The organism is Paraburkholderia sp., from assembly GCF_047605525.1.
In the GTDB taxonomy this organism is placed as follows: Bacteria; Pseudomonadota; Gammaproteobacteria; order Burkholderiales; family Burkholderiaceae; genus Paraburkholderia.
In genome coordinates, this window is the sequence record NZ_JASGFN010000014.1 from 114653 (window position 1) to 172323 (window position 57671).

A 57671-nucleotide genomic window follows, 5' to 3' on the forward strand; every position below is an offset into this window, starting at 1 on the left:
CGGCTTTCGATCTGCGGGATCACGCAGACGTTGTCGTTGGCGACGCTGAAGTAGTCGGCCACGGTGCCGTAGCGGTTGCCGCGATGGCCGACCGACACGCCGCGGATGCCTTGCGGCGGGTAGCGTGTCGACGCGACGGCGCGGGCGGCGTCGGCGGCGCTGTCGACGAACGGCACGAGGAAGTTCGAGAAGCCGCTGTCGAGAAAGCGCTTGATGACGACGCTGTCGTTGGCCGGCGGCCGCACGACCGGGGCGCTGCCGCTGTCCTTGAGCGCCATCAGTTGCGGGATCAGCGTGAGTACGTCGTTGGGCGCGTGCTCGGCGTCCAGCAGCATCCAGTCGAAGCCGATCGTGCCAAGCAGCTCGGTGGCGATCGGACTGGCGAGCGACGCCCAGCAGCCGATCTGGGTTTCTCCGCCGCGCACCGCGTGCCGGAAGCGGTTGGGCAAGGACTGGTAAGGCGTGACGGCGGGCATGCGGTATCTCCTCGAACTGCGATGGATCGGGAAAAGCTGAAACGGCGCCAGATAACGCGATAAAATGAAGTTATAAGTCGTCGTACATCTGGTGGCAGATTAGCATCGACGCCGCACGTTGTAACGGCCACGTAAACCCGAATATCTCCTTCCGACAAGCTTTTTGGGTTGCATGGAGTCCCCACGGTGTTGTAGGATGACCTATATCTTAAGCCTTCATTTGAGGAAAGCAAAAATGCCTGTTACCGGCGAAATGCTGATCGGTCGCAAAGCGGTGCGCGGCGCGGAAAAACCGCTGCGCGCATTCAATCCTGCCACGGGTTCCGAGATTGCCGAACCGGTGTTCGGCAGCGGCACCGTCGCCAATGTCGAAGAGGCCTGCGCGCTCGCGCAACAGGCGTTCGACCCGTATCGTCAACTGCCGCTCGCGGTGCGCGCCGAGTTTCTCGATCGTATCGCCGATGGCATCAGCGCGCTTGGCGACGAGCTGATCGAGCGCGCGCAGGCGGAATCCGGTCTGCCGAAGGCGCGTCTCGAAGGCGAGCGCGGCCGTACCACCGGCCAGCTCAAACTGTTCGCGCAGACCGTGCGCTCGGGCCAGTGGCTCAATGCCACGCTCGATTCGCCGCTGCCGGATCGCAAGCCGCTGCCGCGCTCGGATCTGCGCATGCAGAAAATCGCGCTCGGCCCGGTCGCCGTGTTCGGTGCCAGCAACTTCCCGCTCGCGTTTTCGGTGGCGGGCGGCGACACCGCCGCGGCGCTCGCGGCCGGCTGCCCGGTCGTCGTGAAGGCGCACCGCGCGCACCTCGGCACGTCGGAACTGGTGGGCCGCGTGATCCAGCGCGTCGCGCAGGAAATGGATCTCCCGGAAGGCGTGTTCTCGATGATCGTCGGCGCGGGTAGCTCGGTCGGCGAGGCGCTGGTCGCGCATCCGGCCATCAAGGCGGTCGGCTTCACCGGTTCGCGCGCGGGCGGCACGTCGCTGATGCGCGTCGCGGCGGCGCGTCCCGAGCCGATTCCGGTTTACGCCGAAATGAGCAGCATCAACCCGGTGTTCCTGCTGCCGAACGCGCTGGCGGCGCGCGGCGAGAGCATCGCGCGCGGTTTCGTCGACTCGCTCGTGCTCGGCGCGGGCCAGTTCTGCACGAACCCGGGCCTCGCGATCGCGATCGACGGCGACGCGCTGAAGGGCTTCGTCGCGACGGCATCGGAAGCGCTCGCGGCCAAGCCGGCGCAGACCATGCTGACTTCGGGCATCCACGCCGCCTATGAAGACGGCGAGAGCAAGCTCGCTGCGACGAAGGGCGTCGAAGTGGTGGCGCGCGGCGTCGCCGCAAGCGGCCCGACGCAGGCGTGCGCGGCGCTGTTCGTGACCGACGCGCAGACGTTCCTCGCGAACCCGGCGCTCGAAGACGAAGTGTTCGGCCCGGCCTCGACGATCATCCGCTGCAAGGACGAGCAGGACATGCTGAAGGTGGCCGAGCACTTCGCCGGCCAGTTGACCGCGACGCTGCAGATGGACAACGCCGACCTCGCGGCCGCGCGCAAGCTCGTGCCGATTCTCGAACGCAAGGCGGGCCGGATTCTGGTCAACGGCTTCCCGACCGGCGTCGAAGTGTGTCACGCGATGGTTCACGGCGGCCCGTTCCCGGCAACGTCGGACAGCCGCGCGACGTCGGTCGGCACGACCTCGATCGATCGCTTCCTGCGCCCGGTGTGCTACCAGGATTTCCCGGCTGAACTGCTGCCGCAGCCACTGGCCGACGGCAATCCGCTGGAACTGTGGCGCCGTCGGGACGGCGAGCTCACGCGTGGCTAACGCATGAGTCTGCCCTGAGGGGAGCACCGCAGCAAAAAAAATGGCCAGGAAATTTCCCGGCCATTTTTTTTATCCGCACCCTACGCGCAATCAGCTATTCGCGTCGTTCGCCTCATTCGCGCGACGCAGCCGTTCACGGCTATTCGACAGATGCATGCGCATTGCCGCGCGCGCGCCTTCCGCGTCGTGCCGCGTGATCGCTTCGAGAATGCTCTCGTGTTCGAGATTGACGAGCGTCAGATACGCGGCCGGATCGGCGCGCGCAATGCCGGCCGAATCGAGCCGGTTGCGCGGAATCAGCGCGCTGCCCATCTGCGAGAGGATGTCGACGAAATAGCGGTTGCCCGTCGCGCGCGCAACCGAGATGTGGAACTGCAGGTCCGCGTCCACGCTGTCGAGCCCGTTGTGGCGCGTGGCTTCGATTGCGTCGAGCGCGACGCGCATGCGTTCGAGGTCGTCCGGCTTCGCGCGTTGCGCGGCGAGACCCGCGCATTCGGTTTCGAGGCTGATGCGCAGCTCGAGAATGGACAGCACGTCGCGCAGCGTGGTGGCCGGCACCATGTCGATGCCGAGCTTTTCGCGCTGCGGCTCGAGCACGAAGCTACCGATACCGTGCCGCGTCTCGATGACCTTGCCTGCCTGCAGACGTGAAATTGCCTCGCGAATCACCGTGCGGCTGACGCTCAGCGTGTTCATCAACTGCGATTCGGTCGGGAGTTTGTCGCCGGGTTTCAGCACGTTGGCCGTGATCTGCTCGGTGACGTAGTTGACGACGAACTCGGCAAGATTGCGAGCGCGTCGTGGCGGTGCCGCGGATGCTAGTGGTGTAGCCATCGAAAACGCTCCTTGATCGGAAGTTTGCTGAGATACCTGCGTTTCATTATATCGTCGTCTGATGACTGATTATATAAGCGCCTGATCATTTTAGGCGCAAATATCACAGATATCGGCGGGTGCCCGTTCGGCGGCGCGCCTGCCTGAGCGGGTGGAAGTACGATAACTGCGACGGGCTCACGCTTCGCGCAATTCGACGCGCCTGATGTCCTTGACGATCACGAGATAGCTGATCACCGTGAGCAGCGCATTCGCGCCGACGAACACGAGCGCGCCGTTGAACGAACCCGAGCGCGCGACCAGATAGCCGATCACGATCGGCGTGACGATGCCGGCGACGTTGCCGAACATGTTGAAGATCGCGCCGGACAGACCCAGCGCTTCCTTCGGCGACGTATCGGCGACCACCGCCCAGCCGAGCGCGCCGATACCCTTGCCGAAGAACGCGAGCGACATCAGCGCGACGACGATCCAGTCGGTCGACACGTAGTTGCAGCCGATGATGCAGGTCGACAGCAGCATCCCGCCGACGATCGGCACCTTGCGCGCGACCGTCAGCGACGCGCCGCGGCGGATCAGTCCGTCCGACAGCACGCCGCCGAGCACCCCGCCGAGAAAACCGCAGATCGCCGGCAGCGAAGCCACGAGGCCCGCGTGCAGGATCGTCATGCCGCGCGCCTGCACGAGATAGATCGGAAACCAGGTCAGGAAGAAGTACGTGAGCACGTTGATGCAGTACTGCGCGAGATAGACGCCGAGCAGCATGCGGTTGCCGAGCAGCTGGCGCACGAGCGCCCAGCCGCCGGCCTTCGACACGTCGTCGGGACTCGTCCTGCGCGCGCCGCCCACGAGGCCTCCGCCTTGCTCGATGTATTCGAGTTCGGCGCGCGACACGCGCGGGTGGTCGGCGGGGTTCTTCATCGCCTTGAGCCACGTGAGCGCGAGCAGCAGCCCGATCACGCCCATCACGACATAGACCGAGTGCCAGCCGAACGCGTGGGTGAGCCACGCCATCAGCGGCGTGAACACGACTGCGGCGAAGTATTGCGCGGCGTTGAATATCGCCGACGCGGTGCCGCGCTCGTTGGTCGGAAACCAGCTCGCGACGACCTTCGCATTAGCCGGGAACGCCGGCGATTCGGCCGCGCCCATCGCGAAGCGCAGCGCGAACAGCGCGGTGATCGCGGCGCCGGCGCTGCCGAGCAGCCCGATCGAGCTTTGCAGCAACGTGAACAGCGACCACGAGAAGATGCTCGCCGCGTACACGCGCCGCGCGCCGAAGCGATCGAGCAGCCAGCCCGCCGGCAGTTGCGACAGCACGTAGGCCCAACTGAACGCGGAGAAGATATAGCCCATGCGGATCGCGTCGAGGCTGAATGCCGCGCGCATCGCGGAGCCGGTGACGGACAGCGTCGCGCGATCCGCGTAGTTGAGCGTGGTGATCAGAAAGATCAGCAGCAGAATGGCGTAGCGGACCTTGGTGCGCGCCGACGCATCGGCGCTGCTGGCGCTGTTGGCGGCATGAGTGGAACCGGCCGGGCGGCTCATGTCCATGGGTCATCTCCTGGGTTTTGTGTTGTCTGTCGTGCAAAAGCATCTGTCGTGCAAAAGCAGAAACGCCCGGCGACGTTGCCGTGCCGGGCGCTCGCGACGGGGCCGTCCGCGCGGCCCGCGTTCGTAGGGCTGGCGCGCTTCGCGCAAGCCGTGACGCCGATGTGTTACTGCGCTCCGAGCTTTTTGATCAGCGCGTCGAGCTGTTCCATTTCTTCCGGCGTCAGATCGGTCAGCGGCGCGCGCACCGGACCCGCGTCGTGGCCGACCAGCTTCGCGCCCGCCTTGACGATGCTGACCGCGTAGCCTGCGCGGCGGTTGCGGATCTTCAGGTACGGCAGGAAGAATTCGTCGAGTAGCTTGCCGACCGTTGCGTGGTCGTCAGCGGCGATCGCGCGGTAGAACGCCATGGCGGTCTTCGGAATGAAGTTGAATACCGCCGACGAGTACACCGGCACGCCCAGCGCCTTGTAGGCGGCGGCATAGACTTCCGCGGTCGGCAGGCCGCCGAGGTACGAGAAGCGGTCGCCGAGGCGGCGGCGGATCGTCACCATGTTTTCGATCTCGCCCACGCCGTCCTTGAAGCCGATCAGGTTCGGGCAGCGCTCGGCCAGACGCTCGAGCATGTCGGCGTTGAGCTTCGAGTTCGCGCGGTTGTAGATGATGACGCCCATGTTCGGCACGGCCTTGCAGACTTCTTCGGCGTGCACCGCGATGCCTTCCTGGCTCGCCTCGGTCAGGTAGTGCGGCATCAGCAGGATGCCTTGCGCGCCGTGGCGTTCGGCTTCCTTCGCGTAGGCGATCGCGACGCGGGTCGGGCCGCCGGCGCCGGCGAGAATCGGCACCTTGCCCTTGCAGACTTCGGTCGCGGTGCGCACGACGTTCGAGTAGTCGTCTTGCGTCAGCGAGAAGAATTCGCCCGTGCCGCCGGCGACGAACAGTGCCGAGGCGCCGTACGGCGCGAGCCATTCGAGGCGCTTGGCGTAAGTGTCGGCGCGGAAGTCGCCCTGGGCGTCGAAGTCGGTAACGGGGAAGGACAGGAGGCCTTCCGAAACGATCTGCTTGAGTTCCTGCGGTGTCGTCATGATGAGTATCCAGGCGTCGGTATGGGTCGATTAGTCTTGTCGACTAGCACGAGCCAGATTCGTACTAGTAGAAATTCAGTAGAAATTTAAATTTCTTATACGTCATCGTACAACAACAAATCCAGTAACTCAACGGGATTTTCACGGCATAATCCACCCTATAGGGTAAATACGGAACGTCTGGGCAAGTTTTCGTGTTGTAGGATGACGTATGATTAGCCCGCGCAGCAGGCTTATAGGGCCCTAAGGATCGATCAATGGAACACACTCCGCTCTACATACGCGTTCATCCCAACGACAACGTCGCGATCGTCGTCAACGACGGCGGTCTGGGCGAGGGCGCGGTATTCCCGGACGGCCTCAGGCTGCGCGAGCGCGTGCCGCAGGGCCACAAGGTCGCGCTGGCCGATCTGGCCGAGGGCGACGAGGTCATCCGCTACAACGTGGTGATCGGCTACGCGCTGAAGGCGCTGCCGAAGGGGAGCTGGATCAACGAGCACGTGATTCGCATGCCGAGCCCGCCGGGACTCGAAGACCTGCCGATCGCAACGACGAAGGCGCCGGACATGCCGCCGCTCGACGGCTATACGTTCGAGGGCTACCGCAACGCGGACGGCTCGGTCGGCACCCGCAACATCCTCGCGATCACGACCACCGTGCAGTGCGTCGCCGACGTGGTTCAGCACGCGGTCACGCGCATCAAGGCCGAGCTGCTACCGAAATATCCGAATGTCGACGACGTGGTGAGCCTCGGCCACACCTACGGCTGCGGCGTGGCGATCGACGCGCCGGACGCGATGGTGCCGATCCGCACCGTGCGCAACATCGCGCTGAACCCGAATTTCGGCGGCGAGGTGATGATGGTGAGCCTCGGCTGCGAGAAGTTGCAGCCCGAGCGTCTGATGCCACCGGGCACGATTCCGATCGCGGCGGCCGCGCTCGTCGACGACGTCGCCGACGTCGGTGACGTCGCGCTGGACCAGAACGGCGACGTCGTCGTGCTGCAGGACGAATCGCACGTCGGCTTCCAGTCGATGATCGAGTCGATCATGCGGATGGCCGACGGGCATCTCAGGCGCCTGAACAACCGCCGCCGCGAAACCTGCCCGGCATCCGATCTCGTCGTCGGCGTGCAGTGCGGCGGCAGCGACGCGTTCTCGGGCCTGACCGCGAACCCGGCCGTCGGCTTCGCGACCGACCTGCTGGTGCGCGCCGGCGCGACGGTGATGTTCTCCGAAGTGACCGAAGTGCGCGACGGCGTCGATCAGCTCACCGCGCGCGCGGCCAACGCGGACGTCGCGCAGGCGATCATCCGCGAGATGCAGTGGTACGACAATTATCTGAAGCGCGGCGGCGCGGATCGCAGCGCGAACACGACGCCCGGCAACAAGAAGGGCGGCCTGTCGAACATCGTCGAAAAGGCGATGGGCTCGATCATCAAGTCCGGCAACTCGGCGATCTCCGGCGTGCTGTCGCCGGGCGAGAAGGTCAACCAGAAGGGCCTGATCTACGCGGCGACGCCGGCCAGCGACTTCATCTGCGGCACGCTGCAGGTCGCCTCGGGCATCACGCTGCATGTGTTCACGACCGGCCGCGGCACGCCGTACAGCCTCGCCGAAGTGCCCGTCATCAAGGTCGCGACGCGCTCGGACCTCGCGCGCCGCTGGTTCGATCTGATGGACATCAACGCGGGTACGATCGCGACCGGCCAGTCCAGCATCGAGGAGGTGGGCTGGGAGTTGTTCCATCTGATGCTCGAAGTCGCGAGCGGCCGTAAGGAGACCTGCGCGGAAAAGCTCAAGCTTCATAATGCGCTGACGCTGTTCAACCCGGCGCCGGTGACCTGACGCTTGATCGGGCACCTGCCCGGTTGATCCGGTTCTGATCCGCCTGTAATCACAGAAACACAGAAACAAAAGACATGACCGATTCGAATGTTGACCGCTCCGCGGCAAAGAAACCCTTCCGCCGTCTGCTGCTCACCGGCGCCGCCGGCAACCTCGGCAAGCAGTTGCGCCCCGCGCTTGCCGACTGGGCCGACATCGTGCGCGTCTCCGACATCGCTTCGCTGGATGAAGCCGCGCCGCACGAGGAAGCTTCCGTCGTCGATCTCGCGGACGAAGCGGCGGTTCACGCGCTGCTCGAAGGCGTGGACGCGGTGGTGCATCTCGGCGGCATTTCCGTCGAGGCGCCGTTCGAAGACCTGCTAGAAGCGAATATCCGCGGCCTGTACAACCTGTACTCGGCCGCGCAGAAGCACGGCGTGAAGCGCATCATCTACGCGAGCTCGAACCACGCGGTGGGTTTCCATCCGGTGACCTCGGTCGTCGATGTCGACTCGCCGCTGCGTCCCGACGGCCTGTACGGCGTGACCAAGTGCTTCGGCGAATCGCTGTCGCGCTACTACTTCGACCGCTTCGGTCTGGAGACCGTGTGCCTGCGGATCGGCTCGTCGTTCGAGCAGCCGAAGAACGCGCGCATGCTCGTCACGTATCTGAGCTATCGCGATTTCATCGAACTCGTGCGCTGCTCGCTGTTCACGAATCGCATCGGCCATGCGATCGTGTACGGTGTATCGAACAACCGCATTTCGTGGGTGGATAACACGAAGGCCGCGTTCCTCGGCTTCCGTCCGAAGGACAGTTCGGAGCAGTTCGAGCATCTGTTCCCGGCGGCCGCTCCCGACCCCCGTTACGACGATCCGACCCAGCGCTTCCAGGGCGGTCCGTTCGTGCTCGCGGGACCGATGGAGCCGAAGCGGGAATCGACGGAGAAGCCGCAATAATGGGCGCGATGGCCAATCTGAAAGTGGAGCGGCTCGAAGCAGCCGGGCCGCTGCCCGCGGCGACGGGCGAAAGCCCGGTCTGGCGCGCGGCCGAACAGGCGCTGTACTGGGTCGACATTCCGGCGAAGAAGATCGTGCGGGCGCGCGTCGAAACGGGCGAGCGCACCGAATGGCAGTTGCCGGAGCAGGTTGCCTGTATCGCGTTCAATCGTGAGGGTACGGTGCTCGCCGGCTGCGAGAGCGGGCTTTTCGCGGTCACGCTTGGCGAAGCGTTGCAAGCGACGGTGCGCAAGCTCGCGGCGCCTGAATTCCCGCGCGGCGGCATGCGTTTCAACGACGGTCGCTGCGACCGGCAAGGGCGCTTCTGGGCCGGCACGATGGTGCAGGACATGGCGGCGGCGATTCCGGACGGCGCGCTGTACCGCTTCGACGGCAAGGGCGTGTTGTCCGCGCCGATCATCGATTCGCTGATCACGCAGAATGGCCTCGGCTGGTCGCCGGACGGCACGACGATGTATCTGTCCGATTCGCATCCGCTGCGCCGGCTGATCTGGGCGTTCGACTACGACGTCGAGACGGGCGAGCCGCGCAACCGGCGCGTGTTCGCCGATCTGAACCACTACGCGGGCCGTCCCGACGGCGCCGCGGTGGACGCCGAGGGCTGCTACTGGATCTGCGCGAACGACGCCGGCCTGCTGCTGCGCTTCACGCCGCAAGGCAAACTCGACCGGCAGATCGCGGTGCCGGCCGTGAAGCCGACCATGTGCGCATTCGGCGGGACTCGTCTGGACACGCTGTTCGTCACGTCGATTCGTCCGGGCAACGGCGCGAGCGAGCATGACGGCCATGTGTTCGCGGTGCGCCCCGGTGTGACCGGGCTGCCCGAGCCCGAATTCGCGGGCCCGCTGTAATCAGGCTTGCACACCGCATGCGCCGGGACGAAGCATTTCTCCCGGCGTTTTTATTTTCAGCGTATTTTAGGGCCGATTATTCGTCACTCGTCGTACAACAAATGATATAAAGGCAGCGATTATTCGGTTCTTCCTCTCAAAAAACAACACTTCGCGAGACCTTTTCCCCATTGGTGTTCCCGCCGCGCCGTGTGGTGCGCGCGCGTTGATCCCATGCCACGCCGGTCAGGAGTACCGGTCCTTTCCTGGGTGCGGGTAAATACCGTCTGTACAAGTCAAAAGCGCTTTTATAGACTTCGTATGTCGTCGTACAACATATAAGCCCAAACAAATGGCTTTCTGCGAGTTTGGGTTTTGAGTGCGAATACGGCGGCTTTCGTCGGCAACACGTTTTTTCATGTGGGCCGGAAAGCTCGCTGGCGTGATCGAAGTAAGGAAGTCGAGTGAGTGGCTGGAGTGCTGGATATCTGTGCCGGGGACGTTGCACAGCCAGTACGGCAACACGCACGCAGCCCGCGAGGGGCGAGCGCGGCGCCGGAGACGCATCAAAACCATGTCACATCCGCAATCGATGGGATGGTCTATTTTTCAAGGAATGTCACGATGAACAAGAAGTTTGCCTCTTCCCGTGTTTCGATGATCGTCGCAGCCGCGGCACTGGCGTTCAGCACGATGTCGGCCGAAGCACGCGTGTTCCGCTCCGCGGACGTGCACGGCGACACCTTCCCGACCAACATGGCCGTGAAGTACATGGGTGACGAGATCAGCAAGGCGACCAACGGCAAGGACTCGATCAAGGTCTTCGGCAACAGCGCGCTCGGTTCCGAAAACGACACGATCGACCAGATCCGCATCGGCGCACTCGACATGGGGCGCATCAACGGCGCGGCGTTCAACGAGATCGTGCCGGAATCGATGATCCCGTCGCTGCCGTTCCTGTTCCGTGACACCGACCATTTCCGCAAGGTGATGTATGGCCCGGAAGGCCAGAAGATCCTCGACGCATTCGCGGCGAAGGGCATGATCGCGCTGACGTTCTACGAGAGCGGCGCACGCTCGATGTACGCGAAGAAGCCGATCAAATCGCCGGCTGACATGAAGGGCGTGAAGGTGCGCGTACAGCCGTCGGACCTGATGGTCGACGAAATCAAGGCGATGGGCGGCACGCCGACCCCGATGCCGTTCGCGGAAGTCTATACGGGCCTGAAGACCGGCCTCGTCGACGGCGCGGAAAACAACCTGCCGTCGTACGAAGAGACCAAGCACTATGAAGTCGCAACCGTCTTTTCGGAGACCGAGCATTCGATGACGCCGGAAGTGGTGGTGTTCTCGAAGAAGGTGTGGGATACGTTGAGCCCGCAGGAACAGCAGATCATCAAGAAGGCGGCGGTCGACTCGGTGCCTTACTACGTGAAACTGTGGACCGCGCGCGAAGCCGACGCACAGAAGACGGTCACGAAGGGTGGCGCAACGATCATCCCGGCTTCGCAGATCGACCGCGCGGCTTTCGTGAAGGCGATGCAGCCGGTGTGGGCGAAGTACGAAAAGACGCCGCAAATGAAGCAGATCGTCGACGAAATCCAGGCAATCAAGTAAGTCTCGCGTCCCTGGCGCAACCCGTATCAGCAACGTTTATGGCCTGAGCGGCGTGAATTGCGCGGCGGGAGATCCCGCCGGCTTCGCGCCGCGCTGTGCCGTGTCGCGCGCAATGGTTGCGTCCGGAGACGACTGCTGAATTTTCAAGACAGATCGGTCGTAAGAAGGACTGGGTCAATGAGTTTTCTGAAACGCCCAAATGATTTTCTTTTCCACGCGTTGCAGGCGGTGGCGTCGGTCAGCCTCGCCTCACTGTGTCTGCTCGTGATTTATGGCGTGGTGATGCGCTACGTTTTTGCCGATGCGCCCGATTTCGTCGAGCCCATCGCGTTGCTGCTCGTCATCGTGATCGCGATGTTCGGCGCCGCGCTCAAAGTGCGCGAAGGCGGTCACATCGGGCTCGACTCGTTTGTGAAGAAACTGCCGCCGACAGGCCAGTCCATCGTGACGGGGATTCAACACATCTGCCTGATCGTTTTCGCGGTGACGGTTTTCATCGGTTGCTGGGAGATGGCGGAAACCACGATACACGATCGGATTCCGATCCTCGGTTTGCCGGAAGGGCTGCGTTATTGCATTCCGATCGTCGCGAGCATCTGTATCGCGATGTTCTCGACCGAGCATCTGCTCGCGCTCTTCGACCGGAAACAAAAGTAGAACAATCATGGAACTTGCGCTTCTCACAGTCAGTTTTCTGGTTTTCCTCTTTCTCGGGGTTCCGGTTTCGTTCGCACTCGGGTTGTCCTGCGTTCTGACGTACCTGTACGAAGGCCTGCCGACCGCGACCGCGATGCAGGCGATGATCTCGGGCATGAACGCGTTCTCGTTCCTCGCGGTGCCGTTCTTCATCTTCTCGGGCGAACTGATGCTCCACGGCGGTATCGCCGACCGCATCCTGCGTTTCGCACAGGCGACCGTCGGCCATTTCCGCGGTGGCCTCGGCATGGCCAACGTGGTCGCCTGCACGCTGTTCGGCGGCGTGTCGGGTTCGCCGACCGCGGATACGTCGGCGATGGGCGGCGTGGTCATTCCGATGATGAAGCGCGAAGGCTACAGCGCGGCCTACGCGGTCAACGTGACGACGCACTCGTCGCTCGCCGGCGCGCTGATGCCGACTTCGACCAACATGATCATCTATGCGTTCGCGGCGCAAGGCGTGAGCGGCGTGCTGCACGGGCAGCAGATGAGCGGCGTGTCGATCGGCGATCTGCTGTTCTCGGGTCTGCTGCCGGTGCTGTGGGTGATGGGCCTCGTGCTGATCGCCGCATACTGGCAGGCCGTCAAGTACGGCTATCCGCGCCGTCCGGACGGTTCGACCGAACTGCAGAAATTCCCGGGCTGGATGGCGGTGTTGCGCACGTTCATCGGCGCGGTGCCGGGTCTGATGGTGATCGCCATCATTCTGTTCTGCGTGGCGCGCGGTATTGCCACCGCGACGGAAGCCGCGGCGATCGCGGTGGGGTACTCGCTCATCCTGACCATCGTCGTGTATCGCTCGATGACGCTGAGCAAACTCGTCCATGCACTCGGCAAGGCCGCGAAGACCACGGGCGTCGTGCTGCTGCTGATCGGCGTGTCGAACATGCTGCGCTTCCAGATGGCGTATCTGGAGATTCCGGATGCGATCGAACGCATGCTCGACGGCGCGACGAGCCTGCCGTGGCTGATGCTGCTGTACATCAACGTGATTCAGGTTTTCCTCGGTACGTTCGTCGACATGGCGGCGCACATCCTGATCACGACGCCGCTGTTCCTGCCGATGGCCATGCACAACGGCGTAGGCCCGGTGCAGTTCGGCATCATGATCCTGTTGAATTGCGCACTGGGTCTCGTGCATCCGCCGATCGGCTCGGTGCAGTTCATTGGTTGCGCGATCGGCAATGTGTCGATTGGTGAAACTACCAAGGTGGCGTGGCCGTATTACCTCGCTATCTTCAGCGCGATCAACATCGTGACTTACGTCCCGTGGTTTTCGACCTGGTTGCCAAGCGTGATTAACGGCCACCCGGTGTTCTGATCCAGAAAAATTATCTTCCACACTCAGCGGCGCTTGCAAAGGCCGCGTATAGAAAGTTTTTAACAGAGGAGTAGAAATGAAAAAGGCACTCGTAACTTCGGCCTTGGGGTTGGTCGCCCTGGGCGCGCATGCACAAAGCAGCGTGACGTTGTACGGTATTGTCGATACGGGGTTCGGTTATCAAAGCAGCTCGGCGGCACTGGGCTCGAATTCGGGTGGCCACTCGCAAGTCAAGATGATCAACGGCATTTGGGCGGGTAGCCGTTTCGGCCTGAAGGGCGCCGAAGATCTGGGCGGCGGCACGAAGGCGATCTTCCAGTTGGAGCAGGGCTTCAACAGCGCAACCGGCGCGCAAGGCGTGTCGGGTCTGGCGTTCAACCGTCAGGCGTGGGTCGGTATGACGAATAGCACGTTCGGTACCCTGACGGCTGGTCGCCAATACACGTCGTACTACACGCTGCTCTCGCCGTACAGCCCGACCACGTGGCTGACCGGTGCATACGGCGCGCACCCGGGCGATATCGACTCGCTGGATACGCTGTACCGCGCGAACAACTCGCTGGTCTATACGTCGCCGAACTTCCACGGCCTGACGGTCAGCGGTTCGTACTCGCTGGGCGGCACGCCGGGCAGCTTCAGCGCCGGCCAGACCTGGAGCGCGGCGGCACAGTACATCGCCGGCCCGTTCGGTATCGCGGCAGGTATCCAGCGCATCGACAACGGCAACTCGAACGGCGGCGCGTGGGGTGCGAACTCGACGATGTCGAACAACGGCGCACAGCCGGGCGTGTCGGGTATCAACAACGGTTTCCAGTCGGCGGCGAAGCAGCAGCGCATTGCGGTGACGGGCGGCTACGCGTTCAACTCGCAGTGGGACGTCTCGTTCGCGTACTCGAACGTGCAATACGCGGCGGGCACGGCGTCGCTGTTCCAGGGCACGCAGATCTGGAACACGGGCGGCGCGGTGCTGCACTGGAAGCCGATCTCGGTGCTGGACCTGGCCGCCGGCTATAGCTACACCCGTGCGACGCAGTCGAACGGCATCACGAGCGCGGCTACCTACAACCAGGTCAACCTCTCGCAGTACTACACGCTGTCGAAGCGCACCGGCCTGTACGCGCTGGAAGCGTATCAGCGTGCCAGCGGTCAGACGCTGGGCACGAACGGCAAGTCGATCATCAACGCAACGGCGGATATCGGTGACGGCCAGAACAGCTCGCCGTCGTCGTCGCGCAGCATGGTTGCTGTCGGCGTGGGCATCATCCACAAGTTCTAAATACTTAGGTGAAAGAGGCGGCGTTGTTTTGCCGCCACGGCAACGCGTTGAGAATACGCGTTGCCCTTCATGTAGCTGCGTGCTTAAAGCGCGCAGCTTTTTTTGCGGCGTGCGATGGCCGTCATGCATCGCGAGTGCCGGGTCTTCCTGGTGCCCATTCCTGTTGTATCAATGCGACATCGATGTGATCTCAACCTGATGTCGACACGATGCGATCGCATTCAGGCGAATCACGCTTCCGACCACAAACGTCCACCCGTTGCCCAGTTTTCGCGCTTCACGTCGGTGAGGATGATGTCGACCGAATTCGGTTCGACGCCGAGCGATTCGCAGGTCGCCCTGGTGATGGCTTCGACGAACTGGCGTTTCTGTTCCAGCGTGCGGCCTTCGAAGAGTTCGATATGAAACGTGGGCATGGCATGACTCCGTGGGGAAATACTGTTGAGGATGAAGTAAAGCGAATTCGGGCACCGTCGCCAGCTCGTTTGCGGATGCTCGCGCAAATTCGAGCGCAAATTCACTCGCGATAGCCGCGGTCGAGCCGGTCGAGCTTGCGCAGCAGCGCCGGCCATTCGAGCGCGCCTTCGATCGCACCGCCGTCGTAGAGCTGCTCCGCCGTGCGTGCGGCGATCGTGTCGTTTGGCGTCACCAGCGGCGTGCCGCAGGCTTGCGCCTGCAACTGGATTTCGCAGGCCGTCAGCAGCGTCGCCATCAGGACATAAGCTTCGGCGACCGTGCGGCCGACCGTCAGCGTACCGTGATTGCGCAACAGCATCGCCGGTTTGCCGGCGAGATGCGCGACGAGGCGCTCGCCCTCGGCCGGCGTGAACGCAAGGCCTTCGTAGTCGTGATAGGCGAGCTGGCCGTAAAAGCGCAGCGCGTGCTGCGACGCCGGCAGCAAACCGGCCGGTTGTGCGGATACGGCCACGCCTGCGGTGTTATGCAGATGCATCACGCAGAACGCGTCGGTGCGCGCCGCATGCACGGCTGCGTGCAGTGCGAAGCCGGTCGCGTTCACCGGATGCTCACTGGCGCCGACGATATTGCCGGCGATATCGATCTTCACGAGATTCGACGCGCACACCTCATCGAATGCGAGGCCGAACGGATTGATCAGGAAGTGGCCCGGTTCGCTGGGCACGCTCGCCGAGATATGCGTGTAGATCAGATCGTCCCAGCCGTTGAGCGCGGCGAGCCGGTAGGCGGCGGCAAGGTCGATGCGGGTCTGCTGTTCCGCTTCCGATCGCGGGCCGGATTCGGCGATGCGGCCGGCGGGTGAATGAGTGAACGACATGTCTGCCTCCATGCAAAGCGGTCGGCCGGCGTTGGTGCTTGAGCTGTCGAGCCCGCGAAAGGCCGCGCCTTGCGCGAGCCGGCTTGCGATGCTACCGCACGAAGGTCAGTTCGTGGTGACGCGTTGTGCGTTGCTCGCCGCGATGCGGACGGTCAGCACGCCGGAACCAATGCCGACGCTCGTACTTGTGCTCGACCCCAAAGGGGCTTCCCAACCGTCAACTGGCACCGGCGGACGCGGTAACGCTTCTCGCTGGACGCTGCTCAAGGCGTGAGCGACAAACTGGAGGCTATGAACGCTTCCTCAACGAAGCACTGACCGGCCTCGATCACTTACGGAAATGGCGGCTCAATGTCGCCTTTTTTGCTGAGACGCTATACCGGAAGAATGCGCCTGAAAATGAGATACCGGGAATTATTGTCAATATTTGTCAGAAAGGTTCTATCGCAATTTAAAGCTGTTGACCGTGGATCCTTTGGATGGTTAATTCGTCGGGTGTTTTCTGGGAAATTAGAAGAGGTCAAATGGAGCAACAGAAACAGAACGGCACCCGGGGCGAGGCAGAATGCCTGCTTTGCCGCGTGACATATTCAATGTTCTCCAGGCTCCCGCCAACGCCATCCGTAATGGCGCTGAACGTCGAAACCGGCGCATTCTTTCCGCAGGATAAGCTTCGGTCGTATTCAACCGGTTACGAAATGGCCGAAGCCTTGGGTTACTCATGGGCATGCAATTGTCGCGGGAGCGCACAACAGGCGGACGACGCGAGCATGGCAAGTTCGCTCTATGGCAGGAGCCCGCGCGTACCGCAGAATCTCGACAATGCACCGCCGTTTGTCTATCAGCCCGGCATGCCGGATGGCGACGCTATGCAGCTCGCCGGCGCCGATGGCCGGCCTGGTAACAATCAGGCGCAGAACAAGCAATTTAAGGCAGTAGTCAAAGCACTTGGACTGAACAAAGATCAAGCTCGCCGCCTTCATTACGATATCCAGGAGGACTATCTTGAGTATCACGGCATGATGGAGCGCGCCCTGGACCTGTTTGGAGACAAATTGAAATGACCGATACGAAAGAGCAGGTAGGACGTCACCTTTCCGCCTTGATCGGCCTTGACGTTAGCGGAGTGGCGCACGCAGCTGACATGCTTACGTTACAGTTCGGACCGCTTCGGGAGGTAAGGACCAGCAGAGGCACTATCAAGTATCTGGGCGATTGGGCGCTGCATATTCAGTGTGACTGGCGCATCGAGCAGGGACACGCGATCGTTGCGTCTTACTCGGACTTCGCGGCATCTGAAGAGAGTACGAGAGTGACAACACAACGAATCCGCAATCTCCTCGTGACACATGGCCCAACGGCTGTTTTGGATATCGAGGCGGGTGAGAACGGTGATGCTGTTATTTCGCTGGCCAGAGAGATCCGACTGGTAATTCTTGCGGATGCGATACCCGATGATGAGGACTGGCGCCTATTTCCCTCGAATCCCGATGCGAAGCACTTCGTGATCGAGGGTGGCAAGGTTGATCCCTGGTCCTTGTCGTGACCGCGTGCCAGAAGCAACATTGCCTTATCGGGCAGGTCAGTTCGTGGTAACACGTTGTGCATTGCTCGCCTGCCTCGCCGGCTCGCGCGCGATGCGGCGTTGCCACCATTGGATGCTCCACGCGGCGAGTACGAACGGCGCGGTCATCGCCGGCCAGCCGAAGTGCACGGCGACCGCTTGTAGCAGCACCGATATTGCGATGCCGCCAAGTGCCGGAGCGAAGCCGACGCCGGCCAGCGCGAGCGCGGTGAGTGCACCGTTGAATCCCAGTTGACCGGCGTCGAGCGAACCAGCGGTTGCGCCGAGCAACAGATGCGCGGCGCTTGCGAGTCCCGCGCCGACAAGTCCGTACAGCGCCTGTTTGCGCGAAGCAGCGGCAATCCCGAGCAGAACGAGCAAACCCGCCGGCACGCCGGACGCAAAGCCGGCTTGCGCGAGGCCGGCGAGCACGCCGCTGCCGAAACGCACGGCATCGGGCGGATGAAACGGCATTGAACCCAGGGTCGGGGAACGACTTGCGACCAGCGGCAACCACAGCCACGTGACGATCAGGAACGGGCTCGAAAAGGCGCTCAGGCCACGCCTGCGCAGCCAGCGCGACCACGGCCGCAGCAGCCACGCGGTACCGCTTGCGGCGGCAATCGACACAGCCGACGCAGTCAGCGGATCGGCAATGAAAATGAACGCGACGAGGCCCGCGAGCGCACCGTTGAATCCATGCAGGCCGGCATGTGCTTCGGCCTCGGGACAACCGGCGAGCGCCGCGTTCACGTTGGCCGCGATCGCGCCGATCAGCGCGGCGCAAGCGAGCCGCGGCCCGCTCAGCAGCCAGGCGGCGAGCAGGCATGCGCCGGTGAAGGCGTTCGGTTGCAGTACGACCTGGCCGAGGCTGCGCAGCAGCGTACGGATCAGCGTACGAAGCAGGGTACTGAGCGGGTTGGGTTGCGCGTCGGTCACGGCGGCGGCAGCGGAGTTGGATTCCGGATCATCACACATCGCGAGCATAATCCAGCGACGTCGCGCGAGGCATCGTCGGCGTTGATAGTGGCTATTTGTCGTCCGTGCGCGCCTGGGCCGGATGCGCCGTGCCCGCGCGCTTTCGCGCTACGATAGACAACCCGGCGCGCGCCGCGCCGTTTTGCGAGGAGCAGCCGATGCGTGAACTACGATGGGCTTCGGAAGAGGGCGACGGCATCGAGCATCTGGCGTTCGATGCGCGCGACGACGGCTTCGCGGTCGAGAGCGTCGTTGTCGGACAGCGCTACGGCAAAGCGTATGGACTGCATTACACGGTGCGCTGCGACGCGCAATGGCGCACGCGCCATGCGTGGCTGAAGATCGTCGGCGGCGGCGAGCTGGAGTTGCATGGCGACGGCGCGGGCCGTTGGCACGATGGTCACGGTCTCATGCTGAGCGCGATCGAAGGCTGTATCGACATCGATATCGCCGCGACACCGTTTACCAACACGTTGCCGATCCGCCGGCTGCAACTGGCCGAAGGCGAGCGCCGGCCGATCGCGGTCGCGTATATCTCGACACCGGACTTACAGGTTACGCGTGTCGAGCAGGCGTACACGTGCATCGAGTTGAATCGCGAGTACCGCTACGAGGGCATTTTCCGCGACTTCACGGCGGACATGACGATAGACGGCGATGGCCTCGTAATCGACTATCCGACGTTGTTTACGCGCTTGCCGCGCGCGCGTTAGACGCCGTGCCGGCCCCGGCTGCCGGATGCGGCGCCTGGGCCGGCGCGTGCCGCTCCGTTTCATTCACGCGATGCGCGTCGATAAAACGCGCGATCTGCAGCGCGATCCGCCCGGGGTCGCGCAATACGACCCAGTGGCCCGCATCGATCTCGATGCGTTCGTACGCGCCGAGCCAGCCTTCGAGTCCGAGCGACAGCGCCGGCCCCACATAGCGGTCGCGCAGCGGCACGATGAATTGCACCGGCGCATGCGCGTGACGCGCGCGGGGCCGCAGCAGTCTGTCGATGAAATTCGCGCGATAGAGATTGAGCCCGTTGATCGTGTTGCGCCGTTGCGCGGGATCGCGCCCGGCTCGCACGCGCTCGGTCACGCGCAGCCACAGCGGCCACATGCGCGCGCCGCCCGCGCGCCACACCAGTTCCGGCAGCCACGGCAGATGGAAGAAGAGGATGTACCAGGACTTCAGCGTTTGCCGAACGCCGCTGCCGAATGGACGTTCGGGACGCTGCGTTTTCCGCTCCTTGGCGTGGGCAGCCGCGCCCCCACGCAAATCGATCGACGCATGATCGAGACAAGGTCCGGAGATCGACGTGTATGACGCAATACGGCCTTTGAACGCGGGATCGGTGACTGCTTCCCAGCTTTGAATCGAACCCCAGTCGTGTCCGACGAGATGAAACGGCTGCGCGCCGCAGGTCGCGGCCGCGACCGCGGCGAGATCGGCGGCCAGGCGTTCGAGCCGGTACGCGGCGCGCGTGGCCGGTGCATCCGAGGCGCCCGCGCCGCGTACGTCGTATGCGATCACGCGATAGCGTGTGTCCAGTTGCGCGCGCACCGGTTCCCACACCGCCGCGGAATCGGGGTAGCCGTGCACGAGCACGATCGGCGTTGCGCCGCGCGGTCCGCTGACGTAGACCGCGAGCCGCACGTCGCCGGCATCGACCGACAGCGTCTCGCGTATCAAGCCGCCGCCCGCACGTCGCGTCGCGTTGCGCCGCGCGTATGCGGCTCGGCCGTGCTGGCGGCGTCGACCGCGGCGACGAGGCCGTCGATGCGCGCGAGTTGCGCGCGATTGTCGTGATCCCACGGATGAAAGCCCGGCCGGAAAAAGCTCAGCCATTCGCCGGCGATGCGCGGAAACACGCCGTGGCGCGGACCGTACAGATATTTCGTGAGCCGCCACATGCCACGCAGATGACCGCCGCGTTTGCGATCGGCGATGATGAGCCGCACGTTGTAGTCGAATACGATCAGCCAGAACAGCACGGTCGTGGAGAGCATCGTGCCGGCGCGCAGCAGATAGCGGCCGGGGCCGGGCTTGAGCACCGTGTTCCACACGTCGTACGAAACGGACTTGTGCTCGGTTTCCTCGAGCGCGTGCCAGGTCCACATCTGCGTATAGCCTTCGACCGAACCGCCGATGCGCGTCGAGTCCTCGAGCAGCAGACCGGCGAGCATCGCCGTGTAGTGTTCGAGACAGACCGTGATCGCAAGCTGATACGACTGCGGCAGCACCTTGCGGAAGAAGTTCAGCATCGTCCACAGCCGCCTGTCGAGCTTGTGCGCGGGCAACCCCGCCTGCTGCAGCAGATGGTTGTATTCGACGTGCTCGCGCGTATGCATCGCTTCCTGACCGATGAAGCCGAGCACCTGTTTCTTCAGCTCGGGGTCGTCGATCCGGTCGCGATAGTTGCGCACCGAATCCATGAAGAACCGTTCGCCGGCCGGGAACAGCAGCGACAGCGCATTGAAGAAGTGCGTGACGTGCGGGCCTTGCGCGTGCCAGTCGCACGCGCGCTCCGGCGGCAGGTTGAAACGTAGGTCGCGGCGAACTGGCATCATGGCCTTTCTCCCTGTGTTCTGCGGGCACGATGAAGTGCCTGGTGTCGTGCCCGGCGTTGCGTTCGGTGTAATGCGCGGTATCGAGGGTTTCGCGCGGCGTGTCGTATCCGGCGTGGCGTGCTCATTGCATGTTCGTCACGCGCGCTTGCCGTCGATCTGCGCGGCGCGGCGCGCGCGCTTTGCGGCGGCGCGTTTGAGCCGGCGCGTCTGCATCACGACGAGTGCCTGATACGCGGCCGGCAATGTGCGCGCGAGCCAGTCCGCGGCGCGCGCGTCGCGCCCGATCAGCACACGCCGTTCGTTCCTGCGCACGCCGTCGAGAATCACGCGCGCGGCTTCGTCGGCGCTGGTGATGAAGAACTTCTCGAAGTCGTCCTTGCCTTGCTGTTCGTTCTCGACCATGAAGCCGACCATGTTCGGCGAAATCCGGCTCGCCTGCGCGATGTTGGTGCGGATGCCGCCCGGATGCACGCAGGTCGCCGAAACGCCGCATTGCATCAGATCGAGTTCCTGGCGCAACGCTTCGGTGAAGCCGCGCACCGCGAATTTGGTCGCGTTGTAACCGCTCATGCCGGGTTGCGCGAACAGGCCGAATACGCTCGACGTATTGACGATATGTCCCGCGCCGGACGCCTTCAGATACGGCAGAAACGCTTTCGTGCCGTGCACCACGCCCCAGAAGTTGATGCCGACGATCCATTCGAGATCGGCGTATTCCATGCCGTCGATCGTGCTCGACAGCGCGACGCCCGCGTTGTTGAACACGAGATTGACGCGCTCGTGCTCGAGCGCCGTCGCGGCGGCCCAGTCGAACATCGCGGTGCGGTCGGCGACGTCGAGTACGCGTGTCGTGATGCGCAGCGGCGCGCCGACCACCTGCGGCGCGGCGGTCCGCGCGAGCTGCGCGGTCTCGGCGAGGCTCGCCGCGTTGCGGTCGGCGAGCGCGAGATGGCAGCCCTCGCGCGCGAGCTGGATCGCGAGCGAGCGGCCCATGCCCGAGCCCGCGCCGGTGATCGCGGCCACTCTGTCGGTAAAGTTCTTCATCGGTTTGTCTTCCCTGATCGATGCGCTGTCGTTGTGATGGGCCCAGCTATGTGCTCAGGTCGCCTCGGCCGACGCGACCGCGGCGTTGCCGCGCGCGTGCGCGGGTTGCGCGGGGTGTGCCGCCGCGCCGGCCGGATGGTCCGCATATTCGTCCGTCTGCGAGGCGGGCGAATACGCGAAGTAATCGCCGATGCGGAACGTGCGCGTGACCTGCCGGAACCGGTACGCGAAGCCCGGCCATAGCGTCGTGTTCCTGCCGCTCTTCGGGTCGAGATACCAGCTTCTGCAGCCGCCCGTCGACCAGATCGCGCGATCGAGCTGCCGCTGGATCCGCTCGTTGTAAGCACGCTCGACCTGCGGGCGCACTTCGATCGCGGCGGCGCGTTCGGTCTCCATCGTCCGCAGCGCCTGCAGGATGTATTCGACCTGCGACTCGATCATGAACACCATCGAGTTATGGCCGAGGCCGGTGTTCGGTCCGACGATCATGAAAAAATTCGGGTAGCCGGGCAATGTCGTGCCGAGGTACGCGTGCGCGCCGTCGCGCCATGTGTCGACGATATCGATGCCGCCGCGTCCGCGCACGACGCCGGGCGCAAACGGATCGGCGACCTGAAAGCCGGTGCCGAAGATCAGGCAGTCGGCCGGATGACGCACGCCGTCGGCCGTGACGACCGCGTCGGCCTCGATACGCGCGATGCCGGTGGTTTTCACCGACACGTTCGCTTGCGAGACGGCGGGGAAATAGTCGTTCGAAATCAGGATGCGCTTGCAGCCCATCGTGTAGTCCGGCGTGAGCGTCGCGCGCAGTTGCGGATCGGGCACCTGGCGGCGCAGATGACGCTCGGCGACCTTTTGCGCGGTCTTCATCAGCGACGGATGCACCGCGAAGCCGACCGCGCGCGATTCGAGCATGCAGTAAAGCGCCGAACGCATGATCTTCTGCGTGAACGGCAGACGTTTGAACAGCCACTGCTCGAACGGCTTCACCGGCCGGTCGGCCTTCGGCATGATCCACGGCGGCGTGCGCTGAAACAGATCGAGATGCGCGACGCGCGGCTGGATTTGCGGCACGAACTGGATCGCGCTCGCACCGGTGCCGATCACGGCGACGCGTTTGCCTTCGAGCGGATAGTCGTGATCCCAGTGCTGTGAATGAAACGCGTTGCCCTGGAAGTTTTCGATGCCGGGAATGTCGGGCAGCGCCGCGCGCGACAGACCGCCCATGCCCGAGATCAGCACGCGCGCCGACCAGCGCTGGCCGTTCGCGAAGCTCAGTTGCCAGCGGTGGCGCGCTTCGTCGTAGACCGCGCTCGCGAGTTCATGACCGAAGCGCAGATGCCGCCCGATGTCGAAGCGCCGCGCGCAGTCCTCGAGGTACGCGCGAATTTCCGGCTGGCGCGCGAACATGCGGCTCCAGCGCGGATTCGGTGCGAACGAAAACGAATAGACGTGCGATTGGACGTCGCACGCGCAGCCGGGGTAGTGGTTGTCACGCCAGGTGCCACCGACCGAAGCGGCTTTCTCGGCGATGACGAAGTCGGTGATGCCGGCCTGGCGCAGGCGGATCGCCATGCCGAGGCCCGCAAAACCGGAGCCGATGATCGCGATATCGATATCCGAAGGCGCGGCGTCGTGGGGCATCTGGCGGGCGTTCATCCGATCCGTCTCCTTATTTACGCTCTTAACTGTTACATTGAATGATGTAACAATAGAGGCTGGAAACGAAGGATGCAAGGCGGCGGTTAGACTCCCGGCTCTAGGATGGGCGTTGCCGGCCCGTCAATGCGCGGCCAGCGCCGCTGCGACGACCGGGCTTTGCCAGACGTTGTCGGCCACGGCGAGTTTTGGCGCGGAATCAGCCGCGCGCCGTAGAACGCATCGGCGACGCGTTGCTGCGAGCGCACAATCTCGCTGTTCACCGCGCTCGTGCCGTATGGATAGCGGCGCACCCAGGTCTCGACGATCTGCTGGTCGAGGCCGACCTGCGGCGCGATCAGCGCGGCCGTTTCCACCGGATGCGCATTGACCCACAGGCCCGTGCCGCGCAACTGGCCGAGAATCGCGCCGATCACATCGGGATGCTGCTGCGCGAAGTCGCGGGTTGCTTCGTAGAAGTTGTACGGGCTGTCGAGCTTTGCATAGTCGACCAGCGTGCGCGCCTTCAGCGATTGCTGCGCGGCCGCGTAGTACGGATCCCAGATCACCCACGCATCGACGCTGCCGCTTTCGAACGCGGCGCGTGCATCGGCCGGCGCGAGGTACACGGCATGCACGTCCTCGTATCGCAGGCCCGCTTGCTTCAGTGCCGCGAGCAGCAGATAGTTCGAGCTCGAGCCCTTCTGCAACGCGACGCGTTTGCCCTTGAGATCGGTCACGTTGCGCAGCGGCGAATCGCTTCTGACGAGGATCGCTTCCGCGTGAGGTCCCGAAGGCTCCGCGCCGACATAGACGAACCGCACCCCGCCCGCCTGCGCGAATATCGCGGGCGGCGCGCCCGTATAGCCGAAATCGATGCTGTTCGCGTTCAACGCTTCGAGCAGTTGAGGACCGGCCGGGAATTCGAACCACTTGATGCTGTAGCCGAGCGGTTTGAGCCTGGCGTCGAGCGAGCCTTGTGCCTTGAGTATCGCGAGCAGGCCGGACTTCTGGTAGCCGATGCGCAGTACTTTGGCGTTGCCGTCATTCGTGTCGTGGTTCTGCGCGGCGGCGCTCGAGGCGGTGAGAGCCGCGAGCAGCACGGCGGCGACGTGTAGCGTGAAACGGGTATGGCGGGCCATGCGGCGAGCTCCATTGCGGTCGATTGACAGGCGCGCGTTGCGTGTCCGGAGCGTTGCCGGAAACGCATTGCGGCGACATCCGACGATCGTCGCATGGAGGCCGAGTCGTTCAAACGAAGCAATGCAGCTTTGGATATGACGCGCATGCGAACCGCGTGGTGGCAGCGGAGCAAAGGCTCGCGCCGTCGCGAGTGGAGTGGGGCATGTAGCTTATTTCTTCGTTTTGCCTTTCTTCGTCGCCGCGCGCTTCACCGCCTGATCTTCCGCCGCGTGGCCGAGCTTCTTCTCCATGATGGCCGCGACGCGGTCGCCGAGATAATCGCCGGACGCTTCCTCGAGCGCGCGGTTCATCTCGCCTTCGACGAGCACGCTCGCGAGCGGCCGCAAGCGCCAGATCGCATCGACGAGCGCGGGTACGTCGGCGGGTGGCGGCAGCGCGTCGGCTTCGTAGCGGTCGAGCTGACGCACCACGAGATCGACGAGCGCCTTCGCGACCGCGTTGAAATGCGGTCGCGCGATGCTCACCGCGTCGAGCAGATCGGCGAGCGGGATGCCTTCTTTCGCCATCGTCGCGCCGGCGGCGATCGCGGTGGGATTGCCCGACACGAACGACAGCCCGTCGCGCTCGAGCAAACCGAGCTCGACCGCTTTCGCGAGCGCGCCCGGCGAGGCCTTGTCGCCGAACATCCGCAGCAGTTCGACGAGCGAGTACCTGCGTGGCCGCTCGCGCGACCAGCGTCCGCCGATCGCGGTTTCGAGCCCGAGGATCGAGCGCAGGTCGTGGCCTTCGTCGACCGCCTTGATGAGGTCCTGGATGTTCGCGAGCGTGTAGCCGCGCGCGAGCAGATGATTGATCAGCTTCAGACGCGACACGTGCGTGTCGTCGTATACGCCGACCCGGCCGCGCTTTTCCGGCGGCGCGAGCAGCCCGCGGTCCTGATACGCGCGCACGTTGCGCACCGTGGTATCGGTAACGCGCGCGAGTTCGTCGACGGTGTATTCGTTGCGCGGCGCGGCGCTGGCCGGATGGCTGGAACCGGTGGACGCGGACGGGGCGGAAGGCGGCATGTTCGGCATGCACGGATTCTAACGCGGCGCCGTCGCGTGTCGCCAGCGCGCTGCCCGCGCGCGGGTCAGCGGCCCGCGTCGGCCGGTTCGTTTGAAACGTCGTCGGGACCGGTCGATGCGCCGTGGCCGAGCGTGCGCTGCATCAGCGTCGTGTCGAGCCAGCGGCCGTGCTTGTAGCCGACCGCTTTCAGCGTGCCGGTCAGCTCGAAGCCGAGCTGGCTGTGCAACGACAGCGAGCCGCCGCTGCCGCCGTCGGCGATCACCGCGATCATCTGACGCCACGGTCCATTTTCGCAGCGTTCGATCAGTGCCTGCAGCAGCACGCGTCCGATGCCGCGTCCGCGATACGCATCGCTGACGTAGATCGAATCTTCGATCGTGTTGCGATAGGCGGCGCGCGGACGATACGGCGTCGCGTAGCAATAGCCGGCGACCACGCCGTCGATCTCCGCGACCATGTACGGCAGGCCGTGGCTGCGCACCGCCGCGAGCCGCGCGCGCAAATCGTCGACGGACGGCGGGGTTTCCTCGAACGAGGCGACGCCGGTCAGCACGTGATGCGCGTAGATCGCCTGGATCGCGGGCAGATCGGCTTCGGTGGCGTCGCGGATGTGGGGAGCGTTGCGCGGGGTGTCGGGCGGCTGCGTTGCCGGGGACGCGGGTCGGGTCGGGTTCATGCGGGTTCCTGCGTATTCCTGTGATTGCCGGAAATGCCGGCGGAGATTTTCACTATTGCAGCGTGACACCAATGCCGTATCGCCACGGCAATCAAAGATCGAACTGATCGAATTCGCTCTGCAACTCGCGGTTGCGCGCCACGCGTTCGTCGATAGCCGGTCCGAGCTGCTCGACGACCGCCGAGATCAGCAGATTGAACAGGCACGTGAGCGGCGCGAGCGAATCCCAGAACTGGCCGACATCGGTCTTGACCTGCAGGAGATCGCCGTCGAAATCGCGCGCCCACGGACAGTAGATATCGGTGACGAGCGCGAACGGCAGGCCGCGGCGCGACGCGGCTTCGCAATAGCGCCGGGCGATCGCCGAGTACGCGCGCGTGTCGGTGACGATCAGATACGGCGCGCTGAATTCCGAGTTCAGCGAATCGACGTAGGAACCCGACATGCCGTCGGAATAGAACACGCGCGGGCGGATGTATTCGAGGTAGCTGTAGAACGCGTTGCTGATGCCGCGCGTCGATTGAATGCCGAGGATGTAGATCGCGTCGGCATGGGCGATGCGCGCGGCGGCGCGGGCGAACGCCGGCGAGCGCGCAAGCTCGTACACATGCTGGATCGCGGCGGTCTCGAGTTCGAGCGACTGCGCGAGCGCGGCGTCGCGGGGCGAGGAGAGAGGGGTGTCGGCGGTGCGCTCGCCGGACTCACTGGTTTGCGCAGCCTGGCCCGTGCCGCGGCGGAATGCGTCGAGCCGGTCGGTAATCAGCCACGGACGCTCCTGCGTGCCGCGCAGTTCGCGCTTCAGGTCGTCGAGGTTCCGGTAGCCGATGCTGCGCAGAAAGCGACCCACCGAAATACCGCTCGTGCCGGCTTGCTGTGCGATCTGGTCGGCGGTTTCGAGACCGAGCCGGTCGAGATTCGCGAGCATGTAGCTGGCGACGCGTTTCGAGGTCGGCGTGAGTTCGGCAAAGCGGGCTTCGACGGTTTGGGCAAAAGCGGTCGGCATCGTAAGTCGCGGCGCGGGGCGGTGGTTGAGCGATCACGGGAATGATGACATATCGATCCGCGGGTCGCGCAATTCCATCCTGAAAAAGCGCCGTCCGGAGTCGGGGCGGCCTGACTGCCTCAGACGGCCGGCCGTGCCGGCGCCGCGCGCGAGAAGTGCCGTGCGCCCGCCACGCAGGCGACCACGACGACGGTGACGATGATCATCGACGGCGGTACCTGTTCGTGCAGCAGCAGTCCGGCGAGCAGCAGCCCGAAGAACGGCTGCAGCAGTTGCAGTTGCCCGACCGCGGCGATGCCGCCGAGCGCGAGTCCGCGATACCAGAACACGAAGCCGATCAGCATGCTGAACAGCGACACGTACGCGAGACCCCACAACGCCGCGGCGCCGATGCCGTCGAACGAAGCGGGCCGCGTCCACCATGCGAGCGGCAGCATCAGCGGCAGCGACAGCACGAGCGCCCAGGAAATCACCTGCCAGCCGCCGAGATGACGCGACAGGCGCGCGCCTTCCGCATAGCCGAGTCCGCACACGACGATCGCGGCGAGCATCAGCGCGTCGCCGAGCGGTGCCGCATCGACGCCGTGCCGCAGCGCGAACGCGGCCACCGCGCCGCTACCGAACGCCGAGAACAGCCAGAACGCCGGCTGCGGCCGCTCGCCGCCGCGCAGCACGCCGAAGATCGCGGTGGAGAGCGGCAACAGACCGATGAACACGATCGCATGCGCCGCGCTCACGTGACGCAGCGCAAGCGCGGTCAGCAGCGGAAAGCCCACCACGACGCCGAGCGCGACCACCACGAGCGGCAGCAGATCGCGACGCGCGGGGCGGGTCTCGCGAAACACGAGCAACAGCAGCAACCCGAGGATGCCCGCGATCGTCGCGCGCGCCACGGTCAGAAACACCGGATCGAGCCCCTGCACCGCAAGACGGGTAGCCGGCAGCGAGCCGCTGAAAATCAGTACGCCGGCAAAGCCGCTGAGCCAGCCGCTGGTGGTTTTGTCCATGGGAAAAATTCCTGCGCCGAAAGAGACCCATGATGCGCCCCGCCATCGGAAAGGGTAAGCTACAGATCAGTACAATTCGTACAAACTGTACCGAACATGGAGCAGTACAGATGGCGGAAAGCGGGACCAATCAGCCAGCGCCGGGCACGCGCGTCGACCTGGTAATGGACAGTCTGCGCGAGCGCATCGCGAGCCGTTCGCTGATGCCGGGCGCGCGCGTGCCGTCGATCCGCGCGATGACCGGCACGCTCGGCGTGTCGAAATCGACCGTGGTGGAAGCCTACGACCGTCTGGTCGCGCAAGGGGTGATCGTCGCGCGGCGCGGTTCCGGCTTCTTCGTGTCGGGCCATGCGCCGCCACTCGCGCTGGCCGATCTCGGGCCGCGGCTCGATCGCGAGGTCGATCCGTTGTGGCTGACGCGGCAATCGCTGGAGGCGGGTTCGAAAGACCTGAAGCCGGGCTGCGGCTGGATGCCGGCTTCGTGGCTGCCGGAAGACGGCGTGCGCCGCGCGCTGCGGGCGGTGGCGCGCGATCCGCAGTCGCCGCTGGCCGATTACGCGAGTCCGGCCGGGTTGCCCGCGCTGCGCCAGCAGCTCGCGTGGCGGCTCGCGCAGCATGGGGTCGATGCGCCGCCGGAGCAGATCATGCTGACCGACGGCGGCACGCATGCGCTCGATCTCGTCTGCCGCTTCCTGCTCGAACCCGGCGACACGGTATTGATCGACGATCCGTGCTACTTCAATTTTCAGGCGTTGCTGCGCGCGCATCGCGTGCGGATCGCGAGCGTGCCCTATACGCCGCAGGGACCGGATCTCGCCGCTTTCGAGCGCGCGCTGATCGAGCACCGTCCGCGGCTTTATGTGACCAACTCGGCGATCCACAATCCGACCGGCGCAACGCTCGCGCCGGCCGTCGCGCACCGGCTGCTGAAGCTCGCGGGCGAGCACGATCTGCTGATCGTCGAGGACGATATCTTTGCCGACTTCGAGGACGAGGCCGCGCCGCGTCTCGCCGCATTCGACGGGCTCGCGCGGGTCGTGTCGATCGGCAGCTTTTCGAAGACGCTGTCGGCGGCGGTGCGCTGCGGCTATATTGCCGCGCGCGCCGAATGGATCGAGCCGCTGATCGACCTGAAGCTCGCGACGTCGTTCGGCAACGGCCAGCTCGCGGCGAGTGTCGTGCATCGGATGCTCGTCGACGGTACGTATCGGCGCCATCTCGAGGCGATGCGCGCGAAGCTCGCCGATGCGATGGGCGAGACGGTCAGGCGTCTCGGCTATGCGGGCCTCGATATCTGGACGCTGCCGCGCGCGGGCCTGTTCGTGTGGGCGCGTCTGCCCGATGCGCTCGATGCCGCCGATGTCGCACGCCACGCGTTGAGCGCGGGCGTGGTGTTCGCGCCGGGCAACGTGTTCAGCGCGTCGCGGACGGCGGCGGGTTTTCTGCGCTTTAACGTGTCGCAATGCAATCGTCCGAAGGTGTACGAGGCACTGCAACGCGCGATGGATGCAACTGCCGCGTCATGCGCGACGGAACGCGAGCGCGTTTGAGCGCTCGCATCGCTCGCGTTATTGCGCCGCCGGGTTCTGCCGCTCGGGCACGCGCTATTTCGCTACTTCGCTATTTGCACAGCAGGAGCATCCGCTCCTGTTCCGAGCAGGGTGTGCGCGGCTTCTGCGCGGCCTGTGTCGCGGCCGCGTTGATTGCCGCGCCGCGGTTCGCGATGCACGCACGCAGATGATTTTCGACCGGGCCGTAGTACTTCCATCCGCGCACCAGCGTCGGCAGTTCGAGCTTCACCTGCTTCCATTTCGGGTGGCCGTGCTCCTGCAGATTGTCGAAGTTCGCGCACAGCGAGTCGGCGAAATGATTCAGATTGCTGACGGTGTCGCGCAAACCGTAGTCGTAAGTGACGAGAAAAGCCTTCACGGTCAGGGCCGGCACGTCCTCCTTGAGCCAGCCCGGATAGCTGCTCTGGCGGATCGTCGTCGGGAAGTAGGTCTGCTTCGCGCGTATGGTTTCCGGCGCGTTCGGATCGGCGCGCAGCAGACGCAGTTGTTGCAGCAGGTCGGGTTTCATTTCATTGAACAGATTCGCCGGCTGTCCGACCACGATGATCGCGACGTCGATTTTCTTCACGATCAGCGCGGCGAGCGCATCTTCATTGCTCAGATGCTGGATGTTCTGCTCGGGAATCGGCTGACCGAACATCAGGTGATAGAGCGTCGTCGCCGATTGCGCGGTGCCGCTGCCGAGCAGGCCGACGCTGATGGTCTTGTCCTTGATGTCGGCGAGCGTTTTCATCGGCGAATCCGCGCGCACGACGACGTTAATTTCCTCGTCGTAGAGCGGCATGATGAGCCGCAGCGGCCGGATCATCGTGCCCGCATCCGCGTTGCCCGCATTGGCCATGTCGACGAACGCCTGGTACACGTCGGACTGCACGAGCGCGAGCTTCACGCCGGGCTCGAAACGCATGCGTTGCACGTTTTCGGCCGAGCCTTTCGAGGCGACCACTTCGAGATCGATGCCGACCGGCTGCGCCACCCATTTCGACAGATCGTTGCCGATCTGGATATACGTGCCACGCTCCGGTCCCGTGACGATCTTGTAATGCGCGGGTTCCGCGCCCCCCGCCAGCGAATATACGACCAATGCCGCCAGCCCCAGCCATCCCGCGAGAAGTCTCTTCAGCATGGTCTCTCTACCTATCGGTCAGGTTTATTTCGCTTCGCGCGCCGGCGCGCGAAAGCACCAGTAATCCGGCTGCGATGTCATTTCAATGCGCCGCGAGAGCCTGGTCCGTCTGTTTCCGCTCAGAGGACGCAGGAAACGTGCGGGTCGACACAGACAGCGGTGATTCGATCTGGTAATGGGAGCCGTTTTGCGGACGTCGGGCGTCGACGCGCCGATTCCCGTGCTTTCATCCCGTGCCTTCGATCACGCATCGACGTGCCGTCGCTCGCCGCGCCGTTGCGGTTCGCGCGATGCCGCCGCGTGCTGCTGTCGCGGCGAGTTCGCGGTTTGCCGATTTGCCGTTTGCTTCGTTCGTCTGTTGTTTGCCTATTTGCCGATGGGCAGCGGCGGCAGCGAGGGCAGCGGGGGCTGCAACTGCGCCTGTGCGAGCGGCCCGCCTTGCCCGGCGCCCGTGGTCGCCGCATGCGAATTGAGCGGCGCCCAGCCGGTCTCGCGGATCACGCGTTCGAGGATGGTTTTCGCCGCATCGTTGCCGCTGTCGACCGCGAGTGCTTCGTTCGCGTGCTGACGAGCGCACGGCCATGACTGCTGCGCGACGCATGCCTGCGCCGCTTGCAGTGCGTTGTCGCGTCGCTCGGCGAGCGGCCGCAACTGGGCGGCCAGATCTTTCGCATCGGCGTTGCCGGGTTGCAATGCCTGCGCGGCGGCGAGCGCGGCCTGCGCTTTGGACAGGTCGTTGCCACGGAACGCGAGACGCGCGCTCTGCAATGCTTGCGCGGCATCGTGGAACTGCATCGCGGGTCGCGCGGATGCGGCGGCGATGGACGGCATCGCAGTTGCAACGGCAAGAGCGGGTGCAATGGGTGCAACTGGAACGACAGGCGCGGGCTTCGCAGCGGGCACGGCTTGCATGACCGGTATCGGCGCGGCGGAAGCATGCACCGCTTGCGGTTGAGCAGCCGACGGCGTCGACGTGATCGCCGCGAGCGGCGCAGGCGGTGCAATCGTGCCGGTTGTCGTCTGCGCATCCTGAGTGGTCTGCTCGATGCCCGTATCGTCGGATCCGCTGCTGTCGCTGAAGAGCGTATAGCCAACATACGCCAGGCCTATGGCGACAACCGCGCCAATCGCATACGACACACGCCAGATTGTCCACCTGTTGCGTGGCGCATACAGAGGCTCTTCAAACTCGACCTGGGTATCGGACGCGACGAGCGCCGTATTCATGAGCGGCTTGTCCGGAAGGAACTTCTCGGCAGGCATCGGGCGCGTGGCGACGGCGATTTCGTCCGGTGCGTCCGGCGAATCTTCCGCGAATCGGCGCAAGGGTTTGTGCGTGATGCTCGCGCGGCGGCCGGCAGTCGCCATGTGTTTGTGCGGGTCCGACTCGAGCGGATGTACGGCGCCGCAATACGGGCAGTAGTTGACCTGCCGGTACAGTGCGCCACCGCAGCGTTTGCAGGGTGTCGGAAAACTATGGCCGGTTGCTGTCTGGGTGGACATATGTTGGACCCACCTGTGGAAAACGATGCCATTGAAGGCATGCTCCGGATCGTGTTGAGGCAGGAACGTTGTCCGCGGAATCACGATCCACATGCGCCGGAGAGTTTCGGAGACGTAAGTCGCGCCTACGTTGCCGCGTTTCCAATATGTGGCGTTTCATTGGGAACGTCAATTAACGTTCGTACCTGAGAATGTGTGCTACCGCACATTCGCAGGTACGATGAAAGTACATGTGCTCATAACGAGCATATCCGCGGTTTTTTTCAACGTGCTCGCGAAGGGATGCGAAGCGTCGAAGGTTGCGCGTCGATACTTCGCGACGCCGGATGAGTGGCCACGCGAGTGCGCTGAAAAAGGAACGAGGCCGACGCGTTATGCGTGCGGCCTCGTCGTCATGATTGTCATCGAACGTTTGCCATTAAGCGTTTGCATCAGCGCATGAATCGGGCATTCGTTTTCAGTGCTTGCGCAATGGATGATCCTTCAACAGCCACGCGAGTGCGAAAGCGAGCACCACCACGCACGCGGCCGACAGATACACGGTGTGCAGCGCGCCCGCGAACGCATGCAGGTAATCGTTGCGCAATGCGTCGGGTAGCTGATGGATCGCGGCGGGTCCGAGTGCATGCGGCAGTTCGGTATCGGGCGGAATCAGTTTTTCGAGGCGCCCGGTGAGTCCGTTCGAGAACACCGCGCCGAAACCCGCCACGCCGATCGAGCCGCCGATCGAACGGAACAGCGTGACGCCGGAGGTCGAAACGCCCATATGCCTGAATTCGACGGTGTTCTGCACCGCGAGAACCAGCACCTGCATCACCATGCCGAGACCGCAGCCGAGCAGACCCATGTACAGATACATCACATGAATCGGCGTGTCGATCTGCAGGCGCGCGAGCAGCACCATGGCGATCGATACGAGGAACGTGCCCATGATCGGGAACATCCGGTACTTGCCGATCTTGCTGATGACGCGGCCGGTCACCATCGACATGATGAAGAGGCCGCCCATCATCGGCAGCATCTGCATGCCGGCTTCCGACGGCGTGGAGCCTTTCACGACCTGCAGATAGAGCGGCAGAAACGTGACCGAGCCGAATAGCGACACGCCGATGATGAAGCTGATCAGGCTGCTGATCAGGAACGTGCGCTGTCTGAACAGTTCGAGCGGCATGATCGGCTCGACCGCGCTGCGCTCTTCGTGAATGAAGCCCCAGATCGACACGAGCCCCATGCCGAGCGTGAACCACAGTTGCGGCGACGTCCACGGCAGGATCGTGCCGCCCTGGCTCGTGAACAGGATGATGCAGGTCAGCGCGCCGGCGAGAAACGCGGCGCCCATGTAGTCGATCGTGTGCTTCACGTGACGCACGTGCGGCCTGAACACCGCGCCGATCACGATGAGCGAAACGATGCCGAGCGGCAGGTTGATATAGAAAATCCAGCGCCACGTGAGGTGCTCGACCAGAAAGCCGCCGAGCAGCGGACCGACCACCGTCGCGAGACCGAACACGCCGCCGAACACGCCCTGATAGCGGCCGCGCTCGGCGGGCGGAATCACGTCGGCGATCGCGGCCATCGTGACGACGAGCAGGCCGCCGCCGCCGAGGCCTTGCAGCGCGCGCAGCACGATCAACTGGCCCATGTTCTGCGCGATGCCGCACAGCGCCGAGCCGACGAGGAATACGACGATCGCGGTCTGCAACACGATCTTGCGGCCGAACAGGTCGCCGAATTTGCCATACAGCGGCACGACGATGGTCGAGCTGAGCAGGTAGGCGGTGACGACCCACGACAGATTGTTGAGTCCGCCGAGTTCGCCGACGATGGTGGGCAGCGCGGTCGAGACGATCGTCTGGTCGAGCGCGGCGAGCAGCATGACCAGCAGCAGCGCCGGAAACAGCAGCCGGATCGGCGGATGATCGGTGGCGGGAGAGGCCGGCCGCGAATCCGCTTGCGCGGATTCGATGGGCGCGGGTGTGGCGGGGTGTTCCATGGCGGGGATGAGTTGAAATTAATTAACTTGGCGATTAATATATGCGACATCGCTTTCCCCGTCAAATTGAATGCAATGGCAAGGAATCCGTCAGATGACGCCGCGGCGAAACCCGCGGTAAGGCCCATAGCGAAATCGATCTCGGCCGTCGCGCCACCGCGTGGCAAGACTGCGAAGGCGTCACGACGCGACGCGGGCACAACGATCGGCGCTCCCGCTGTTCCGGCGGCCCGCCGTCCGGGCAGACCGACCGGCGCCGCGCGCGGTCCCGAACAGCGCGCCCGTTTGCTCGACGCGGCGCTTACGCTGTTCGCGAAGCAGGGCATCGTCGATACGTCGCTCGGCGAGATCGCCCGCGAGGCGGGTTTCACGCCCGCAATGATGCATTACTACTTCAAGACGCGCGATCAACTGCTCGACGTGTTGATCGACGAGCGTTTCGTGCCGCTGCGCACGAGCCTGGGTCTGCCGTTTCAGGAGCATGCCGACGACCCGGTCGCGGCGATCACGCAGTTCGCGCAACGGCTCGTTCAGGTTGCAAGCGATAACCCGTGGTTTGCGTCGTTATGGGTGCGCGAAGTGATGAGCGACGGCGGGCTGCTGCGCCAGCGCATGCATGAGCGATTCGGCAACACGTACCAGAACGCGTCGCTGTCGGCGATCGAGCGCTGGCAGAAGGAGGGGCGCCTGAACGCGTCGATCGAGCCCTCTCTCGTGTTCGTCACGGTGCTGGGCATGACGATTCTGCCGCTCGCGGCGTCGAAGCTGTGGCGCAATGATCCTGTGCGGCGCAAGCTGGGCGGCGAGGAGATCGCGCGGCACGCGGTTGCGTTGCTGGTGCAGGGGATCGGGGCAAAAAAGGCCGATTGACGCGGCGCGCATCCGAGAAGCGCGCTTCGTACCCGAGCACGCGCCGACGCCGGGCTCGATTCCTGAAGCGACTTGAAGGCCGGCCTAAACGCCTCGCTTCTTCTTCCATTCCTCAAACGCCGTTTTCGTCGCGTCATTCGGCGGATAAGTACCCGGCAGCGCCGCGCCTTCGCGAATCCGTTCGGTCAGAAACGCTTCGAGCTGTTCCTGCTCCGCAGCCGCTTGCGCGACGTCATCGACCATCTTGAGCGGAATGACGACGACGCCATCCGTATCGCCGACGATCACGTCTCCCGGAAACACCGCGACGCCGCCGCAGCCGATCGGCACGTTGATATCGACCGCGTGATGGCGGATCAGATTGGGCGGCGCGCTTGCGCCCGCGCAGAACACCGGCATGTCGAGCGCGGCAATCGTCGCGCTGTCGCGCACCGGGCCGTCGGAAACCATGCCGGCGACGCCGCGCACCTGCAAACGCAACGAAAGAATCGAACCGAACGACGCACTGCCGCGTTCGCCGCGGCAGTCCTGCACGAGCACGTGGCCCGCCGGAATCGTCTCGACGCATTTGCGCTGCGCGTATTCCGGGTCCGCAAACAGTTCGAGCACGTCGATGTCCTCGCGCGACGGGATGTTGCGCAGCGTGAAGGCCGGCCCGACCAGATTCGCGCCGCGGCGTGGCGCGAGCGGCGCGACGCCCTGCATGAACGTGTTGCGCAGACCGCGCTTGAACAATTGCGTGGTCAGCGTGGCGGTGCTGACGTGGCGGAGGATCTCGAGCGTCGTTGAAGACAGTGTGGGCGTGGTAGCGGGCATGGTGTCGGTTGGTGTCGGTGGGGGCTGCGGGGACATCGATCGGCGGCGGCAAATGGAAGCAGGCCGCAACAGGCTACGACAAGCGGGCAGCAAAATGATAGCGCCGCCGCGCAACGCATTCGCAAGACATCGGCAGTCTGTCCATGGCGCGCTGTTCGCGCGCCGCGAAGCGCGGCATCACGGCACGCGGCGTGCTATCACTGGAATGAATGTGACACCGCGCGGGACGAACGGAAGCGCCGGCGTCACGCAAACGATACGAGGAACAGAAACGATGCCGGGCGGAGAGGGCCGTGCAAACGGGGTTGGCACGAACCGCGCCGGCGCATCGGGTGCCGGCAGCCGGCACGCCGCGGAAACTGGGCAGCATGAGCGGACAAACCGCGCCGGGCGTCGGCGACCGTTTTTTTCATCGGCGTGCAATTTTGGCGCGTTACCGTGCGCACGCGTTGTACTCGGGAAGGGTGTGACGGCGATGTTTTACAATCGCGACCTGCCTGCAACTCGGCGTGCGAAATCGAGTCGGAACCATGGACAGCAACACCGCGGCCGCGCGGTTCGGCGGCAGGCAGCAAAGTGAAACAACGGCCGAATCGTATGGCCTAACCGGTTTTCCAGAGCAACAACAGACAATGAACGCAGCAATGAGGCTCGATCAGGCCACGATCGTGCTAGTGGAAGACGACCCGGACAGCCGGGAGTCGCTGACCTTGCTACTCGAGGCGGAAGGCGCGAAGGTTTGCGCGGTGGCGGATGCGGAAGAGGGGGTCGAAGCGGCGATGCGACTGTTACCCGACGCGGTCGTCTGCGATCTCGACCTGCCGGCGATGGACGGCTTCTACCTGATCCAGCGGCTGCGCGATCACGAGATTTGCGGCGGTCATTCGCCCTCGGTCGCGGTGGCGCTCACCGGGCATACCGACGACGCGTACCGTCTGCGCAGCATCGGCGAAGGCTTCCAGTTTTTCATGACCAAACCCGCGTTGCCCGACGATCTCGTGACACTGCTGCACGACGCGATCGACGCGCGCGGCGCAGGCTGATCGCCGCTTCTGGCCGCCGCTCATGATCTGCCTGTGATCGTCGGAGCGCGGCATGTCGGCGCAACCCGCGCACCGGGCTGCGGGATGCGTCGTTATTTCGCCGCGGCGGCCGGCGTTGCCACTCCCTTGATGCTCGCCGCTTCGGCCGCCTGACAGGCCGCGCACAGTCCCTTCAATTCGATTTCGTCGCTCGCGAGACGGTAGCCCGCGTCCTCGATCTGCGCGACGAGCGCCTGGCGCAGCTTCGGCTGGTGCAACTCGGTGACACTGCCACATTGCTGACACACGACGAGGATGCCGTGCTGGCATTGCGTCAGATCGTGGCACACGGTGAACGCATTGATCGATTCGATCCGATGCACGAGCCCGGCTGACAGCAGAAAGTCGAGCGCGCGGTAGACGGTCGGTGGCGCGGATCCGGGGTGGATCTGGCGCATTTCGTCGAGTAGCGAATACGCCTTGGTCGCGCGTCCGGAATTCAGCAGCAGTTCGAGCACCTTGCGCCGGATCGGCGTGAGCTTTTCGCCGCGTTCGCGGCAATATTCCTCGGCGAGTGTCAGCGCGGCTTCCTGGGATGCACCGTGCGTATGCGCTAAAGCATGCGCGCGGCGGTGCCCATGATTGCCGCTGGGACCGGCGGAATGGGGGGCAATGGCCTCGCGGCCGGTTGCGGTGAGTTTGGCGGGCTTGGCGGTCTTCATGGGTCGATTATAGAGGCCCGCGCGCGGCGCCGCCGGCCGGTCGTGGTTTCAGGAGCGGCAATGGGCGGCGTCGCCACGCGCGGGCAGTGGCCAGCGAGCGACGAAGCCGCCAATCAGGTCAACGGAAAGTCCACATACTTCTTGAACCCCGAGCGCGTCGCGATTCGTAAATACCAGCGCTCCAGATTCGGCAGCGGCGGGCGCTCCATGCCGTCGAGCCCGAACCAGCGTTTCGCATACGCGCCGATCACGATGTCGGCGAGCGTAAACTTCTCGCCTTCGAGAAAGAAGCGCCATTGCAGATGCGTATCGAGCAGGCGCCACAGCACGGTGACCGCGCTGACGTCGGTGGCGAGCCTGGCGGCATCGCGTTGGGCTTCGGGCGTGCGCACGAGCGCCCAGAACACCGGACGCTCGGCGGGCTGCAGCGTCGACAGCGACCAGTCCAGCCAGCGGTCGATGCTCGCGCGCAGTTTCGGCTCGTCCGGATACAGCAGGCTCGATTCGCCGTATTGCATCGCGAGATAACGCAGGATCGAGTTGGATTCCCACAGCACGAAGTCGTCGTCGACCAGCGTCGGAATCTTGCCGGTCGGATTCATCGCGAGGTATTCGGGTTCGTTGTTGCGGCCGAACTGCAGGCCGGCGTCGATGCGGTCGAACGGCAGCACGAGTTCGTCGCAGCACCACAAGACTTTCTGGACGTTGACCGAATTGGCACGCCCCCAGATCGTAATCATCCGGTAAATCCCTTCCTTTACGGTTTGGCAAGCCGCGCACGGCGCGCGGCGTTCAATCAGTAACGATACACGATGCGCGTCCCTTTGCGCGTCCCGCCGGCGCGATACGTCGTTGCGTACAATGACCGCACCCCGAACCGCGCATCTGGACTCACGCAGCTCGACCCACGCATTCAACCCGTTGAGGCACCGCATGGCCCGCATTGTTCCCGACGACTGGAAGAGCCTCGAAGCGACCGGCGCGGCCGCGCGCGAACGCGAAACGCTGGCGTTGCTCGAAAAGGCGCTGCCCGCCGACTACACGGTCTACCACGGCGTGCACTGGACACGTCTGAACCAGAACTTCTCGGTGTTCGGCGAGGCCGATTTCGTGATCGTGAGCCCGGCGGGCCGCGTGATGATCGTCGAGCAGAAAACCGGTTTTCTGCGCGAAACGCCGAAGGGACTCGTCAAGGTTTATCTGCAGACCGAGCGCAATGTCGCGATCGCGCTCGCGCATACGATCGAGGGCTTGCACCGGCGCTTTACCGCGGCATTCGGCGCGGGCACGTATTTCATCGAGGAACTGCTCTACTGTCCCGATCACATCGTCAAGGATGCGGCGATCGCCGGCGTGAATCCGGCGCGCATCGTCGACGCGACGCGGCGCGACCGGCTCGCGGCGGTGATCCGCGACGCGCTGCCGGCCGACGAGCCGCGCCTTGCCTGCGCGTCGAAAATCCACCATTTTCTCGCCGACGAACTCGCGCTCACGCCCGATACGAGCGCGCTCGTCGGCCAGGCCGGCACGCTCGTCACGCGTCTGGCCGGCGGACTCGCGACATGGGCGCGACGGCTCGAATTCGCGCCGTTCCGCCTGCGCGTGATCGGCACCGCCGGCTCAGGCAAGACCCAACTCGCGGTGCAGGTGATGAAAGACGCGGTCGCGCGCGGCGCGCGACCGCTGTACGTGTGCTTCAACCGGCCGCTCGCCGATCACATCGCGCGGGTCGCGCCGCCGGAGGCGAAGGTCGCGAACTATCACCAGTTGTGCGACTGGGTGGCGCGCGACGCGGGCCGCGCGCCCGATTTCCAGGCCGCGCAGGTGTTCGATCAGTTGGAAGCCGTGTTCGCCGACACGCCGATCCAGCCGCACTGGCAATTCGACGTGTTGATCGTCGACGAAGGGCAGGACTTCCAGCAGCCGTGGGTCGCCGCGCTCGAGCGCCTGCTGCGGCCCGGCGGCGCGTGGTGGTGGCTCGAGGATCCGTTGCAGAACCTGTACATGCGCGAGCCGGTCGCGTTGCCGGGCTGGACCACGTTGAAGGAAACCACCAACTACCGCAGTCCGCGCGACATTCTCGACTATCTGCGCGACGTGCTCGGCGGCTCGGTGCCGCTGGCGGCGGCGCTTGCGTCGGGCAGTCCGTTCGACGGCTCCGAGATTTCGGCGTCGATCTACGACGAAGCGCAGGCCCCCGAAAGCGGCATCGACGCGACCAAGCGCGCGATCACCCAGGCGCTGTCACTGGGTTTTCGCAAACAGGACATCGCGGTGCTGTCGTTTCGTGGCCGGGAAGGTTCGGCGATGACCGCGCTCGATCATCTCGGGCCGCATCGGCTGCGCAGCTTTACCGGCAAATACGATCTGTTCGGCAACCCGGAATATCGCGAGGGCGACGTGCTGTTCGAGTCGATTTATCGCTTCAAGGGACAGGCGGCGCCGTGCGTGATTTTCACTGAAATCGACTTCGAGTCGTTCGACGAGCGCATCGCGCGCAAGCTGTTCGTCGGCGCGACACGCGCGACGATGAAGCTGATCGTCGTCGCGTCGCAGCGGGCCGCGCGGCATCTGCGGCTGCGTGCCTGACGCCGGTTCGGCGTACGTTCAACCCGCATCGCTCAATCTCAATTCCAAGCCCGCGCGCCCACCAGCACCCCGGTGCGCGTGAGCGCATCCCACCAGATCACGCGCAACAGCGGCGCCTGCTGAGCGATCAACAGCGCCTGCACCGGATCGCTTTCGACAAAATGCGTGACGCCGCCGCGCCGCGCCGCGCCGGCCTTGTGCGCGGCCGCGCCGGCGGGGCTGTCGTCGTGCGTGCCGGGCGCGCGCATCACGAGCTGCATATGACCGAAGCCGTGGCGCGCGAGCCAGGCCTCGGTGCGCGCGCGGTCCATCTCCGGGCGGCCCGTGATGATCGTGCGCACGCGCTGCAGATCGATGCCGGGCAGCACCTCGAACGGCAGCAGTGCGTCGCGTTCGGCGAGCGCGGCGTCGAGGTCTTCGTCGTAGCGCGCGAGCGGCACGTCGGGCAGCAGGATGCCGTCGAGATCGATCGCATAGGTCGCGTATTCGTGGTCGTCGGCCATCGCGGGCGCGGCGCCGGCTTCGACGCGCGCCCAGTCCTCGCGATAACGCTCGGTGTATGCCTGGCGCTCCCACGGAAACAGCGCGAAGTAGCCGCGCGCGTCGATCGCATAGTCGGGCTGCGCGCGGCTCAGGTCGTCGACCGCGCCGGTCAGCGTTCTGACTTCGAGCCCGTGCCCGCGCAGGAACGCGATGCAATCGACGAGCGTGAAGCCGCGTCCGGCGATGTCCTCGCACAACAGCACTTTCGCTCCCGCGGGGGGGATCGGCAGCGTCGAATCCCACGCGACCGTGCGCGAGCCGCGCTCGTAACGCAGAAACGCGACCGGCGTGCCGACCGCGTGCGACACCATCAGCGCGAGCGGTGCACCGCCGCGCAAAATACCGAGCGCCATCGTGAAGCGCTCGGCGAGCAACGCGGGTTGCAGCGATTCGATCCAGTGATCGAGCTGTTCATACGTCAGGGGCAAAACCGGCTTGTTCATGACTGGCTCGTTCATGACTGTTCGGACGCGAGGCGGCGCGTGGACGGGGTGTCGGCGAGGGCGCGGGCAACGGTATGAGCAACGCTGCTGATGCGTCGACGCCACGTTGCGCATCCCCGCTTTTGAGACACTGGATTTTGGCGATATTATGCATGCGGGTCAAAGCTCGCGTATCGGGGTGGCGCGCGTTTGACCGCACGGCACGCCACGGTACGGCGCTTTGCTTTGCACTGGATGAGGCAATGCTGCCGTGTCGACGGCAGCGGCCGGCGGGTCCCGCGGTTCAATGGACAACGGATAAGAAAATAGATGGCCAACGTGATTGCAACGCTGCGTGGCGGCCCCGGTGCCGCCGGGCGGGCGCGCTGGATGATGGGCCTGCTCCTCGCGCTGGCCGTCTGTTTCGCGCACGCGCAGCCGGCCGCGCAGGCCGCGCCGCCGCTGTCGCTCGACGTGCAGGGCAAGATCACCAACACCAACGACGCCGGGCATCGTGCCTATCATTTCAGCGAGGCCCAACTGCTCGCGCTGCCCGTGCACTCGATCACGACCGCTACCACCTGGACGCCGCGCTCCACGTTCACGGGGCCGCTGCTCGGCGACATTCTGAAGACGGTCGGCGCGTACGGCACCGAGATCGAATTCCACACATTCGACGACTACACGTACACCGTGCCGGTATCGGACAGCCAGCGCTACGGCGTGATCGTCGCGTACAGCATGAACGGCCAGCGCCTGAAACTCAGCGACTTCGGGCCGCTGTTCCTCATCTATCCGCGCGACGCGTTTCCGGATGAACTGGCGGGCGCGCTCGGCGACTCGAAATTCGTATGGCAGATCAAGGCCCTCATCGTCAAATAGCGCGCCGTCCGTGGCGCCGCGTGCTGCACGTGCTGATCTGGCTGACTGCGCTCGCGGCGCCGGCCGGCGCGATCGGCTATCTGCTGTACGCGAATCTGCTGAACTCGCGCGCGACCGAGCCGCTGACCGGCACTTACGACGGCTTCTACTGGGACGCGGCGCAATTGCAGATCGCGTACGCGCGCTTCGAGAACCAGTTGCTGCTGTATCAGTCCGGCGCCGACGACGACTATCAGCGGCTGCTGCTGCGCTTCCAGCTGCTGCAATCGAAACTGCACGTGATGGCCGGCTCGACGCAGCGGCTCTCCACGCAGCTCGCGCTGCTGCAACGGCAGCTCGACGAGATCCGCTCGCTCGATCATCTGCTCGACGACATCCAGCCCGAGATGGACGTGCTGCCGAAGAATCGCGGCCGCACCGGGCAGATCGTCGCGCAGTTGCGCCAGCACTGGGGCGAAGTCAACGACCTCGCGCTCTCGCGCCGTTTCGCCGACGTCGCCGACCGCGAGGCGATGAACCGCGATTTCATCGACAAGCGCCGCATGCTGTTCGCGGGCGGCCTGTTGCTGCTGCTGTTATCGGCGGCGGCGACGCTGCTGCTCGTGTTGAACGGCCGGCGCCGCACGCGGCTCATGCATCAGCAGCGCGCGGCGCTCGAAGCCGAGCATCAGGCGAGCCGCGCGGCGCGCGAGGCCAGTCTCGCGAAGGACGCGTTTCTCGGCATGATCAGCCACGAGCTGCGCACGCCGTTGCACGCGATCGTGTCGTCGGTGGAACTGCTGGGCTTCAACTATCACTCCGAGGCCGACCGCAAGGTGATCCAGCGGCTCGAGACCGCCGCGCGCCATCTCGAAGCGCAGATGAAGGACCTGACCGACTACGCGCGCCTCGGCGCCGGCAAGCTCGAGCTGCGTCACGAGCATTTCGAGCCGCGCGAGCTGCTCGCGTCGATCGTCGACGAACACACGATGGCCGCCGAAGCGCGCGGGCTCAGGCTCGAAAGCGCGGCGAGCGGCGTCAGCGGGCTCGTCGAGTCGGACCCGCACCGGATCCGGCAGATCGTCAACAACCTCGTCACCAACGCGATCCGCTACACCGAAACCGGCACCGTGCGGGTCGAGCTGCGGCAGCAGCCGGCGCTGCTGATCTTCATCGTCAGCGATACGGGGCCGGGCGTGCCGCACGCGCAGATTCCGCTGATCTTCGAGGAGTTCACGCAACTCGACGCGTCGCGCACGCGCCGCTTCGAGGGAGCGGGGATGGGACTCACGATCGTGCAGGGGCTGGTGAAGCTGTTCGGCGGCACGGTCGATGTCGCCAGCCGGGTCGGCGAGGGCACGACCTTCACCGTGACGATTCCGGTCGTGCCGGTCGCGACCGTCGAGCTGTCCGGCGTCGCGGCGCAGGCCGAGCCGGGCGGCGCGCGGCCGTGCGTGCTGATCGTCGACGACAACCGGCTGATTCGCGAATCGCTCAGTGAAATGGTCGCGCACATGGGCTTCGATGCGCACGCGCTCGGCAATGCCGACGACGCGCTCGCGTGGCTCGACACGCGCCGCTGCGACGTGGTGCTGCTCGATCTGCACATGCCGGAGCGCGACGGCTACACGTTTCTGGCGGATTTCGCGACGCGCGGCGGCCCGTCGGCGGGCGTGCCGGTGATCGTGGTGAGCGCGTACGCGCCGGAGGTCGTGCAGGAGGGAGAAAACGGGCCGCCGCCGTTTTTCGAGGCGTTATTAAAGCCGGTACATTACGAGGATCTGAAGAATGCGCTGCAGCGCGCGTTGACGGCGCGGCATAACGCGATGTGACGGCGGCGGCTGAGCGGTGCCGTCGGTACGTCGCACGCGCCTCAGGGCCGACGTATCACGGCCGGCGCTTACGGCCGGCGCTTACGGCCGGTTCAACCGCTTCGACAGATCGGCCACGAGAATCGCCATGCGCGCGGGCTTCTCATAGCACGCGACGTCGTAATTGCGGATCACCTGGCTGATTTCCGATTCGCTGGCCTTACCGGTCAGCAGCTCGCCGGTCAGCACGAAGATCGGCGCATCCGGATTCTCCGACGCGCGCACCGCGCTAATCGCGGCCGCCGAGGTTTGCGCGCCGAACAGCCAGTCGATGATCACGCCGTCGAACACCTGCGTCTGCAACTGCTCGGTAAAGGCGGCAAGCCCGTAGATCGCCACCGCCGCGAAGCCACTGCGCTCCAGGTAGTCGCGCAGGTTGTCGGCGCTCGCCTGATCGTCGTCGACGACCGCGATGGTCGGCTTGTCGGTTTCGGCGCGACGCGGATAGATCTCGATCTTGTGAACCTCGTACGCGCTCTGATACAGCGCGCCGTCGTGGCGCGCGACGCGCCACTGGCCGAGCCGCGAATACGCGACGAATTCCGGGCGGCTGCCCGGCTCGAGCGCGGCGCCGACCCAGGCCGTACACGCAATCTCGGTCGCGCCGATGCAGAACACCGCTTCCTGGGCGACCGCGCCGACCACGCCCGGATCGAGCGATTGCGCGCCGAACAGTTGCGCTGCGGGTTCGTCGAACACCTCGGCGACTTTCTTGATCTGCGACAAGGTCCACGGACTATTGCCGCGCAGCTTGCGGTGCCCCTGGGAAAAACTCAGGTCGAGGATGCGGCATAGCTCCGTGGTTTGCTGGCGTTTGCCGATTCCATGCCGGCTCATCAACTCGCGTACGCGCTCGGCAACCGCGATGGAGTCTGGTGAGTGTGTTTCGTTGGCCATACTGCGTGAGAATCCGCCGTCTTTAAAGGAGAGTACTGGGGAAGTGCGATGCGTCAGGCGCAGTGCGGCCGTGCGCACGCAATGCGCATGAATCGCCTGCGCGGAGGGACAGCAAATGTACCGTAAAAAATTTCGCCAATTCTGATTTTGTCTGAGTGCCGCCGGGGCCATCGGTCGAGATGCGCAATGGCCGTGCCAGCGATTTTTCTGATTCATTTCGCATGAAAGCATTTTACCGGTGAAACGAGGACGTAACGGTAGGGAATGCGTGAGTGGAGCGATGGGTGGCACACGTTCAGCTCGCCGGCATTTTGTCGAGCCGCGCCGCCGAAGTTTTCAACCCCTTGAAAATGCGCTCCGCGACCTTGCCCGGAAACCGTTCGGGCAATGCCGCCGCGACCCGCTCGATTACCGCGGGCGTCTGCTCGATCAACCTCTGGATCAGCGGCTCGGCGTGGGCGCCGTACGAGCACTTCACCGCCATCGCGTTGAAGTGCCGCCGCTGCACGTCGCGAAACGCGTCATGCTTGCTGCGCGACCACAAGCCCATCGCGAGCCGCGCCTTGTACCACGACCACTGGTTCGGGCCGTTACCCTCCACCGGCCAGATCGACATCACGTCGTAGAGCGGCGTGAGCCGGAAGCGGCCGCCCGCGAGCAGGCGGATGCTGAAGTTCTTCGCGTGGCCGTCCGGCGCCGCGAGCATCCAGAACAGGATCTGGCTCGCGAGCAGGGTATCGAGGTCCTGCCGCGCCTCGACCGATTGCAGCAGGATCCGCGCGAGATCACGCACACCGGGGCCGCCCTCGTTTTCGTATTTGCGATGCGACGGCACGCCGTAGACCTGGCAGAAGTCTTCCTGCGGCAGGCGCAGCAGCCATTTGCCGCTCGAATGCATTTGCCGGTCGAAGCGCTCGACGGCGAGCACGCGTTGCTTGCCGAACCTCAGCACTTCCGTGTTCGCAACCGGCAGACCGTACTCGCGCAGAATCCGCAGACACAGCCACTCGTTTTCCACCGACGTGCTGAGATCGGCGAGCCGGTTGCCGACCAGTCCGAGCGGCAGCTTGAAAATATGCGTGGTTGGCGTCGCGCCGTGTGGCCGCTGCCATTTGCCGTCGTACCAGAGCAGCGCGGTTTTCTCCTGCGCGCCGGCGAGCGAAATGCGAAAGTCGTCGCGATAGTCGGGCGCATCGGGTGCGCCGAGCGCCGGACCGCCGACCGTTTGCGCGAGCAGCACCTCGATCTCGTCGTCCGAAAGCGGCGTGCCTTCGATCCGGTCGACGCCGGCCGGCACGTCGTCTTCGGCTAGCAGCTGGACCGCGCCGACGCAGTCGCGTCCGATCGCCCGCAGCAGGTCGAACGTGTCGAGCGTTTCGGTCTGGTAGCGCTGCGCGATGCGTTTGCGGATGATGTCGCTGTCGGGCAGCAGATTGTCGAAGTAGTTGAGTACTCTCGGCCCCCTGTGCGGCAGGTTGCCGGGCGTGAACGGCAGCGACAGCGATAGTGGCCGGCCCGCGGGCGAGGCAATCCACGACAGATCGTAGGTGAACGTCATCGGGCCGCGCGAGGGCAGGCGCCAGACGCCGACGCGCTCGCCGTTGGCCCATACCGACAAGGCCCGCGAAGAAGTTGTCCGCGCCATCTCACCACTCGACGCCAGGCGCCGGCTCGGGAACCGGCTGGTGCTTGTCGCTCACCTGCAACTGCAGCCCGTAGGCGCCGCACAGCGCCAGCAACTGGGTGAGGGTGAGCGCGCTCGCATCGGTCTCCAGCGCCGAAATGCGGCTTTGGCTGACGCCGATGCGCGAGGCCGCCTCGGCCTGCGTGAAACCGGCTTGCCGTCTGCTGGCCGCGAGCAACTGGGCTAGCTGGTTCGATGTGGCAATGAGATGGAGCATGGCGGATTATCTGCGAGACGAATAAATGCAGTTTATTCGTGACACGGATATCTGTCAAATATACGTGTCACGAATATTTGTCGAATATCTGTGTGGAGAATAAACGGCGCGGAACTGGACAACCCCGCCGCGCGCCTGCCGCTGACGGCCTCTTCGGCGGACAACATTGCGGACCACCCCTTCGGCCTGCGAAGATGACGCCCACATCTGAAACCCCGCCCACCCGATGACCACGACTTATCCGCTGCATTCGAACTTCACTTGCGCCGACCAGCCGTTCCCCACCCACGCCGACGTCGTGATCGCCGGCGCCGGCATCATGGGCTGCGCGGCGGCTTATTATCTGGCGCGCCGCGGGCTGGCGGTGGTGGTGCTCGACAAGTCGCGCATCGCCGGGCAGCAGTCGTCGCGCGCGTGGGGATTCGTGCGTCAGCAGGGCCGCGAAGCCGCCGAGGTGCCGCTGATGATGGCGAGCATCCCGTTATGGAAGGAACTCGAACGCGAGCTGAATTTCGATCTCGAATGGCGCCAGGGCGGCTGCCTCTACGTCGCGACCGATGAGGAGGACTGGGCCTCGTTCCAGCAATGGATGGACGTCGCGCGCCAGTACGGGCTCGACACGCGCACGCTCGATCGCCGGCAGATCGATACGGTCGTGACCGGCATGCAGGGCCCGGCGCTCGGCGGTCTGTACACGCCGAGCGACGGCCAGGCCGAACCGCGCCGGGCCGCCGCGGCGTTCGCGGCGCGCGCCGCCGAAGCCGGCGCGCTGTTCTTCGAAGGCTGCGGAGTGGTCGCGGTCGAGCGCGCGGGCGGCGCGATCGCCGGCGTCGTGACCGAGCGCGGCACGGTGCGCACGTCGCGTTTCATCTGCGCGGCCGGCGCGAGCAGTTGGCGGCTGCTCAGGACGCTCGGCCTCGAACTGCCGCAGCAGGCGGTGCGCGGCACCTGCATGCGCACCAATCCACTGCCGCCGATCACCGCGTCGACGTTCTGGGGGCATGGCCTCGGCGTGCGGCAGCGCGCGAACGGCGCGATCAATCTCGCCGACGACATGCAGGTCGACGTCGACATGACGCTCGGCCATTTCCGCGCGCTCAAATGGTACCTGCCCGAACTGTGGAAGCAGCGCGAGAAATTCAGCTTTCATCTGAATGGCGCGTGCCTGCGCGATTTGCGCGAGCGTCTGCCGGGCGGCGTGCCCGAGGCCGAGCGGGTGCTGTATCCGCGCGATCCGCAGCCGCAGCCGAACGCGAGCCATGCGCCGCGCGCGCTGAAAAAACTGCGCGCGCTGTTTCCGGCATTGAAGGACGCACAGGTGGTCGAAGCGTGGGCCGGCCTGATCGACGTGCTGCCCGACGGCATTCCGGTGATCGATGCGCCGCCGCGGGTCCCCGGCCTGACGATCGCCACCGGCTTCTGCGGTCATGGTTTCGCGATGGGGCCGATCGTCGGCAAGCTGCTTGCGGAAATGAACGACGCCGGCGACGCGTCGCTCGATCTGTCGGCGTTCCGGCTGCAGCGTTTCTTCGACGGCACGATGCAGCGGCCGCGCAGCATGCTGTGAATCCGCCGCAAATTTGCCGGTCCCACCGCGCACGCTTCCACGACCGATATCCGCGATACCCGCGATGAACGAACCCGTACTCCGTCATGCCGACGTGCCGTACTACACGCAATGGGGCAGCCCCGAGTGGGTGCGCGACATCGTCGAGCGCCGCTGCGACCCGTGCGACGATCCGCACTGGCGGCGCAGCGGTTTTGCCGATCCCGGGCGCTACCGCTTCTGGGCGCAACGGCTATGCGGACTGACGTGCCTCGAGTCGGCGCTCGACTACTGGCGCATCGGCCATCCGTCGCGCGCGGCGTTGCTCGACGACGCGCTGCGCCACGGCGTCTACCGGATGCGGGAGGACGGTGGCGTCGACGGCCTGATCTACCAGCCGTTCGCCGGCTGGGCGGGCCGCGCGTTCGGCCTCCATGTCGACGTGTTGCCACAGGCGTCGCTCGAAGAGATCGCCGCGCGGCTGGACGCCGATACGCTCGCGATCGTCTCGGTGAGCCCCGAGATCCGCTATCCGGAGCGGCCGAACCAGCGGCAGGGCGGTCATCTGATCCTGCTGCACGGCCGCGATCGCGAGGGCGTGTGGTTTCATAATCCGTCGGGCGTCGCACCGCATCAGGCCGACGTATATCTGCCGTTCGCGACGATCACGCGGTTTTATGCGGGCCGGGGGATGACGCTCAGCCGTCGCGCGCGTTAGGGGCGCTCGTTCGCGGCGCGCGGGCGCGGCGGGTCATGGCGGGGAAGCCGCACCCAATCAGCGATCAGGCCCGTTTTCTGCTGGCGGAGTTTTCACCGACTTTCGACTATCGGATTTCCCATGAACCGAGCCCTCTGTCTGCTTGCCGCCAGCCTCGTCGCGCTGGGCGCCGCCGCTGCGTCGAATGCCGCGACCCGTGACGAACAGGCCCACGCGTGTCGCGGCGATGCAATGCATTTCTGCGCGTCTGAAATTCCCGATAAAGAGAAAATCACCGCCTGCATGAAGCAGCACATCGATGAACTGAGTCCGGCATGTCGCGCGATGTTCAAGAACGGTAAGAAGGGCAATCAGAACGGGGCGCAGTGACGCGGGCGGCGGTAGCCACGCGGCGGGTAAGTCAGTGGGTATAAGTAACAGGCGGGATTGGGCTGCCCGCGCGATTTCTCCTGCTTTGCATCGACCGGCTGGTCATTTTCGTGCCGCTCGGTTACGGTGACGCCATGCCGGCTCGTGTCGCTTGCACGGCTTCAGGCGAGCGATCAAGCAAACCAGCCGAACTCAACCCCTCACCAGGATTGGAAAACCCCGCTCATGACCCGCCCGACCACGCAGATCTTCGACGCCGCCGCGACCGCGCGGCTGATGCCGTGCGCAGCGCTCGTCGACGCATTGAAACGCGCGAGCATCGACTACGCGCAGCAGCGCATCACGAGTCCCGAGCGGCTCGTCGTGCCGCTCAACGCGGGCGGCATCATGCTGTCGATGCCCGCCACCGCACCCGATCTCGCGATTCACAAGCTCGTCAACGTGTGCGCGAGCAATGGCGCGCGCGACCTGCCGACGATCCACGGCCAGGTCATGGCCTTCGACGCCGATACCGGCGAGACGCTGTTCATCCTCGATGGCCCGACCGTGACGGGGCGCCGTACCGCGGCCATGTCGATGCTCGGCGTCGACACGTTCGCCGCGAGCGCGCCGCGCGAATTCCTGCTGATCGGTACCGGCACACAGGCGCTCAATCATCTCGATGCGATCGGCGAGCTGTTCCCCGACGCGCGTGTGTGGGTGACGGGCAGCGCGCCCGCGCGCGCCGAGGCGTTCTGCGCGGCGCAGCGCGGCAAGGTGCGCGAACTGCGGCCGTTCGCTCAGGACGGCGCGCCGATTCCCGATTCGGTCGACGTCGTGATCGCGCTGACCACGAGCAAACAGCCGGTCTACGACGAAGCGGCGCGCAGCGGACGGCTCGTGATCGGCGTCGGCGCGTTCACGCCGGCGATGGTCGAGATCGGTGCGAACACGATCGCCGGCAGCGCGCTGTTCGTCGACGATCTGGCCGGCGCGAAGCACGAAGCCGGCGACTTCATCCAGGCGGGCGTGGACTGGGCGCGCGTCGGCGGGATTGCCGATGTGCTGGCGGATGCGGCGCTGTCGCCACGCAAGCCTGTCGTATTCAAGAGCGTGGGCTGCGCGGCGTGGGATCTCGCCGCGTGCCGCGTGGCGCGCGACGCGTTGTTCCGCGGCTGAGGCTCGCGACGAGCGGGCCGCCTGCGCGGCCTGCCTGCAAAAAATCCCTAAAAAACAGTCGTCTGCCGCCCACGCTTGGCATCTTGCGCCAACCTGCGGCAGATGTTGCCGTGCAAACTATCTCAAAACGTTGCACCATAGGCGTTTGCCGGAAAAAGCGCTGCCGCGGGCATTTGCTGTGTGCCCGTTCGCCGGCTGCCGATTCCTGATCGACGCCTTCTCCATCAAGACGCTGCGACCCGTGCCATGACGACCCAACAAGCTTCCGCTACACCCGACCTGCCGCTCGACATGATCATCTTCGGCGGTACCGGCGACCTGTCGTTCCGCAAGCTGCTGCCCGCGCTTTACATGGCGCATCTGCACTGCAATCTGCCACCGGACACTCGCATTCTGACGATCGGCCGCAAGCCTTGGTCGCGCGACGAATACATCGCCGAATTCATGGAGCAGAAGGCGAAGCCGTTCATCGACAAGAAGGCCTTCGATGCATCCGCGTGGGACAAATTTCTCGCGCTGTTCGAATACGTGCGCATGGACGTCGATTCTCCCGACGACTACCAGCGCCTGAAGGAAGCATCGCGCGAGGGCGTGCGCCGCGTGTTCTATCTCGCGACGTCGCCGGATCTGTTCATGCACATCTGCGACAACCTTGCGGCGGCGGGGCTCGTCGACGACCACTCGCGCGTGGTGCTCGAAAAGCCGCTCGGCCACGATCTTGCGTCCGCGCAGGAGATCAACATCGCGGTCGGCAGACATTTCAGCGAAGCGCAGATCTACCGGATCGACCACTATCTCGGCAAGGAAACCGTGCAGAACCTGATGGTGTTGCGCTTCGGCAATCCGATTTTCGGGCCGCTGTGGCAGGCGCCGTACATCAAGAGCGTGCAGATCACGGTGGCCGAGACGGTCGGCGTGGGCAGCCGCGCGGGGTTCTATGACAAGACCGGCGCGCTGCGCGACATGGTGCAGAACCACCTGCTGCAACTGCTGTGCATCGTCGCGATGGAGCCGCCGGTGTCGCTCGATCCGGACGCGGTGCGCGACGAAAAGCTCAAGGTGCTGCGCTCGCTGCGTCCGATGACGCCCGAGGACATCGCGCGCGACACGGTGCGCGGCCAATATACGGCCGGCGCGGTGGACGGCGAGGCGGTCAAGGGCTATCTCGAGGAAGAGAACGTGCCGGCCGGCAGCCGCGCGGAGACCTTCGTCGCGCTGCGCGCGCATATCAACAACTGGCGTTGGGCCCACGTGCCGTTCTTCCTGCGCACCGGCAAGCGGATGCAGAAGAAGCTCTCGGAGATCGTCATCGAATTCTCCGAGCTGCCGTTCTCGATCATTCCGAGCGGCGGGCGCAACTACGGCAACCGGCTCGTGATCCAGTTGCAGCCCGAAGAGTCGATTCAGTTGCAGATGCTCGCGAAGGAGCCGGGCAGCGGCATGCACATGCTGCCGGTGAGCCTGAATCTGGACTTGCAGCAGGCGTTCACCGAGCGTCGCGCGGAGGCATACGAGCGTCTGCTGATCGACGTGATCCGCGGGCGTCTCACGCACTTCATGCGCCGCGACGAGCTCGAAGCGGCATGGGCGTGGGCCGAGCCGATTCTCGACGGCTGGGCGAAGTCCGGCGAGCGGCCGCGCTCCTATTCGGCGGGCACGTTCGGGCCGGCGGCGTCGACTGCGCTGATGGCGCGTGAAAACGCCGTGTGGGCGGAAGAGTCGCAGTAAATCGCGGGCTTGTTGAAGCAGTAGTGAAAGCGGCGCGCCGTCTCAAGGACGGCGCGCCGCTTTGCGTCGGGCCCGGAATGTCTGGCCCGGCAGCGGGTGTGATTCCGGACTCGGCATCGCGTCGATGATTCGTTTCGCATGACAATTTTATTTCATCCGGTTTACGCCTATGATGACTTTCCCCGGCCGCGTGGCACGGCGGCATTCAAAGGAGGCATCGATGAGGCGAATTCTCGTGGCATTGATCTGGGCGGCAAGCGTGACAACCGTTCTCAACCTCGCTGCTTGCGGCGGCAGCGATCTCAATGCTCCGGCCGGCCCGCCGAAAGTCATCATCGATAGCGACTACAACACGCTCAGCGACGACGGCCAGCTCGGCGTGATGGCCGCGCAATTGCAGGCGCAGGGTTCGCTGAAAGTACTTGGCATTACCGTCGTGTCCGGCAATCAATGGCTGAAGCAGGGCGTCGCCGATGCGCTGAAATCGGTCGAGCGCCTGGGCGTCGACCAGCAGATCGGCGTGTACGCGGGCGCCAATTACGCGCTATCGCACGACTTTGCAACGATTCAGGCGGAGCTGAAGGAATTCCCCAGCGGCGACGGCTATCTCGGCGCATGGAACACGCCCGAGCCGAAATCGGACAGCGACCTCGTCGCGCCGCCGGACGGTTTCGCCACGCATACGAAGGTGCAAAGCCAGAGCGCGGTGGACTTCATCGTCGAGTCGGTGAAGCGCTATCCGGGCGAGGTGACGATACTCGCGATCGGTCCGCTGACCAACATTGCACTGGCGACGCGCGAGCATCCCGAGATCGTGCCGTTGATCAGGCAGATCATCTACATGGGCGGCGCGATCGACGTGCCCGGCAATACCACGGCGACCGCCGAATTCAACTGGTGGTTCGATCCCGAGGCGGCGAAAACGGTGCTGCGTCTGCCGATCAAACAGGTGGTGGTTCCGCTCGACGTGACGGATACCGTGCAGATGGACAAGGCGCTTTACGATCGTGTCGCGCATGATCCGACGAAGCAGACCATCATCACGCAACTGTTCAAGACGCTGAACGGCTATGGTTTCGACGGCAAGAACGGCTTCGAGACGAACCCGAATTACACGACGAACATCTGGGACACGCTGACGCTCGCGTATCTGATGCATCCTTCGTTCGCGACGCAGACCGTCGAGGAGTGGGTGGACGTGGATACGAGCTTCGGCGCCAATGACGGCAGGGCAACGGGCTATACGAGTTCGCCGCCGGCGGGTTTGCAGAAGATGACGATCGTCAAACGTTTCGACAATCCGGCCTTTTTCAACTTCTACGTAGATCTTCTGACGCGGCCGGTGCCGGTCAAGCTACCGGACTGACACGCGCATATCGGCGCGCCTGCTCCCGCTTCACGCGGGATGCAGGCCGCGCAGCAACTGACGCACGCGCGACAGATCCTGCTCGACGTGCCCGGCCTTTTCGAACAGTTCCGCGAGCCAGTCGACGAACGCGCGCACGCGCGGCGACACGCGGCGGTTTTTCACGTACGCGACCGAGACCGGCATCGGCACGGGTTTCCATTGCGGCAGTACTTCGCGCAGCAATCCGGAATCGAGGAAAGGCTGTGCGGCGATCCGCGCGGGCTGAATCAGACCGAGGCCTTGCAATCCGCAGGTCAGATAGGCCTGCTCGTCGCTGACCTGAACGAAGCCTTTGAGTTTGACGCTGAGCGCTTCGCCGTCCACTTCGAAATCGAAGTCGCATTCGCGGCCGCTATGCGGCGATATGCAATTGACCGCGACATGCGCGCGCAGATCGTCGAGATCGGCGGGCGCGCCGTGGCGCGCCAGATATCCCGGACTCGCGCAGGTCACGTGTTCGAGCGTGCCGAGGTGTCGGGCGACGAGATTCGAATCCGGCAATTCGCCGAGCTGGATGCTGCAGTCGATTGCTTCGGATATCAGATCGACGGTGCGGTTGGTGACGCCGAGAGCGAGATCGAGATTCGGATAGCGGGTGTGGAAGTCGTCGAGTGCGGGCAGCACGATTGCGCTGGCGATGGCGCTGGGCATTTCGATGCGCAGGCGGCCGGTCAGGTTATCGGTTGCATGACGGATGCTGGCTTCCATCTCGTCGATGTCGGCGAGGATTTGCGCGCAGCGTTCGTAATAGGAGGCGCCTTCCGGTGTGACGCTCAGGCGGCGCGTCGTGCGGACTAAGAGGGCTGTGCCTAGCAGGGCTTCCAGGTTCTGGACGATGGTTGTTGCTGTCGCGCGGGGGATGTTCAGGGATTCCGCTGCGCGGGTGAAGCTGTTGGTGTCCACGATTCGGATGAATGTGCGCATTGCAGTTATTCTGTCAATCACGGGGCAAACTCCAGTTAAAGTGGTTCTTTTTTGCTTGGGGCGGTTTTTGCCGGCGGTGCTTTGGTTTTTTGTCGGTGTTCTTTGTGGTGTTGGCCTTTTCTTGAAGTCATGTCGGTCTATTGGCGTTGCCCCTGTGCGGGGCGGCACCTACTTTCTTTGCTGCTGCAAAGAAAGTAGGCAAAGAAAGCAGCTTCACACCGCCAGCTCATAAGTGGGCACCCCGGTCCACTACCGGTAGTGGTACATCTGGAATCTGTGTTTCCGCATACTCCGCCTCAGTGACAAAGCGCTCATCCGCTCCCACTCCGCACTGCGTGCGTCGCGGACGGGTCTGCCAGAGAAACCAGCAGGTAACTCTTGTGTTAGCGGGAGCCATCGGCTTCGCCTCGGCGAGGCGCTGAAAGGGCCGATGGTATTTGAGCGGGGCTACGGCGCGCGCAGCGCCGCCGGAAGAATGACTGCCTTGTCACGAAAGCGGAATGCGCGAGGGCACGGATTCCAGATGTACCACTGCCCTTTACAGGCCAAGGGGACCCACTTAAGAATTGGCGGTGTGAAGCTGTTTTCTTTGCCTACTTTCTTTGCAGCAGCAAAGAAAGTAGGTGCCGCCCCGCACAGGGGCAACGCCAATAGACCGACATGACTTCAAGAAAAGGCCAACACCACAAGAACAAAGAAAAAAGCAACGCGCCGCAGGCAAAAAAAACCATCCGCCGCGCGAGCAAAACCCCAATTACTTCCGCAAGGAATTCATATCAATTACAAACCGATACTTCACATCACTCTTGAGCATGCGCTCATACGCATCATTAATCTTCTGCATCGGAATCATCTCGATATCAGAAGTAATGCCATGCCGGCCACAAAAATCCAGCATCTCCTGCGTCTCCGCAATACCGCCAATGAGCGACCCGGCGAGGCGCCGCCGCTTGAAGATCAGATTGAACACCTGCGGCGACGGATGATCGTGCTCCGGCGCGCCCACCAGCGTCATCGTCCCATCCCGCTTCAGCAGATTCAAAAACGGATTCAGATCGTGCTGCGCAGCCACGGTATTCAGAATGAAATCGAAGCTGTTCACATGCGCTTCCATCTCTTCCGGGTTCTTCGAAATCACGACTTCATGCGCGCCAAGCCGCTTCGCATCCTCGATCTTCGACGGCGACGTCGTAAACAGCACGACATGCGCACCCATCGCGCGCGCCAGCTTCACCCCCATATGGCCGAGACCGCCGAGGCCCACAATGCCGACTTTCTTGCCCGGACCCGCGCCCCATGTGCGCAGCGGCGAATACGTCGTGATGCCCGCGCACAGTAGCGGCGCGACGCCAGCGGGATCGAGATTGGCCGGCACGCTCAGCGTGAACGCTTCGTCGACGACCAGTTGCGTCGAATAGCCGCCATACGTGACCTGGCCGTCGACGCGGTCAATACCGTTGTACGTGCCGACAAAACCGTTTTCGCAATACTGCTCGAGACCTTCCGCGCAACTCGCGCACGTGCGGCACGAGTCGACCAGACAGCCAACCGCGACGAGATCGCCAGGCTTGTACTTCGTCACCTTCGGGCCAACCGCGGTGACGCGGCCCACGATCTCGTGGCCCGGCACGACCGGGTACATCGTGTTCTTCCATTCATTGCGTGCCTGATGCAAATCGGAATGGCACACGCCGCAGAACAGAACTTCCATCTGCACATCATGGGCGCGCGGTGCGCGGCGCTGGATTTCGAACGGGGCGAGCGGCGCGGTCGCGTCGCTCGCTGCATAGGCATAAGTCGTGCTCATGGGCAGCTCCAGCAAAGAAGATGTGGGCGCAAGGGTGCAAGGCGCCAGCGATACGCAACCTGCGTGACGGATGCGGCGAACCCCAGCAGGAACCGGGATCGTGGCGCGAGCGGCGCTGCACGCCATTCGCGGCAGGGCGGCTAACGGCGCGGCCAGGGACGGCGAACGGCCAGACGTGCGTCGCGCGGCAAAAAGGCGATCCGGCAGGGTTCCCATGATAGGAGCGCCCCCTTGGGTCCGGGAATACCTGAATGTCTTGAAGATTTGCCTAAAACTCCTGGGCGAAAGCGCAGCAGGCTGTTTGATGCTAGATTTCAGGCATTATTCTCTTTGCCGTCACCATACCGTCATGTCCACTCAAGTTGTCGTCCCCGCCACGAACAATCCCGCGCAACAACGCATGCTCGAATTGTTCGACGTGCTCGCACCGAATGCGGGCATGACGCGCACGAATCTCGAAGGCGTCAATCTGCTGCGCGCGAATAATCCGATGCCGCGCATGCCGGTGATGTACGAGCCGAGTATCGTGATCGTCTGTCAGGGGCGCAAGCGCGGCTATCTCGGCGATCAGGTGTTTCAGTACGACGCGCAGCAGTATCTGGTGCTGTCGGTGCCGCTGCCGTTCGAATGCGAGACCGAGGCGAGCGCGCAGGAGCCGTTCCTCGGCATCTCCGTGCGCGTCGATCTGACGATGGTGGCTGAACTGCTGATGGCGCTCAACGAAACCGAGGGGGTCGCGCGGCACGAGCCGGTCGGCATCTACTCGACGGCGCTCGACCCGGCATTGAGCAATGCGGTGCAGCGTCTGATGGACGCGCTCGCGTCGCCGCTCGACGCGCGCATTCTCGCGCCCGGCATCGTGCGCGAAATCTGCTATCGCGTGCTGACCGGCGAGCAGGGCGGCGCGATCCGCGCGGCGCTCACGCATCAGAATCACTTCGGCCGTATTGCGAAAGCGCTGCGGCGCATTCATGCGGACTACCACG

Annotated in this window: 51 protein-coding genes and 1 pseudogene (2 of these 52 running past the window's edge); 24 read left to right on the forward strand and 28 right to left on the reverse strand. The window is 64.5% G+C overall.

All coding sequences use genetic code 11. The annotated features are described in order from the left end of the window. A protein-coding gene (gene garL, locus QM685_RS20805; protein WP_415118816.1) for a 2-dehydro-3-deoxyglucarate aldolase crosses the window boundary here: on the reverse strand, nt 1-476 show its 5' portion. Its footprint begins 325 nt before the window's first position; 476 of the gene's 801 nt are visible here — the first part of the coding sequence; it begins with the start codon at nt 474-476; its stop codon lies off the left edge, out of view. Nucleotides 477-711: 235 nt separating this feature from the next. On the opposite strand from garL, the gene QM685_RS20810 reads away from it, so the two are divergent. Further along, complete coding sequence (locus QM685_RS20810; protein ID WP_415118818.1) at nt 712-2295, forward strand: aldehyde dehydrogenase (NADP(+)); 1584 nt, start codon at nt 712-714, stop codon at nt 2293-2295. Nucleotides 2296-2385: 90 nt separating this feature from the next. On the opposite strand, the gene QM685_RS20815 is transcribed toward QM685_RS20810, so the two are convergent. The 3 genes from QM685_RS20815 to kdgD form a co-directional block, all read right to left on the reverse strand. Next, a complete protein-coding gene (locus QM685_RS20815; RefSeq protein WP_415118820.1) occupies nt 2386-3129 on the reverse strand; it encodes a FadR/GntR family transcriptional regulator in 744 nt (247 codons plus the stop codon). Nucleotides 3130-3306: 177 nt separating this feature from the next. Then, nucleotides 3307-4683: an MFS transporter gene (locus QM685_RS20820; RefSeq protein ID WP_415118822.1), complete on the reverse strand. Its 1377-nt coding sequence runs from the start codon at nt 4681-4683 to the stop codon at nt 3307-3309. Nucleotides 4684-4847: 164 nt separating this feature from the next. Beyond that, nucleotides 4848-5765: a 5-dehydro-4-deoxyglucarate dehydratase gene (gene kdgD / locus QM685_RS20825; protein WP_415118824.1), complete on the reverse strand. Its 918-nt coding sequence runs from the start codon at nt 5763-5765 to the stop codon at nt 4848-4850. A gap of 257 nt (nt 5766-6022) precedes the next feature. Between kdgD and garD the strand changes: the two genes are divergently transcribed. The 7 genes from garD (at nt 6023) to QM685_RS20860 (ending at nt 14350) form a co-directional block, all read left to right on the forward strand. Further along, nucleotides 6023-7612: a galactarate dehydratase gene (garD, locus tag QM685_RS20830; protein ID WP_415118826.1), complete on the forward strand. Its 1590-nt coding sequence runs from the start codon at nt 6023-6025 to the stop codon at nt 7610-7612. Between the two features lie 74 nt (nt 7613-7686). Further along, nucleotides 7687-8550: an NAD-dependent epimerase/dehydratase family protein gene (locus QM685_RS20835; protein WP_415118828.1), complete on the forward strand. Its 864-nt coding sequence runs from the start codon at nt 7687-7689 to the stop codon at nt 8548-8550. Next, nucleotides 8550-9461 carry an SMP-30/gluconolactonase/LRE family protein gene (locus QM685_RS20840; protein WP_415118830.1) on the forward strand — a complete coding sequence of 304 codons (912 nt, stop codon included), beginning with the start codon at nt 8550-8552 and terminating at the stop codon, nt 9459-9461. Before QM685_RS20835 ends, QM685_RS20840 begins: the two co-directional genes overlap by 1 nt. A 603-nt stretch (nt 9462-10064) precedes the next feature. After that, nucleotides 10065-11057, forward strand: a complete 993-nt coding sequence (locus QM685_RS20845; RefSeq protein ID WP_415118832.1) for a TRAP transporter substrate-binding protein — start codon at nt 10065-10067, stop codon at nt 11055-11057. A 177-nt stretch (nt 11058-11234) separates the two neighbouring features. Beyond that, a complete protein-coding gene (locus QM685_RS20850; RefSeq protein WP_415118834.1) occupies nt 11235-11714 on the forward strand; it encodes a TRAP transporter small permease in 480 nt (159 codons plus the stop codon). A gap of 7 nt (nt 11715-11721) precedes the next feature. Further along, the gene (locus QM685_RS20855; protein ID WP_415118836.1) at nt 11722-13074 is read left to right on the forward strand and encodes a TRAP transporter large permease; all 1353 of its coding nucleotides are present in this window, start codon (nt 11722-11724) and stop codon (nt 13072-13074) included. A 76-nt stretch (nt 13075-13150) separates the two neighbouring features. After that, nucleotides 13151-14350, forward strand: a complete 1200-nt coding sequence (locus QM685_RS20860) for a porin (RefSeq protein ID WP_415118838.1) — start codon at nt 13151-13153, stop codon at nt 14348-14350. Nucleotides 14351-14580: 230 nt separating this feature from the next. Here the strand turns inward: QM685_RS20860 and QM685_RS20865 are convergent, their stop codons facing one another. Continuing rightward, nucleotides 14581-14922, reverse strand: a complete 342-nt coding sequence (locus tag QM685_RS20865) for a 4-oxalocrotonate tautomerase (RefSeq protein ID WP_415118840.1) — start codon at nt 14920-14922, stop codon at nt 14581-14583. Further along, complete coding sequence (locus QM685_RS20870; protein ID WP_415118842.1) at nt 14868-15644, reverse strand: class II aldolase/adducin family protein; 777 nt, start codon at nt 15642-15644, stop codon at nt 14868-14870. Before QM685_RS20870 ends, QM685_RS20865 begins: the two co-directional genes overlap by 55 nt. Nucleotides 15645-16168: 524 nt before the next feature. On the opposite strand from QM685_RS20870, the gene QM685_RS20875 reads away from it, so the two are divergent. After that, on the forward strand, nt 16169-16708 hold the full coding sequence (locus QM685_RS20875; protein ID WP_415118844.1) for a hypothetical protein: 540 nt from the start codon (nt 16169-16171) through the stop codon (nt 16706-16708). Next, a complete protein-coding gene (locus tag QM685_RS20880) occupies nt 16705-17190 on the forward strand; it encodes a hypothetical protein (RefSeq protein WP_415118846.1) in 486 nt (161 codons plus the stop codon). Before QM685_RS20875 ends, QM685_RS20880 begins: the two co-directional genes overlap by 4 nt. 36 nt (nt 17191-17226) lie before the next feature. Here the strand turns inward: QM685_RS20880 and QM685_RS20885 are convergent, their stop codons facing one another. After that, a complete protein-coding gene (locus QM685_RS20885) occupies nt 17227-18186 on the reverse strand; it encodes an urea transporter (RefSeq protein WP_415118847.1) in 960 nt (319 codons plus the stop codon). Nucleotides 18187-18344: 158 nt separating this feature from the next. Between QM685_RS20885 and QM685_RS20890 the strand changes: the two genes are divergently transcribed. Beyond that, nucleotides 18345-18899 (forward strand): putative glycolipid-binding domain-containing protein, encoded by a 555-nt coding sequence (locus tag QM685_RS20890; RefSeq protein ID WP_415118849.1) that lies wholly within the window; start codon nt 18345-18347, stop codon nt 18897-18899. Here QM685_RS20890 and QM685_RS20895 read toward each other — a convergent pair. The 9 genes and pseudogenes from QM685_RS20895 to QM685_RS20935 all read right to left on the reverse strand — a co-directional run bounded on the left by QM685_RS20895 (nt 18874) and on the right by QM685_RS20935 (nt 28320). Next, entirely contained in the window at nt 18874-19863 is a 990-nt protein-coding gene (locus QM685_RS20895) for an alpha/beta fold hydrolase (RefSeq protein WP_415118851.1), read from the reverse strand. The genes QM685_RS20890 and QM685_RS20895 overlap by 26 nt on opposite strands. Continuing rightward, nucleotides 19860-20741, reverse strand: a complete 882-nt coding sequence (locus QM685_RS20900; protein WP_415118853.1) for a metal-dependent hydrolase — start codon at nt 20739-20741, stop codon at nt 19860-19862. Before QM685_RS20900 ends, QM685_RS20895 begins: the two co-directional genes overlap by 4 nt. 135 nt (nt 20742-20876) lie before the next feature. Further along, entirely contained in the window at nt 20877-21785 is a 909-nt protein-coding gene (locus tag QM685_RS20905) for an SDR family NAD(P)-dependent oxidoreductase (protein ID WP_415118855.1), read from the reverse strand. A gap of 54 nt (nt 21786-21839) precedes the next feature. Further along, the gene (locus QM685_RS20910) at nt 21840-23444 is read right to left on the reverse strand and encodes a flavin-containing monooxygenase (RefSeq protein WP_415118857.1); all 1605 of its coding nucleotides are present in this window, start codon (nt 23442-23444) and stop codon (nt 21840-21842) included. Between the two features lie 123 nt (nt 23445-23567). Beyond that, a pseudogene (locus QM685_RS20915) lies at nt 23568-24565 on the reverse strand (sulfonate ABC transporter substrate-binding protein). Between the two features lie 210 nt (nt 24566-24775). After that, nucleotides 24776-25642, reverse strand: a complete 867-nt coding sequence (locus QM685_RS20920; RefSeq protein WP_415118859.1) for a MerR family transcriptional regulator — start codon at nt 25640-25642, stop codon at nt 24776-24778. A gap of 56 nt (nt 25643-25698) precedes the next feature. After that, nucleotides 25699-26310 (reverse strand): GNAT family N-acetyltransferase, encoded by a 612-nt coding sequence (locus tag QM685_RS20925; protein ID WP_415118861.1) that lies wholly within the window; start codon nt 26308-26310, stop codon nt 25699-25701. A gap of 91 nt (nt 26311-26401) precedes the next feature. Beyond that, on the reverse strand, nt 26402-27313 hold the full coding sequence (sapR, locus tag QM685_RS20930; RefSeq protein ID WP_415118863.1) for a sap1 transcriptional regulator SapR: 912 nt from the start codon (nt 27311-27313) through the stop codon (nt 26402-26404). A gap of 119 nt (nt 27314-27432) precedes the next feature. Then, nucleotides 27433-28320 (reverse strand): DMT family transporter, encoded by an 888-nt coding sequence (locus QM685_RS20935; RefSeq protein WP_415118865.1) that lies wholly within the window; start codon nt 28318-28320, stop codon nt 27433-27435. A 110-nt stretch (nt 28321-28430) separates the two neighbouring features. Between QM685_RS20935 and QM685_RS20940 the strand changes: the two genes are divergently transcribed. Continuing rightward, nucleotides 28431-29870, forward strand: a complete 1440-nt coding sequence (locus tag QM685_RS20940; RefSeq protein WP_415118867.1) for a PLP-dependent aminotransferase family protein — start codon at nt 28431-28433, stop codon at nt 29868-29870. Nucleotides 29871-29940: 70 nt separating this feature from the next. On the opposite strand, the gene QM685_RS20945 is transcribed toward QM685_RS20940, so the two are convergent. The 3 genes from QM685_RS20945 to QM685_RS20955 form a co-directional block, all read right to left on the reverse strand. Continuing rightward, nucleotides 29941-31017, reverse strand: a complete 1077-nt coding sequence (locus QM685_RS20945; RefSeq protein WP_415118869.1) for a TAXI family TRAP transporter solute-binding subunit — start codon at nt 31015-31017, stop codon at nt 29941-29943. A gap of 366 nt (nt 31018-31383) precedes the next feature. Continuing rightward, a complete protein-coding gene (locus QM685_RS20950; protein ID WP_415118871.1) occupies nt 31384-32520 on the reverse strand; it encodes a hypothetical protein in 1137 nt (378 codons plus the stop codon). 457 nt (nt 32521-32977) lie between these two features. Further along, a complete protein-coding gene (locus QM685_RS20955; RefSeq protein ID WP_415118873.1) occupies nt 32978-34513 on the reverse strand; it encodes an MDR family MFS transporter in 1536 nt (511 codons plus the stop codon). Between the two features lie 75 nt (nt 34514-34588). Between QM685_RS20955 and QM685_RS20960 the strand changes: the two genes are divergently transcribed. Then, nucleotides 34589-35383 carry a TetR/AcrR family transcriptional regulator gene (locus tag QM685_RS20960; protein WP_415118875.1) on the forward strand — a complete coding sequence of 265 codons (795 nt, stop codon included), beginning with the start codon at nt 34589-34591 and terminating at the stop codon, nt 35381-35383. An 84-nt stretch (nt 35384-35467) separates the two neighbouring features. Here the strand turns inward: QM685_RS20960 and QM685_RS20965 are convergent, their stop codons facing one another. Next, nucleotides 35468-36199, reverse strand: coding sequence for a ribonuclease activity regulator RraA (locus QM685_RS20965; RefSeq protein ID WP_415118877.1), 732 nt, complete (start codon nt 36197-36199; stop codon nt 35468-35470). A gap of 530 nt (nt 36200-36729) precedes the next feature. On the opposite strand from QM685_RS20965, the gene QM685_RS20970 reads away from it, so the two are divergent. Beyond that, entirely contained in the window at nt 36730-37242 is a 513-nt protein-coding gene (locus tag QM685_RS20970) for a response regulator (RefSeq protein WP_415118879.1), read from the forward strand. 92 nt (nt 37243-37334) lie between these two features. Here the strand turns inward: QM685_RS20970 and QM685_RS20975 are convergent, their stop codons facing one another. Continuing rightward, complete coding sequence (locus QM685_RS20975) at nt 37335-37943, reverse strand: Fur family transcriptional regulator (RefSeq protein ID WP_415118881.1); 609 nt, start codon at nt 37941-37943, stop codon at nt 37335-37337. Between the two features lie 113 nt (nt 37944-38056). Then, complete coding sequence (locus tag QM685_RS20980) at nt 38057-38683, reverse strand: glutathione S-transferase family protein (protein WP_415118883.1); 627 nt, start codon at nt 38681-38683, stop codon at nt 38057-38059. A gap of 193 nt (nt 38684-38876) precedes the next feature. Here QM685_RS20980 and QM685_RS20985 point away from each other — a divergent pair, with 193 nt between their 5' ends. Further along, nucleotides 38877-40532, forward strand: coding sequence for an ATP-binding domain-containing protein (locus tag QM685_RS20985; RefSeq protein ID WP_415118885.1), 1656 nt, complete (start codon nt 38877-38879; stop codon nt 40530-40532). A gap of 38 nt (nt 40533-40570) precedes the next feature. On the opposite strand, the gene QM685_RS20990 is transcribed toward QM685_RS20985, so the two are convergent. Next, nucleotides 40571-41518, reverse strand: a complete 948-nt coding sequence (locus QM685_RS20990; protein ID WP_415118887.1) for a phosphoribosyltransferase — start codon at nt 41516-41518, stop codon at nt 40571-40573. Between the two features lie 309 nt (nt 41519-41827). On the opposite strand from QM685_RS20990, the gene QM685_RS20995 reads away from it, so the two are divergent. Further along, nucleotides 41828-42379: a molybdopterin-dependent oxidoreductase gene (locus QM685_RS20995; RefSeq protein ID WP_415118889.1), complete on the forward strand. Its 552-nt coding sequence runs from the start codon at nt 41828-41830 to the stop codon at nt 42377-42379. After that, nucleotides 42349-44190 (forward strand): hybrid sensor histidine kinase/response regulator, encoded by a 1842-nt coding sequence (locus QM685_RS21000; RefSeq protein WP_415118891.1) that lies wholly within the window; start codon nt 42349-42351, stop codon nt 44188-44190. The genes QM685_RS20995 and QM685_RS21000 overlap by 31 nt, the downstream gene beginning before the upstream one ends. Nucleotides 44191-44271: 81 nt before the next feature. Here QM685_RS21000 and QM685_RS21005 read toward each other — a convergent pair whose 3' ends face one another. From QM685_RS21005 to QM685_RS21015, 3 genes are all read right to left on the reverse strand, one after another. Then, the gene (locus tag QM685_RS21005; protein ID WP_415118893.1) at nt 44272-45126 is read right to left on the reverse strand and encodes a helix-turn-helix domain-containing protein; all 855 of its coding nucleotides are present in this window, start codon (nt 45124-45126) and stop codon (nt 44272-44274) included. A gap of 295 nt (nt 45127-45421) precedes the next feature. Next, nucleotides 45422-46771: a type II toxin-antitoxin system HipA family toxin gene (locus QM685_RS21010; protein ID WP_415118895.1), complete on the reverse strand. Its 1350-nt coding sequence runs from the start codon at nt 46769-46771 to the stop codon at nt 45422-45424. Between the two features lies 1 nt (nt 46772). Next, nucleotides 46773-47027, reverse strand: coding sequence for a helix-turn-helix domain-containing protein (locus tag QM685_RS21015; RefSeq protein ID WP_415118897.1), 255 nt, complete (start codon nt 47025-47027; stop codon nt 46773-46775). Between the two features lie 226 nt (nt 47028-47253). Between QM685_RS21015 and QM685_RS21020 the strand changes: the two genes are divergently transcribed. From QM685_RS21020 to QM685_RS21045, 6 genes are all read left to right on the forward strand, one after another. Continuing rightward, a complete protein-coding gene (locus QM685_RS21020) occupies nt 47254-48594 on the forward strand; it encodes an NAD(P)/FAD-dependent oxidoreductase (protein WP_415118899.1) in 1341 nt (446 codons plus the stop codon). Nucleotides 48595-48658: 64 nt separating this feature from the next. Further along, nucleotides 48659-49291, forward strand: coding sequence for a C39 family peptidase (locus QM685_RS21025; protein WP_415118901.1), 633 nt, complete (start codon nt 48659-48661; stop codon nt 49289-49291). 120 nt (nt 49292-49411) lie between these two features. Then, nucleotides 49412-49660: a hypothetical protein gene (locus tag QM685_RS21030; protein WP_415118903.1), complete on the forward strand. Its 249-nt coding sequence runs from the start codon at nt 49412-49414 to the stop codon at nt 49658-49660. Between the two features lie 225 nt (nt 49661-49885). Then, a complete protein-coding gene (gene lhpI / locus QM685_RS21035) occupies nt 49886-50818 on the forward strand; it encodes a bifunctional Delta(1)-pyrroline-2-carboxylate/Delta(1)-piperideine-2-carboxylate reductase (protein ID WP_415118905.1) in 933 nt (310 codons plus the stop codon). 246 nt (nt 50819-51064) lie between these two features. Continuing rightward, nucleotides 51065-52546 (forward strand): glucose-6-phosphate dehydrogenase, encoded by a 1482-nt coding sequence (zwf, locus tag QM685_RS21040; RefSeq protein WP_415118907.1) that lies wholly within the window; start codon nt 51065-51067, stop codon nt 52544-52546. Nucleotides 52547-52766: 220 nt separating this feature from the next. Beyond that, on the forward strand, nt 52767-53912 hold the full coding sequence (locus tag QM685_RS21045) for a nucleoside hydrolase (RefSeq protein ID WP_415118909.1): 1146 nt from the start codon (nt 52767-52769) through the stop codon (nt 53910-53912). Nucleotides 53913-53942: 30 nt separating this feature from the next. Here the strand turns inward: QM685_RS21045 and QM685_RS21050 are convergent, their stop codons facing one another. Together QM685_RS21050 and QM685_RS21055 are read right to left on the reverse strand one after the other, a co-directional pair. Continuing rightward, nucleotides 53943-54899 (reverse strand): LysR family transcriptional regulator, encoded by a 957-nt coding sequence (locus QM685_RS21050; RefSeq protein WP_415119036.1) that lies wholly within the window; start codon nt 54897-54899, stop codon nt 53943-53945. 733 nt (nt 54900-55632) lie between these two features. Next, complete coding sequence (locus tag QM685_RS21055) at nt 55633-56685, reverse strand: NAD(P)-dependent alcohol dehydrogenase (protein ID WP_415118911.1); 1053 nt, start codon at nt 56683-56685, stop codon at nt 55633-55635. 349 nt (nt 56686-57034) lie between these two features. Here QM685_RS21055 and QM685_RS21060 point away from each other — a divergent pair, with 349 nt between their 5' ends. Then, nucleotides 57035-57671, forward strand: partial view of an AraC family transcriptional regulator gene (locus QM685_RS21060; protein WP_415118913.1) — the 5' portion only. It continues 329 nt past the right edge of the window; only the first 637 of its 966 coding nucleotides appear in the window; its start codon is at nt 57035-57037; the stop codon falls past the right edge of the window.

Coding starts and splice junctions, on each gene's coding strand:
- QM685_RS20885 (WP_415118847.1), bottom strand. CDS start 18,186: ATGTGTGATGATCCGGAATCCAACTCCGCTGCCGCCGCCGTGACCGAC.
- QM685_RS20970 (WP_415118879.1), top strand. CDS start 36,730: ATGGACAGCAACACCGCGGCCGCGCGGTTCGGCGGCAGGCAGCAAAGT.
- QM685_RS20870 (WP_415118842.1), bottom strand. CDS start 15,644: ATGTCGTTCACTCATTCACCCGCCGGCCGCATCGCCGAATCCGGCCCG.
- QM685_RS21055 (WP_415118911.1), bottom strand. CDS start 56,685: ATGAGCACGACTTATGCCTATGCAGCGAGCGACGCGACCGCGCCGCTC.
- sapR (WP_415118863.1), bottom strand. CDS start 27,313: ATGCCGACCGCTTTTGCCCAAACCGTCGAAGCCCGCTTTGCCGAACTC.
- QM685_RS20880 (WP_415118846.1), top strand. CDS start 16,705: ATGACCGATACGAAAGAGCAGGTAGGACGTCACCTTTCCGCCTTGATC.
- QM685_RS20925 (WP_415118861.1), bottom strand. CDS start 26,310: ATGAACCCGACCCGACCCGCGTCCCCGGCAACGCAGCCGCCCGACACC.
- QM685_RS20965 (WP_415118877.1), bottom strand. CDS start 36,199: ATGCCCGCTACCACGCCCACACTGTCTTCAACGACGCTCGAGATCCTC.
- QM685_RS20990 (WP_415118887.1), bottom strand. CDS start 41,518: ATGAACAAGCCGGTTTTGCCCCTGACGTATGAACAGCTCGATCACTGG.
- QM685_RS20815 (WP_415118820.1), bottom strand. CDS start 3,129: ATGGCTACACCACTAGCATCCGCGGCACCGCCACGACGCGCTCGCAAT.
- QM685_RS21025 (WP_415118901.1), top strand. CDS start 48,659: ATGAACGAACCCGTACTCCGTCATGCCGACGTGCCGTACTACACGCAA.
- QM685_RS21010 (WP_415118895.1), bottom strand. CDS start 46,771: ATGGCGCGGACAACTTCTTCGCGGGCCTTGTCGGTATGGGCCAACGGC.
- QM685_RS20940 (WP_415118867.1), top strand. CDS start 28,431: ATGGCGGAAAGCGGGACCAATCAGCCAGCGCCGGGCACGCGCGTCGAC.
- lhpI (WP_415118905.1), top strand. CDS start 49,886: ATGACCCGCCCGACCACGCAGATCTTCGACGCCGCCGCGACCGCGCGG.
- QM685_RS21000 (WP_415118891.1), top strand. CDS start 42,349: ATGGCAGATCAAGGCCCTCATCGTCAAATAGCGCGCCGTCCGTGGCGC.
- QM685_RS21005 (WP_415118893.1), bottom strand. CDS start 45,126: ATGGCCAACGAAACACACTCACCAGACTCCATCGCGGTTGCCGAGCGC.
- QM685_RS20945 (WP_415118869.1), bottom strand. CDS start 31,017: ATGCTGAAGAGACTTCTCGCGGGATGGCTGGGGCTGGCGGCATTGGTC.
- QM685_RS20890 (WP_415118849.1), top strand. CDS start 18,345: ATGCGTGAACTACGATGGGCTTCGGAAGAGGGCGACGGCATCGAGCAT.
- QM685_RS20865 (WP_415118840.1), bottom strand. CDS start 14,922: ATGGCCGGCGCTGCTGCGCAAGCTCGACCGGCTCGACCGCGGCTATCG.
- QM685_RS20820 (WP_415118822.1), bottom strand. CDS start 4,683: ATGGACATGAGCCGCCCGGCCGGTTCCACTCATGCCGCCAACAGCGCC.
- QM685_RS20855 (WP_415118836.1), top strand. CDS start 11,722: ATGGAACTTGCGCTTCTCACAGTCAGTTTTCTGGTTTTCCTCTTTCTC.
- QM685_RS20995 (WP_415118889.1), top strand. CDS start 41,828: ATGGCCAACGTGATTGCAACGCTGCGTGGCGGCCCCGGTGCCGCCGGG.
- QM685_RS20860 (WP_415118838.1), top strand. CDS start 13,151: ATGAAAAAGGCACTCGTAACTTCGGCCTTGGGGTTGGTCGCCCTGGGC.
- QM685_RS20950 (WP_415118871.1), bottom strand. CDS start 32,520: ATGTCCACCCAGACAGCAACCGGCCATAGTTTTCCGACACCCTGCAAA.
- QM685_RS20980 (WP_415118883.1), bottom strand. CDS start 38,683: ATGATTACGATCTGGGGGCGTGCCAATTCGGTCAACGTCCAGAAAGTC.
- QM685_RS20910 (WP_415118857.1), bottom strand. CDS start 23,444: ATGAACGCCCGCCAGATGCCCCACGACGCCGCGCCTTCGGATATCGAT.
- QM685_RS20985 (WP_415118885.1), top strand. CDS start 38,877: ATGGCCCGCATTGTTCCCGACGACTGGAAGAGCCTCGAAGCGACCGGC.
- QM685_RS20905 (WP_415118855.1), bottom strand. CDS start 21,785: ATGAAGAACTTTACCGACAGAGTGGCCGCGATCACCGGCGCGGGCTCG.
- QM685_RS21045 (WP_415118909.1), top strand. CDS start 52,767: ATGAGGCGAATTCTCGTGGCATTGATCTGGGCGGCAAGCGTGACAACC.
- QM685_RS20900 (WP_415118853.1), bottom strand. CDS start 20,741: ATGATGCCAGTTCGCCGCGACCTACGTTTCAACCTGCCGCCGGAGCGC.
- QM685_RS21020 (WP_415118899.1), top strand. CDS start 47,254: ATGACCACGACTTATCCGCTGCATTCGAACTTCACTTGCGCCGACCAG.
- kdgD (WP_415118824.1), bottom strand. CDS start 5,765: ATGACGACACCGCAGGAACTCAAGCAGATCGTTTCGGAAGGCCTCCTG.
- QM685_RS20920 (WP_415118859.1), bottom strand. CDS start 25,642: ATGCCGAACATGCCGCCTTCCGCCCCGTCCGCGTCCACCGGTTCCAGC.
- garD (WP_415118826.1), top strand. CDS start 6,023: ATGGAACACACTCCGCTCTACATACGCGTTCATCCCAACGACAACGTC.
- QM685_RS20845 (WP_415118832.1), top strand. CDS start 10,065: ATGAACAAGAAGTTTGCCTCTTCCCGTGTTTCGATGATCGTCGCAGCC.
- QM685_RS20875 (WP_415118844.1), top strand. CDS start 16,169: ATGGAGCAACAGAAACAGAACGGCACCCGGGGCGAGGCAGAATGCCTG.
- QM685_RS20960 (WP_415118875.1), top strand. CDS start 34,589: ATGGCAAGGAATCCGTCAGATGACGCCGCGGCGAAACCCGCGGTAAGG.
- QM685_RS20935 (WP_415118865.1), bottom strand. CDS start 28,320: ATGGACAAAACCACCAGCGGCTGGCTCAGCGGCTTTGCCGGCGTACTG.
- QM685_RS21030 (WP_415118903.1), top strand. CDS start 49,412: ATGAACCGAGCCCTCTGTCTGCTTGCCGCCAGCCTCGTCGCGCTGGGC.
- QM685_RS20835 (WP_415118828.1), top strand. CDS start 7,687: ATGACCGATTCGAATGTTGACCGCTCCGCGGCAAAGAAACCCTTCCGC.
- QM685_RS20975 (WP_415118881.1), bottom strand. CDS start 37,943: ATGAAGACCGCCAAGCCCGCCAAACTCACCGCAACCGGCCGCGAGGCC.
- QM685_RS20955 (WP_415118873.1), bottom strand. CDS start 34,513: ATGGAACACCCCGCCACACCCGCGCCCATCGAATCCGCGCAAGCGGAT.
- QM685_RS20810 (WP_415118818.1), top strand. CDS start 712: ATGCCTGTTACCGGCGAAATGCTGATCGGTCGCAAAGCGGTGCGCGGC.
- zwf (WP_415118907.1), top strand. CDS start 51,065: ATGACGACCCAACAAGCTTCCGCTACACCCGACCTGCCGCTCGACATG.
- QM685_RS20840 (WP_415118830.1), top strand. CDS start 8,550: ATGGGCGCGATGGCCAATCTGAAAGTGGAGCGGCTCGAAGCAGCCGGG.
- QM685_RS20850 (WP_415118834.1), top strand. CDS start 11,235: ATGAGTTTTCTGAAACGCCCAAATGATTTTCTTTTCCACGCGTTGCAG.
- QM685_RS21015 (WP_415118897.1), bottom strand. CDS start 47,027: ATGCTCCATCTCATTGCCACATCGAACCAGCTAGCCCAGTTGCTCGCG.